Annotated in this window: 49 protein-coding genes (2 of these 49 cut by a window edge); 24 read left to right on the forward strand and 25 right to left on the reverse strand. The window is 67.4% G+C overall.

The genetic code is table 11. The features are described 5' to 3' along the window. The 3 genes from BW991_RS09685 to BW991_RS09695 form a co-directional block, all read left to right on the forward strand. Positions 1-75, forward strand: partial view of a porin gene (locus BW991_RS09685; protein ID WP_076601888.1) — the final stretch only. 1,062 nt of this gene lie to the left of the window's left edge; 75 of the gene's 1,137 nt are visible here — the last part of the coding sequence; its start codon lies beyond the left edge, outside the window; it ends in the stop codon at positions 73-75. A gap of 288 nt (positions 76-363) precedes the next feature. After that, positions 364-1,854 carry an aldehyde dehydrogenase gene (locus tag BW991_RS09690; protein ID WP_076602004.1) on the forward strand — a complete coding sequence of 497 codons (1,491 nt, stop codon included), beginning with the start codon at positions 364-366 and terminating at the stop codon, positions 1,852-1,854. A gap of 246 nt (positions 1,855-2,100) precedes the next feature. Further along, entirely contained in the window at positions 2,101-3,426 is a 1,326-nt protein-coding gene (locus BW991_RS09695; protein ID WP_244551657.1) for a DUF1615 family protein, read from the forward strand. Positions 3,427-3,597: 171 nt separating this feature from the next. On the opposite strand, the gene BW991_RS24005 is transcribed toward BW991_RS09695, so the two are convergent. From BW991_RS24005 to aliA, 3 genes are read right to left on the reverse strand one after another with little or no spacing between them, the layout of a single operon-like run. Then, a complete protein-coding gene (locus BW991_RS24005) occupies positions 3,598-4,515 on the reverse strand; it encodes an FAS1-like dehydratase domain-containing protein (RefSeq protein WP_076601889.1) in 918 nt (305 codons plus the stop codon). A 7-nt stretch (positions 4,516-4,522) separates the two neighbouring features. Further along, a complete protein-coding gene (locus BW991_RS09705) occupies positions 4,523-5,296 on the reverse strand; it encodes an enoyl-CoA hydratase (protein WP_076602006.1) in 774 nt (257 codons plus the stop codon). 20 nt (positions 5,297-5,316) lie between these two features. Next, positions 5,317-6,945 carry a cyclohexanecarboxylate-CoA ligase gene (gene aliA, locus BW991_RS09710; RefSeq protein ID WP_076601890.1) on the reverse strand — a complete coding sequence of 543 codons (1,629 nt, stop codon included), beginning with the start codon at positions 6,943-6,945 and terminating at the stop codon, positions 5,317-5,319. A gap of 434 nt (positions 6,946-7,379) precedes the next feature. On the opposite strand from aliA, the gene aliB reads away from it, so the two are divergent. Then, the gene (aliB, locus tag BW991_RS09715; protein ID WP_076601891.1) at positions 7,380-8,528 is read left to right on the forward strand and encodes a cyclohexanecarboxyl-CoA dehydrogenase; all 1,149 of its coding nucleotides are present in this window, start codon (positions 7,380-7,382) and stop codon (positions 8,526-8,528) included. On the opposite strand, the gene BW991_RS09720 is transcribed toward aliB, so the two are convergent. Then, positions 8,525-8,995, reverse strand: coding sequence for a MarR family winged helix-turn-helix transcriptional regulator (locus BW991_RS09720; protein WP_076601892.1), 471 nt, complete (start codon positions 8,993-8,995; stop codon positions 8,525-8,527). The two genes, aliB and BW991_RS09720, sit on opposite strands and share 4 nt — an antisense overlap. Positions 8,996-9,094: 99 nt before the next feature. Here BW991_RS09720 and badH point away from each other — a divergent pair, with 99 nt between their 5' ends. From badH to BW991_RS09740, 4 genes are all read left to right on the forward strand, one after another. Then, a complete protein-coding gene (badH, locus tag BW991_RS09725) occupies positions 9,095-9,862 on the forward strand; it encodes a 2-hydroxycyclohexanecarboxyl-CoA dehydrogenase (protein ID WP_076601893.1) in 768 nt (255 codons plus the stop codon). A 34-nt stretch (positions 9,863-9,896) separates the two neighbouring features. Then, positions 9,897-10,679: a 2-ketocyclohexanecarboxyl-CoA hydrolase gene (badI, locus tag BW991_RS09730; protein ID WP_076601894.1), complete on the forward strand. Its 783-nt coding sequence runs from the start codon at positions 9,897-9,899 to the stop codon at positions 10,677-10,679. Between the two features lie 105 nt (positions 10,680-10,784). Further along, entirely contained in the window at positions 10,785-11,939 is a 1,155-nt protein-coding gene (locus BW991_RS09735) for an acyl-CoA dehydrogenase family protein (protein ID WP_076601895.1), read from the forward strand. Next, positions 11,936-12,676 (forward strand): nitroreductase, encoded by a 741-nt coding sequence (locus tag BW991_RS09740; protein ID WP_076601896.1) that lies wholly within the window; start codon positions 11,936-11,938, stop codon positions 12,674-12,676. Before BW991_RS09735 ends, BW991_RS09740 begins: the two co-directional genes overlap by 4 nt. Positions 12,677-12,800: 124 nt before the next feature. On the opposite strand, the gene paaY is transcribed toward BW991_RS09740, so the two are convergent. After that, positions 12,801-13,415, reverse strand: coding sequence for a phenylacetic acid degradation protein PaaY (gene paaY, locus BW991_RS09745; protein WP_076601897.1), 615 nt, complete (start codon positions 13,413-13,415; stop codon positions 12,801-12,803). 215 nt (positions 13,416-13,630) lie between these two features. Here paaY and BW991_RS09750 point away from each other — a divergent pair, with 215 nt between their 5' ends. From BW991_RS09750 to BW991_RS09760, 3 genes are read left to right on the forward strand one after another with little or no spacing between them, the layout of a single operon-like run. Continuing rightward, positions 13,631-14,401: an enoyl-CoA hydratase gene (locus tag BW991_RS09750; RefSeq protein ID WP_076601898.1), complete on the forward strand. Its 771-nt coding sequence runs from the start codon at positions 13,631-13,633 to the stop codon at positions 14,399-14,401. A 3-nt stretch (positions 14,402-14,404) separates the two neighbouring features. Beyond that, entirely contained in the window at positions 14,405-15,925 is a 1,521-nt protein-coding gene (locus BW991_RS09755; protein ID WP_076601899.1) for a 3-hydroxyacyl-CoA dehydrogenase, read from the forward strand. 29 nt (positions 15,926-15,954) lie between these two features. After that, positions 15,955-17,163, forward strand: coding sequence for a 3-oxoadipyl-CoA thiolase (locus BW991_RS09760; RefSeq protein ID WP_076601900.1), 1,209 nt, complete (start codon positions 15,955-15,957; stop codon positions 17,161-17,163). A 6-nt stretch (positions 17,164-17,169) separates the two neighbouring features. Here BW991_RS09760 and BW991_RS09765 read toward each other — a convergent pair whose 3' ends face one another. Continuing rightward, on the reverse strand, positions 17,170-17,436 hold the full coding sequence (locus BW991_RS09765; RefSeq protein ID WP_076601901.1) for a cupin domain-containing protein: 267 nt from the start codon (positions 17,434-17,436) through the stop codon (positions 17,170-17,172). A gap of 104 nt (positions 17,437-17,540) precedes the next feature. Between BW991_RS09765 and BW991_RS09770 the strand changes: the two genes are divergently transcribed. Then, a complete protein-coding gene (locus BW991_RS09770; RefSeq protein WP_076601902.1) occupies positions 17,541-18,131 on the forward strand; it encodes a nucleotidyltransferase family protein in 591 nt (196 codons plus the stop codon). Positions 18,132-18,147: 16 nt separating this feature from the next. Here BW991_RS09770 and BW991_RS09775 read toward each other — a convergent pair whose 3' ends face one another. From BW991_RS09775 to ipdC, 3 genes are all read right to left on the reverse strand, one after another. Continuing rightward, entirely contained in the window at positions 18,148-18,804 is a 657-nt protein-coding gene (locus BW991_RS09775; RefSeq protein WP_076601903.1) for an HAD family hydrolase, read from the reverse strand. Between the two features lie 152 nt (positions 18,805-18,956). Next, positions 18,957-19,790, reverse strand: coding sequence for a DUF3025 domain-containing protein (locus tag BW991_RS09780; protein ID WP_076601904.1), 834 nt, complete (start codon positions 19,788-19,790; stop codon positions 18,957-18,959). 12 nt (positions 19,791-19,802) lie between these two features. Next, on the reverse strand, positions 19,803-21,425 hold the full coding sequence (ipdC, locus tag BW991_RS09785) for an indolepyruvate/phenylpyruvate decarboxylase (RefSeq protein ID WP_076601905.1): 1,623 nt from the start codon (positions 21,423-21,425) through the stop codon (positions 19,803-19,805). 120 nt (positions 21,426-21,545) lie between these two features. Here ipdC and BW991_RS09790 point away from each other — a divergent pair, with 120 nt between their 5' ends. Next, positions 21,546-22,067: an Lrp/AsnC family transcriptional regulator gene (locus BW991_RS09790; RefSeq protein ID WP_076601906.1), complete on the forward strand. Its 522-nt coding sequence runs from the start codon at positions 21,546-21,548 to the stop codon at positions 22,065-22,067. On the opposite strand, the gene BW991_RS09795 is transcribed toward BW991_RS09790, so the two are convergent. Continuing rightward, entirely contained in the window at positions 22,064-22,624 is a 561-nt protein-coding gene (locus BW991_RS09795) for a YcbK family protein (RefSeq protein ID WP_076601907.1), read from the reverse strand. The two genes, BW991_RS09790 and BW991_RS09795, sit on opposite strands and share 4 nt — an antisense overlap. 79 nt (positions 22,625-22,703) lie before the next feature. Between BW991_RS09795 and BW991_RS09800 the strand changes: the two genes are divergently transcribed. Beyond that, on the forward strand, positions 22,704-24,359 hold the full coding sequence (locus BW991_RS09800) for a L,D-transpeptidase family protein (protein WP_244551658.1): 1,656 nt from the start codon (positions 22,704-22,706) through the stop codon (positions 24,357-24,359). 12 nt (positions 24,360-24,371) lie between these two features. Here BW991_RS09800 and BW991_RS09805 read toward each other — a convergent pair whose 3' ends face one another. Genes BW991_RS09805 through pdhA form a run of 3 tightly spaced genes read right to left on the reverse strand, consistent with a single transcriptional unit; the run spans position 24,372 to position 27,536 of the window. Then, positions 24,372-25,475 (reverse strand): dihydrolipoamide acetyltransferase family protein, encoded by a 1,104-nt coding sequence (locus BW991_RS09805; RefSeq protein WP_076601908.1) that lies wholly within the window; start codon positions 25,473-25,475, stop codon positions 24,372-24,374. Further along, entirely contained in the window at positions 25,472-26,452 is a 981-nt protein-coding gene (locus tag BW991_RS09810; RefSeq protein WP_076601909.1) for an alpha-ketoacid dehydrogenase subunit beta, read from the reverse strand. Before BW991_RS09810 ends, BW991_RS09805 begins: the two co-directional genes overlap by 4 nt. After that, on the reverse strand, positions 26,445-27,536 hold the full coding sequence (gene pdhA, locus BW991_RS09815) for a pyruvate dehydrogenase (acetyl-transferring) E1 component subunit alpha (protein WP_076601910.1): 1,092 nt from the start codon (positions 27,534-27,536) through the stop codon (positions 26,445-26,447). Before pdhA ends, BW991_RS09810 begins: the two co-directional genes overlap by 8 nt. A 428-nt stretch (positions 27,537-27,964) precedes the next feature. Here pdhA and BW991_RS09820 point away from each other — a divergent pair, with 428 nt between their 5' ends. From BW991_RS09820 to BW991_RS09830, 3 genes are all read left to right on the forward strand, one after another. After that, positions 27,965-29,599, forward strand: a complete 1,635-nt coding sequence (locus tag BW991_RS09820; protein ID WP_076601911.1) for a methyl-accepting chemotaxis protein — start codon at positions 27,965-27,967, stop codon at positions 29,597-29,599. A 36-nt stretch (positions 29,600-29,635) separates the two neighbouring features. After that, complete coding sequence (locus BW991_RS09825; protein WP_076601912.1) at positions 29,636-30,748, forward strand: Glu/Leu/Phe/Val family dehydrogenase; 1,113 nt, start codon at positions 29,636-29,638, stop codon at positions 30,746-30,748. Positions 30,749-30,939: 191 nt separating this feature from the next. Next, positions 30,940-31,299, forward strand: a complete 360-nt coding sequence (locus BW991_RS09830; protein ID WP_076601913.1) for a thioredoxin family protein — start codon at positions 30,940-30,942, stop codon at positions 31,297-31,299. Between the two features lie 31 nt (positions 31,300-31,330). Here the strand turns inward: BW991_RS09830 and BW991_RS09835 are convergent, their stop codons facing one another. From BW991_RS09835 to BW991_RS09845, 3 genes are all read right to left on the reverse strand, one after another. Further along, positions 31,331-32,236 carry a Dyp-type peroxidase gene (locus BW991_RS09835; protein WP_076601914.1) on the reverse strand — a complete coding sequence of 302 codons (906 nt, stop codon included), beginning with the start codon at positions 32,234-32,236 and terminating at the stop codon, positions 31,331-31,333. A gap of 253 nt (positions 32,237-32,489) precedes the next feature. Then, a complete protein-coding gene (locus tag BW991_RS09840; RefSeq protein ID WP_076601915.1) occupies positions 32,490-34,583 on the reverse strand; it encodes an ATP-dependent helicase in 2,094 nt (697 codons plus the stop codon). After that, positions 34,580-34,828 (reverse strand): hypothetical protein, encoded by a 249-nt coding sequence (locus BW991_RS09845; protein ID WP_139335912.1) that lies wholly within the window; start codon positions 34,826-34,828, stop codon positions 34,580-34,582. Before BW991_RS09845 ends, BW991_RS09840 begins: the two co-directional genes overlap by 4 nt. A gap of 241 nt (positions 34,829-35,069) precedes the next feature. On the opposite strand from BW991_RS09845, the gene BW991_RS09850 reads away from it, so the two are divergent. Then, on the forward strand, positions 35,070-37,652 hold the full coding sequence (locus tag BW991_RS09850; protein ID WP_139335913.1) for a bifunctional diguanylate cyclase/phosphodiesterase: 2,583 nt from the start codon (positions 35,070-35,072) through the stop codon (positions 37,650-37,652). On the opposite strand, the gene BW991_RS09855 is transcribed toward BW991_RS09850, so the two are convergent. After that, positions 37,642-40,347, reverse strand: a complete 2,706-nt coding sequence (locus tag BW991_RS09855) for a bifunctional acetate--CoA ligase family protein/GNAT family N-acetyltransferase (protein ID WP_076601917.1) — start codon at positions 40,345-40,347, stop codon at positions 37,642-37,644. The two genes, BW991_RS09850 and BW991_RS09855, sit on opposite strands and share 11 nt — an antisense overlap. A 31-nt stretch (positions 40,348-40,378) precedes the next feature. Further along, positions 40,379-42,760 (reverse strand): 5-histidylcysteine sulfoxide synthase, encoded by a 2,382-nt coding sequence (ovoA, locus tag BW991_RS09860; RefSeq protein ID WP_084205034.1) that lies wholly within the window; start codon positions 42,758-42,760, stop codon positions 40,379-40,381. Positions 42,761-42,986: 226 nt separating this feature from the next. Here ovoA and BW991_RS09865 point away from each other — a divergent pair, with 226 nt between their 5' ends. Then, positions 42,987-43,718, forward strand: coding sequence for an SDR family NAD(P)-dependent oxidoreductase (locus BW991_RS09865; protein WP_076601918.1), 732 nt, complete (start codon positions 42,987-42,989; stop codon positions 43,716-43,718). Positions 43,719-43,721: 3 nt separating this feature from the next. On the opposite strand, the gene BW991_RS09870 is transcribed toward BW991_RS09865, so the two are convergent. Continuing rightward, positions 43,722-44,828, reverse strand: coding sequence for an alkene reductase (locus tag BW991_RS09870; protein ID WP_076601919.1), 1,107 nt, complete (start codon positions 44,826-44,828; stop codon positions 43,722-43,724). 494 nt (positions 44,829-45,322) lie between these two features. Between BW991_RS09870 and BW991_RS09875 the strand changes: the two genes are divergently transcribed. Genes BW991_RS09875 through BW991_RS09890 form a run of 4 tightly spaced genes read left to right on the forward strand, consistent with a single transcriptional unit; the run spans position 45,323 to position 48,888 of the window. After that, positions 45,323-46,366: a chorismate transformation FkbO/Hyg5 family protein gene (locus BW991_RS09875; protein WP_244551659.1), complete on the forward strand. Its 1,044-nt coding sequence runs from the start codon at positions 45,323-45,325 to the stop codon at positions 46,364-46,366. Next, positions 46,363-47,229 (forward strand): MipA/OmpV family protein, encoded by an 867-nt coding sequence (locus tag BW991_RS09880; protein WP_076601921.1) that lies wholly within the window; start codon positions 46,363-46,365, stop codon positions 47,227-47,229. The genes BW991_RS09875 and BW991_RS09880 overlap by 4 nt, the downstream gene beginning before the upstream one ends. 10 nt (positions 47,230-47,239) lie before the next feature. Then, entirely contained in the window at positions 47,240-48,049 is an 810-nt protein-coding gene (locus BW991_RS09885) for a lysophospholipid acyltransferase family protein (RefSeq protein WP_076601922.1), read from the forward strand. A 20-nt stretch (positions 48,050-48,069) separates the two neighbouring features. Beyond that, entirely contained in the window at positions 48,070-48,888 is an 819-nt protein-coding gene (locus BW991_RS09890) for a glycosyltransferase family 2 protein (RefSeq protein WP_076601923.1), read from the forward strand. On the opposite strand, the gene fabG is transcribed toward BW991_RS09890, so the two are convergent. The 4 genes from fabG to BW991_RS09910 are packed head-to-tail and all read right to left on the reverse strand — an operon-like array spanning position 48,869 to position 52,054. Beyond that, complete coding sequence (fabG, locus tag BW991_RS09895) at positions 48,869-49,588, reverse strand: 3-oxoacyl-ACP reductase FabG (protein WP_076601924.1); 720 nt, start codon at positions 49,586-49,588, stop codon at positions 48,869-48,871. The two genes, BW991_RS09890 and fabG, sit on opposite strands and share 20 nt — an antisense overlap. Further along, on the reverse strand, positions 49,585-50,064 hold the full coding sequence (locus tag BW991_RS09900) for a hotdog family protein (RefSeq protein ID WP_076601925.1): 480 nt from the start codon (positions 50,062-50,064) through the stop codon (positions 49,585-49,587). The genes fabG and BW991_RS09900 overlap by 4 nt, the downstream gene beginning before the upstream one ends. Beyond that, positions 50,061-50,858 (reverse strand): beta-ketoacyl synthase chain length factor, encoded by a 798-nt coding sequence (locus tag BW991_RS09905; protein ID WP_076601926.1) that lies wholly within the window; start codon positions 50,856-50,858, stop codon positions 50,061-50,063. Before BW991_RS09905 ends, BW991_RS09900 begins: the two co-directional genes overlap by 4 nt. 8 nt (positions 50,859-50,866) lie before the next feature. Next, complete coding sequence (locus BW991_RS09910) at positions 50,867-52,054, reverse strand: beta-ketoacyl-[acyl-carrier-protein] synthase family protein (RefSeq protein ID WP_076601927.1); 1,188 nt, start codon at positions 52,052-52,054, stop codon at positions 50,867-50,869. Between the two features lie 214 nt (positions 52,055-52,268). Between BW991_RS09910 and BW991_RS09915 the strand changes: the two genes are divergently transcribed. Further along, positions 52,269-53,180: a LysR family transcriptional regulator gene (locus tag BW991_RS09915; protein WP_076602010.1), complete on the forward strand. Its 912-nt coding sequence runs from the start codon at positions 52,269-52,271 to the stop codon at positions 53,178-53,180. A gap of 72 nt (positions 53,181-53,252) precedes the next feature. Here the strand turns inward: BW991_RS09915 and BW991_RS09920 are convergent, their stop codons facing one another. Both BW991_RS09920 and BW991_RS09925 read right to left on the reverse strand, forming a co-directional pair. Then, positions 53,253-55,847, reverse strand: a complete 2,595-nt coding sequence (locus BW991_RS09920) for an MtrB/PioB family decaheme-associated outer membrane protein (protein ID WP_076601928.1) — start codon at positions 55,845-55,847, stop codon at positions 53,253-53,255. Positions 55,848-55,868: 21 nt separating this feature from the next. Further along, positions 55,869-56,356: the end of a DmsE family decaheme c-type cytochrome gene (locus BW991_RS09925; protein WP_076601929.1), read on the reverse strand. The gene runs 592 nt beyond the window's last position; the window shows 488 of its 1,080 coding nt (coding positions 593-1,080); its start codon lies beyond the right edge, outside the window — the gene reads right to left on this strand; its stop codon occupies positions 55,869-55,871.

Below are 56,356 nucleotides of genomic sequence, written 5' to 3' on the forward strand. Positions count from 1 at the left end.
CCCGCGCTCAACGACTGGACGATCGCCGCGGAGAAGCAGAGCGGCATCGTGGTCGGCATGGCCCACAATTTCTGATCGGGCGATTCTTTCCGGGGGCGGCCGCGTGTCGTCCCTGGTCTGCAAAGGAGCGGCGAGACACGGGTCTTGCCGTTTTTTTTTTGCCGCGCGATGCGCATTTGGGGCGCCCGGAGAGCTCACGCGCGAGAACAGAATTTTGTTCTAAAAATGTTCTTGAATTCGCCGAGTCTTTGGTTAAAATAGAACCATGTTTTGTTTAGTGCAACGAGACGGAGCGTGCAAGACATCTCCGGCACCCGCTGCACCGGCCGCGCGCCGCTTTGGAATTCCTTTACGGAGCTCACGATGTCGAATCTCGATTCCCTCCCCAAATACGGCCAGTACATCAACGGTGCCGAGGTGCCGCCCGCGTCCGGTGAGTACTTCCCGACCGAGAATCCCTATAGCGGCGAAGCCTGGGCGCTGATTGGCCGGGGCGGCAAGGCGGATGCCGATGCCGCGGTCGCCGCCGCGCACGCTGCCTTCGAGCAGGGTGAATGGCCGTCGCTGACTGCGAGCCAGCGCGGCAAGCTGATGCGCAAGCTGGCCGACCTGATCGTCGCCAACGCCGAGCATCTCGCCGAGATCGAGCGCCGTGACAACGGCAAGCTCGCCGCCGAGGTCGTCGCGCAGGTGAAGTACTTGGGCGACTACTTCCACTACTACGCGGGTCTCGCCGACAAGATCGAAAGCCACGTGATCCCGACCGACAAGAAGGGCGTGTTCTGCTACACGAAGTACGAGGCCAAGGGCGTGGTCGTGATCATCACGCCGTGGAACTCGCCGCTGACGCTGACGAGCTGGAAGCTCGCGCCGGCGCTCGCGGCCGGTTGCACGGTCGTCATCAAGCCGTCCGAATTCACCTCGGCTTCGGCGATCGAGTTCGCCAAGCTCTTCGCGCAGGCCGGCTTCCCGCCGGGCGTCGTCAACGTCGTCACAGGCTTCGGCCATGAAGTCGGCGCGCCCCTCGTCGAGCATCCCGATACCGCCCACATCGGCTTCACCGGTGGCGAGATCGCCGGCCAGAAGATCTACGAAGCGGCCGCGCGCGGCCTGAAGACCGTCACGCTGGAACTCGGCGGCAAGTCGCCCAACATCGTCTTCGACGACGCGGATCTCGATCAGGCCGTGAAGGGCATCGTGTCGGGCGTGTTCGCCGCTTCCGGCCAGACCTGCCAGGCCGGCTCGCGCCTGCTGGTGCAGGAAAGCATCCACGACGAAGTCGTGCGGCGCCTGGTCGAGTTCGTCAGCACCGCGAAGATCGGCGACCCGTCGCAGCTCGACACCCAGGTCGGCCCGATCGCGACCCGCCCGCAGTTCGACAAGATCATGAGCTACATCCAGATCGCCAAGGACGAGGGCGCGAAGTGCGTGCTCGGCGGCAAGTCGCGCCCCGACCTCGGCGCGGGCCAGTTCGTCGAGCCGACGATTTTCACCGGCGTGAACAACAAGATGCGCATCGCGCAGGAAGAGGTGTTCGGCCCGGTGCTGTGCGTGATCCCGTTCAAGGACGAGGAAGACGCCGTGCGCATCGGCAACGACGTGCTGTACGGCCTCGCCGGCGCCGTGTGGACCAAGAGCCTGCATCGCGCGATGTACGTCACCGACAAGCTCAAGGCCGGCACCGTGTGGGTGAACAACTACCGCGCGACCAGCTTCACCTCGCCCTTCGGCGGCTACAAGCGCTCGGGCATCGGCCGCGAGTCCGGTGCCGACGCGATCAAGGAATACCTCGAGACCAAGTGCGTGTGGATCTCGACCGATCTCGACGTGCCGAACCCGTTCATCCGTCGCTGATACCGACTCTCCCGACGGGGAGGGCGGCCGCCGTCTTTCGTTTGGGCTGCGGCGGACGCCGCCCCCGTCATTCCCTTGGCAGGCTTCGCGGTTGCGGAGCCTGTTTTTTTTTTGCCCCGCGCGCGGGCCGCGGCGGGCGCGAAATAGGGCGAAAGCGGGGCGCGCAATCTGCTACTGTTGCGCTCCGCGCGGCGGCCCGACGAGAGCCGGTGTTTCCCGCGCGCCGTCGCATCCGGAGTCCGCCGGATGGCGCGGCCCGATATCCGCATGCATCGCCCGATGAATACGCAGCGCATTCCCCGCCTGGTTCCCTTCCTTTCCGTCCTCGCCACCGTTTTCGGCGGCTGTGCGGCCGTCCCCGCGCCACCTGCCGTCCAGACGCCTGCGCCGGTCGAAATACGCACGGCCGACCCCCTTCCGTCCGCACCACCGCCGCAGGGCACAGTGCCGACAGCGCCGGCAGACGGGCGATTCGTGCCGGGTTTCCCGCCGCGGGTGCAGGAACAGGATGCACGCAGGTTCGTGTATGCGCTGCTTCCGCCGGGCGTCACGCGCGAGCGCGACGTGTGGGCGGCGGACATCGTCGCGGCCTTCATGGCGCTGCGCCTCGCACCGAGCGCGGAAAATTTCTGCGCGTCGATCGCAGTCATCGAGCAGGAATCGAGTTTCCAGGCGGATCCGGTGGTGCCGGGCCTGTCGCGCATCGTGTGGGGCGAGATCGAGACACGCCGCAAACGCTACCTGATTCCAAAGGTGGCGCTGGATGCCGCGCTGTCGCAGCCGTCGCGCGACGGGAAAACTTACCGCCAGCGCATCAACGCGCTGAAGACCGAGCGCCAGATGAGCATCCTCTACGGCGACATCATCGACGAGGTGCCCGGCGGCAAGCTGTTGCTGAGCGGATACAACCCCGTGCGTACCGGCGGTCCGATGCAAGTGAGCGTCGCATTCGCGGAGACGCATGCGCGGGAGAAACCCTATGCCGGGGCGACCAACGGCAAGGTGCGCGAGGCGGTGTTCTCGCGCCGCGGCGGCGTCTATTTCGGCATCGCGCATCTCCTCGATTACCCGGCGCCGTACCGCAGTCCGCTTTACCGCTTCGCGGATTTCAACGCAGGGCACTACGCGAGCCGCAACGCGGCCTTCCAGCTGGCCCTGGGCAAACTGGCGGGGCAGACGCTGGTGCCCGATGGTGACCTGTTGCGCTACGACGATGGTCGTCCGAGCGAGGTCGCCAGCTCCACGCAGCGGGCGGCGCTGAAGACTTCGCGCAGGCTGCGTTTGAACGAGGTGGAGATCGAGGCGGCACTGCGTCAGGAGAAGGAGGAGTCGTTCGGCCGCACGAAACTCTATCAGCGCGTCTTCGCGCTCGCCGACGAAGCGGCCGGGCGGCCGGTGCCGCGCGAGGCGATGCCGCAGATCCGCCTGAAGAGCCCGAAGATCACGAGCAAGATCACCACGGGGTGGTTCGCCGAACGGGTAGATATGCGCTATCGCGCGTGCATGAACCGCGCCGCCGCGGTGCCCGACCTGCAGTTGCCACTGGAAGCGAACGGCAGTCGCAGGTTGTGAAGACAGGAGCGGGGCGGGGAGGGGAGAGACACCGTTCCGCGAACTACCGACTCAATCGTAAGCGTTCGCGAAGCCCGGCTTGGGCCTCGCACGTGGCAGGCGGAATGCCGTCGTCGTCCGGATTCGGCACGTTCGGAACCGGTTCGTCAGGGGCCGCCCGTTCGCGTCCGGCTACCGCGGGGCGGACACCACAGCCTCGCCCGCGAGCCTTTCCTCGCCGGCCTGATTGGTCACGCGCAAGGTGATCCGCTGCGCCTGCGAATCATCGATCTGTAGCGCCGTGCCGGTGCAGACCGGCGCCTCGCCCAGGAGCGTGCGGCCGGTGAAGCGGACGCGGAATTGGCGGAGCCGCTCCTGCGGCACCCGGCTGGTCAACAGCCGGCCGAGATAGGCCATGCTCAGCATGCCTTGGGCGAAGACGTCGTCGAAGCCCACGCTACACGCGAATTCGGGATCGAGGTGGATCGGGTTGAGGTCGCCGGAAGCCGTGGCGAACTGTGCGAGTGTCGCACGCGTGATCGGGGGCAGGCGCAACTCGCCATGCCACACGGAGGCCGACTGCGGCTCTTCCCGGACTTCCGCAGCGGTTGCGGATGAGGCAGCGGACGCAGCGGCCTTGGGCGGCGCGGGATCGCGTGCCGCATCGGGCTGGATGAAGATGCTGTGCAAATCTGCGACTGGCGCGCCCAGCTCGCTCGTGATGCGGATGTCGCGCACCACGAAGCGCAGGCCTCGCTCGGGTTTGTCGTAGATGGCGCTGATGCGCGGCTGGACATGCAGCCGGTCGCCCGCGCAGGGCACGGCGTGATAGGTGAAGGTCTGCTCGCCGTGCAGCACGCGCGGCAGGTCGAGGCCGACGCTGGCGAACCACGGGAAGGGTTCGCCGGGTTCGAGTGCAAGACCGAACAGGAACGAGGGCGGCAGCGGGAGCGAGCGGTAGCCCGCCCGCCGTGCCGCGTCCTCGTCCACGTACAGCGGCGTTGTTTCGCCGATGGCCGCGGCAAATCGCCGCAGCCGGTCGGCGTCGGCGCACACGGCGAATCCGGCTGCGTCGCCGGTCGTCGCGTCGCCTGCCTGGATGTGCGTCATGGCGCGTTCAACAGTCGCCGAACTGCGGGCGGCGCTTGTCGACGAAGGCCGCCATGCCTTCCTTCTGGTCCGCCAGCCCGAAGGTCGCGTGCAGCGTGCGGCGCTCGAACAGCAGGCCTTCGTTGAGCGGGCCTTCGAAGGCGCGGTTCACCGTTTCCTTCATCATCATGAGGACGGGAAGCGAGAATTCCGCGATCTTCGCTGCTGCCGCGAGCGCCTCGTCGAGCACGCTCTCGGGCGGATAGATGCGCGCGACCAGGCCGCTGCGCTCTGCTTCCTGCGCGTCCATCAGGCGGCCGGTCAGGCACAGGTCCATCGCCTTGGTCTTGCCCACGGCACGCGGCAGGCGCTGCGTGCCGCCCGCGCCGGGGATCGTGCCGATCTTGATCTCCGGCTGGCCGAAGCGGGCATTTTCCGCTGCGAAGACGATGTCGCACATCATCGCGAGCTCGCACCCGCCGCCCAGCGCGACGCCCGAGACGGCGGCGATGGTCGGCTTGCGGAAGGTCTTGAGACGCTCCCAGTTGCGCGTGATGAAGTCGGACTTGTACGCGTCCATGTAGTCCATCTCGCGCATCGCGGCAATGTCCGCGCCGGCGGCGAAGGCCTTTTCGGATCCGGTCACCACAACGCAGGCGATGCCGGGGTCGGTTTCGAAGCGGTCGAGCGCCTGGCCGATCCCGGTCATCACGTCGTCGTTGAGGGCGTTGAACACTTCCGGGCGGTTGATGCGGATGAGCCCGACCTTGCCGCGCGTTTCAGTGAGGATTACCGAAGTCATCGTGTCGTCTCCCGTCGCCATCACTGGTCGTTGCCGAAGGACTTGGCGGTTTCGCGCAGCTTGAACTTCTGCAGCTTGCCGGCCGGCGTGCGGGGCAGGTCTTCAACGATCTCGAGGCGCTCCGGGTAGTACTGCTTGGCGACCTGCTGCTTGTCGAGATAAGCCGTGAGATCCTCGAAAGTCAGCGTGCAGCCGGGTTTCAGCGAGACGAAGGCGCACACGCGCTCGCCCAGGCGGCGATCCGGGTAGCCGACGACCGCGACGGTGGTGATGGACGGGTGACGGTAGAGCAGGTTCTCGATCTCGACGACCGGGATGTTCTCGCCGCCGCGGATCACGATGTCCTTGCTGCGGCCGTTGATGCGGATGTAGCCCTCGGCGTCCTGGAAGGCGAGGTCGCCGGTGTCGAACCAGCCTTCGGCGGTGACGCCGTTAAGCTGGGGACGCTTGAGATAGCCGGCGAACAGCGACGAGCCGCGGATCAGCAGTTCGCCGGTCTCGCCGGGGCTTACTTCGGCGCCGTTCGCGTCGAGGATGCGGACCTCGATGCCGGGCAGTGCGCGACCGTCGGAGACGCCCGACTTCTCGAGCGCACGGGCAGGTTCGGTTATCGTGACCGCTCCGCATTCGGTCATGCCCCAGGCTGAGCATACGCGCAGCCCCATCAGCTCCCAGGCGCGCTGGATGGTCACCGGCGGGATGGGCGCACCGGCGCAGTTGAACTTGGTGAACTGCGGCGACACCGGAGCGCCCGCTTCAACCGCCGCGCACATGTCGGAGATGAAGGCGGCCGACGCCATGCTGAAGGTCACGCCCTCGTCACGCACGATCTCCAGTGCGCGTGCGGGATCCCAGATCTCCTGCAGCACGGTCGTCGAGTTCAGGATCAGCGGCAGCATCGCGAGGTAGCCGTAGCCGGTGAGGTGAGCCATCGGCGAAGCGCCGAGGATGACGTCCGAGGGGTTCAGCTCCATCGTCGCGATGTACGCGTGCAGGTTGGAGAAGAGCGTGTTCGAGGTATGCATCACGCCCTTGGGCTCGCCCGTCGTGCCGGACGTGTACATGAGGAGCGACACGTCGTCGGGTCCGAGGCCGGGGCCTGAAAGAGGCGGCGTGTCGTCGCGCATGAGCACGCGGTCGAAGCTGTCTTCCCGGTCGCCGTCCACGACGACGACCTGCTTCAGATGGGGCAGTTTGGGCTGCAGTTCGCGCGCCATCGCGGCGTGGTCGAACTTGCGGAACACGTTCGGCACGATGAAGACCTTCGTCTCGGCGAAGTTCAGCATGTAGCTCAGTTCGTGCTGACGGAAGATCGGCATCACCGGGTTCGCAGCGGCACCGATGCGGGCGCAGGCGAGCGAAAGCGCCACGAATTCCCAGCGGTTGGGCAGCTGGAAGCTCACGACGTCGCTGCGGCCCACGCCCAGTGCGACGAGACTGCGCGCAATGCGGTCGACGCGCCGGTCCAGCTCGCGATAGCTGAGACGGACCGGTTCGGCCTGGCCGTCGCGGTATGCGACGACGGCCGGCTTGTCGGGGCAGTTTTCCAGCGCGCGCTGGAAATGCACATCGATCGTCTCGTCGCGCCACAGGCCCGCGGCCTTCATCGTTGTCATGCGGTCGGCGATCAGCACCGGGTCGAAATTCATCGTTATCTCCTCTCTTGGCGGGGGCCTTGGCCCGCGCACAACCCTGAATGTCGTCTTGCGAGACGGCAGCGCTTCGGTCACAGCGACGACGGCGACGCGTCGATGTGGAGATGCGGTTCGGCAATGCCCGTTGCGCCCGGTTGGCGGCGCACGTCTCGCTCATTGATGTTGGCCCCCGGCCTTCGCCGACGGCGTCGCAAAGCTATTACCTTTGCAAAAGCAAGTCAATAGCTTGTCACAAGGCCGGCCGACGGAAGCGGCGTGAAATTGGCCGCAGGTGTTCGTAACAGTCTAGCAGATATAAGGAAACAGACTGTTTGTAGATAGTCGGTAGCCGCCCCGCGGGCTTCATTCTGAAAAATTAAATAGCAATGTATTGACAGAAAAGTTCGACTGTTCCTAGAATGCGCTAAACCTACACAGGAGGAGTAGCGATGGATTTCAGTCTCAGTCCCGAGCAGCAGGCGCTCGTTGATACCGCAAGCCGTTTCGCCCGCGAGCGTCTCGCTCCCGGCTACAAGGCACGCGAAAAGGCTGAGCGCATCGAGCGCGAAGTGATCCGCGAAATGGGCGAGCTGGGCTTCCTCGGCCCCGAGCTGCCCGAGGATCACGGCGGCATGGGTGTGGACTGCCTGACCAGCGGCCTGTTGCTGGAGCAGATCTCGTACGGCGACTTCAACGTGTCCTACGTGAATCTGCTCACCTCGCTGTGCGGCCAGATCGTTGCGAACTACGCGCAGCCGGACATTGCGAAGGAGTGGCTGGGTCAGGTTATCGCCGGCAAGAAATCGATCGCGATTGCCCTGACGGAGCCCAGTGCCGGTTCCGACGCCGCACGCCTGAAGCTGAAGGCGACGCGCGACGGCGATGTGTGGGTGCTCAATGGCGAGAAGACCTCGATCTCGATGGCGACGCAGGCGGATGTGGCGGTTGTGTTCGCCCGCACCGGCAGCGAAGCCGATCGTGCCCGCGGCATCAGCGCGTTCCTGGTGCCGATGGATCTGCCGGGTATCACCCGCACGGCTTTCGACGACATCGGCACCCGCCCGGTGGGCCGCGGCTCGATCTTCTTCGACGACGTGCGCGTGCCCGCCGAGATGATGCTCGGCGACGAGGGCAAGGGTTTTGTCCAGGTGATGCAGGGCTTCGACTACAGCCGCGCGCTGATCGGTATCCAGTGCATGGGCGTGGTGCGCGCCTCGCTCGACGAGACTTGGCGCTACGTGCAGGAACGCGAGGCCTTCGGCAAGAAGATCGGCGAGTTCCAGGGCGTGACTTTCCCGCTCGCCGAAGCGGAGACGATGTACGAGGCGTGCCGCGCGCTATGCCTGAAGACGCTGTGGCTGAAGGATCAGGGCCTCGAGCACACGGCGGAAGCCGCGATGTGCAAATGGTGGGCGCCCAAGCTGGCGTGCGAAATCATCCACCAGTGCCTGCTCACGCACGGCCACGGCGGCTACGCGAGCGACTACGACTTCGGTCAGCGCTATCGCGACGTGATGGGTCTGCAGATCGGCGACGGCACCGCGAACATCATGAAGATGATCATCGGCCGCGAAAAGATCGCGGCGCACGAGATCTAAAGCTTGGCCATGTTGCGCTGCAGGAGGCTCACGTAATGGATGAACTGCAGGCGGTCGTCGAACGAGAAACCTTTCAGCGCCTCGTCGTAGAACGCGTGAATCGGGTCGATGAGCTTGACCCACAGTTCCTCGCCCTTGGCGGTGAGCTTCACCTTGCGCGAGCGACGGTCTTCGGTGCTGGTGACGCGCTCGATCAGGCCGTCGCGTTCGAGGCGGGTGAGGATGCCCGACAGGTTCTGGCGGCTGACGAGGAGGAAGCGCGACAGTTCGCCGACGCCCATGCCCTCCTTGACCTTCGGGCGGGACAGGGCGCCGAGCACGGACCACTGCTGCGTCGTCACGCCGAATTCGTCGAGGGCCTGCGTGCCCTTGGTGTGCAGCGTGTTCGCGGCCTGGAAGAAACGGAAGAACAGCCGGTTGCTGATCTCCATTGTGGCGAGGTCCTTGGCAGCGGAAAGGTCTTTCATCGGGGCGTCGGGTTGGTTTCGAACGGCGCCCATTGAAGCGCAAAGCATGGCCTGTACGCAACGGGCCGAATTGATGGTTATCCAACAGGAGGAAGCAAAATGAGAGGTCTTGAAGGCAAGGTCGTGATCGTGACGGGTGGTGCCGGTGGCATCGGTTCCGCAATCTGCCGCCGTTTCGGCGAGGAGCGCGCGAGCGTCGCCGTGTTCGACATCAACCGCGAAGCGGCCGAAGCCGTTGCAGCGGAAATCCAGTCCGCGGGTGGCAAGGCACGTGCCTTTGCGGTCGACCTGACGAGCCAGGATTCGGTGATCACGGCCGTGACCGCCGCCGAAGCTGAACTCGGCCCGATCGACGTGCTGGTGAACAACGCCGGCTGGGACAAGGTCGGCAACTTCCTCGATACCGAGAAGCCGCTGTGGGACAAGATCGTCGCGATCAACCTGTACGGCGCGCTGTACATGCATCACGCGGTCGTCAAGGGCATGCGCGAGCGCGGCCGCGGCCGTGTCATCAACGTCGCGTCCGACGCCGGCCGTGTCGGTTCGTCGGGCGAGGCGGTGTACTCGTTCTGCAAGGGCGGCCTGATCTCGTTCTCGAAGACGCTGGCGCGCGAAGTCGCCCGTCAGCAGATCAACATCAACGTCGTGTGCCCCGGCCCGACCGACACCCCGCTGCTCGACGACATCTGCGGCGAAGGCGAGCGCGGCGAGAAGCTCCGCACCGCCTTCACCCGTGCCGTGCCCTTCGGCCGTCTCGGCCAGCCGGGTGATCTGCCGGGCGCCGTGACCTTCCTCGCCAGCGACGACGCCGCGTTCATCACCGGTCAGGTGATCAGCGTGTCGGGCGGCCTGACGATGGCCGGCTAAGCACCCAATTCACGACAACGACGAGGAGCAGAACATGGAATACCAGGACATTCTCTACACCAAGCAGGACGGCATCGCGACCGTTACGATCAACCGTCCCGCCCAGTACAACGCCTTCCGCGCCCAGACCTGCGAGGAGATGATCCACGCGCTCAAGGATGCGGATTACGACCGCAGCATCGGCGTGGTCGTCCTGACCGGCGCCGGCGACAAGGCCTTCTGCACCGGCGGTGACCAGGGTACGCAGGACGGCGGCTACGGTGGCCGCGGCGTGATCGGCCTGCCGATCGAGGAAGTGCAGAGCGCGATCCGTGACATCTCCAAGCCCGTGATCGCTCGCGTGAACGGCTTTGCGATCGGCGGCGGCAACGTGCTCGTGACGATCTGCGACCTCGCGATCGCCTCCGAAAAGGCCCAGCTCGGCCAGGCCGGCCCGCGCGTCGGCTCGGTCGACCCCGGCTTCGGCACCGCGCTGCTGGCGCGCGTTGTCGGCGAGAAGAAGGCGCGCGAAATCTGGTACCTGTGCCGCCGCTACACCGCGCAGGAAGCGCTCGCGATGGGCCTCGTCAACGCCGTCGTGCCACACGACCAGCTCGACGCCGAAGTGAAGAAGTGGTGCGACGAGATCGTCGAGAAGAGCCCGACCGCGATCGCGCTGGCGAAGAAGTCGTTCAACGTCGATACGGAAATGATCCGCGGCATGGGCGGCCTGGCAATGCACGCGCTCAAGCTCTACTACGAGACGGCGGAGTCGGCCGAAGGCGGCAATGCTTTCCGCGAGAAGCGCAAGCCCGAGTTCCGCAAGCACCAGAAGTAAGCACGGCAGGACTTTGCGCACCGGCCGGCGGCAATGCCGGCCGGTGCGCAGAATCCGCCGCATAACCCAGACACGCACAACACAGCACCGGAGAGGGAACACGACATGATCCGCGATCAGGAGACACTCAACATTCTTCTCGACACGATCTCGCGCTTTGTGCGCGAGCGCCTCGTGCCGCAGGAGGCGCACGTCGCCGAGACCGACCAGATCCCGCCGGAGCTGGTCGCCGAGATGAAGGAACTCGGCCTGTTCGGCCTGTCGATTCCCGAGGAATTCGGCGGCATGGGGCTGACGATGGAGGAGGAGGTCCTCGCGACCTTCGAGATCGGTCAGACCTCGCCGTGCTTCCGTTCGCTGTTCGCGACGAACAACGGCATCGGCGGGCAAGGCATCGTCATCGACGGCACGCCCGAGCAGAAACGCGACTACCTGCCGCGCCTCGCCTCCGGCGAGATCATCGGCTCCTTCGCGCTTACCGAACCCGACGCCGGTTCCGACGCGGGCAGCCTGCGCACCAGCGCGCGCCGCGACGGCGACCATTATGTGTTGAACGGCACCAAGCGCTACATCACCAACGCGCCCGAAGCGGGCATCTTCACGGTGATGGCGCGCACGAATCCGGACGCGAAGGGGCCGCATGGCATCTCCGCGTTCATCGTCGAGAAGGGCACGCCGGGCCTGTCGCTCGGCAACATCGACAAGAAGATGGGCCAGAAGGGGGCCCATACCTGCGACGTGATTTTCGAAGACTGCCGCGTGCCGGTCGCCAACCTCATCGGCGGCAAGGAAGAGGTCGGCTTCAAGACTGCGATGAAGGTGCTCGACAAGGGGCGCATCAACATCGCTGCGATCTGCGTCGGCGTTGCAGAGCGCATGCTTGCAGACGCGCTGCGCTATGCGATGGAACGCAAGCAGTTCGGCAAGCCGATCGCGGAGTTTCAGCTGATCCAGGCGATGCTCGCCGACAGCAAGGCCGAGATCTACGCCGCGCGCACGATGGTGCTCGATGCGGCACGCAAGCGCGACGACGGCCGCGATGTGGGCACGGAAGCCGCCTGCGCCAAGCTCTTCGCTTCGGAAATGTGCTGCCGCGTCGCCGATCGCGCCGTGCAGATCTTCGGCGGCGCCGGTTATCTGTCGGAATACGGCATCGAGCGCTTCTACCGCGACGTGCGTCTGTTCCGCATCTTCGAGGGCACGAGCCAGATCCAGCAGCTCGTGATCGCCCGCAACATGATACGGGCTGCCGGCGAATGAACGCGCGCGTGCGCGAGGATCCCGTCGTGTCCTTCGGCGGCGATGAGGCGGCGCTCGACTGGCTGATCTCGCGTCGCCGTTCGATACGCGCCTTCCTGCCGGTCTCCGTCGATACGGGCACGATCGAGGATGTGCTGCGGATCGCCGCGCGCGCGCCGTCGGGCAACAACATCCAGCCGTGGCGCGTGCACGTCGTGGCGGGCGCGAAGCTCGCTGCCTTGGTGAACGCCGTCTGCGCCGCCTTCGACGAGGGCGACGACAGCCACGTGCCGGAGTACGCCTATTACCCGGACGAGTTCTTCGAGCCGTATCTGGGCAGGCGGCGCCGCAGTGGCTGGGGGCTGTACGCCCGGCTCGGCATCGAGAAGAGCGACCGCGAACGGATGCGCGTGCAGACGCGGCGCAACTTCCGCTTCTTCGATGCGCCGGTCGGTCTGATCTTCACCATCGACCGCCGCCTGGGGCAGGGCAGCTGGATCGACTACGGCATGTTCCTGCAGAACGTGATGCTGGCGGCCGAGGCGCGGGGTCTTTCCACTTGCGCACAGGCGGCGTGGACGCCGTACCACCGCATCATTTCCGACGTGCTCGGCTTCGGCGAGCACGAGCAGCTGGTGTGCGGCATGGCACTCGGCTATGCCGACCCGGATGCGCCCGAGAACGCCCTCGTCACCGAGCGCGCGCCGCTGTCGGAATTCGTGGTCATGCACGGCGAGGGTGCCGTTGCCGAACTTTAAGATTTTTCCGTGGGCCGCTCTTGCCGAGCGTCCCGCCTCCGGTGCAGTTTCTGCTACTCCCTCTCCCAAGCTCGCCGGAGTTCTGGCCGGCTCGATGCAAGCGTGTCGAGCCGGATTTTTTTCTTCAGCCCCGCTGTTTCTGTTCGCTCAGCGGCACGATTTCCGGCATCACGATGCGCTTGCGTCCCGGCTCGACCGCACTCAGCGCGTCGGTCTCTTCCATCGTCGCGAGGCAGCGCACGGCGAGGTTCTGGTAGATCCCCGTCCCGCGTACCTTCCACGCCATCTCCTGCTCGGTGAGCGCGCGCACGACCTTGGCCGGTACGCCGGCGACCAGAGAGTTGGCCGGCACTTCCATCCCCGCCTTCACGAAGCTGCACGCCGCGACGAAAGTGTTCTCGCCGATCACGGCGTTGTCCATCACTACCGCGTTCATGCCGACCAGCGCATTGCGCTTGATCGTGCAGCAATGCAGCACGGCGCCGTGGCCGATGTGCCCGTTCTCTTCGACGACCGTGTCGTGCTCGGGGAAGCTGTGGATCACGCAGGTGTCCTGCACGTTCACGCCCGCCTGCAGGATCAGGCGGCCGAAGTCGCCGCGCAGGCTGGCACACGGGCCGACGTAGCAGCCGGGGCCGACGATCACGTCGCCGATCAGCACGGCGGTCGGATGGACGTAGGCGGTCGGATCGACAACCGGCACGACGCCGTCGATCGCGAATACTCGGGGTGTGGTCATCGAAGCTCCTTGTTCGCCCGCTGTGCGGGCTCGTGGGGTGGGGTCCGGTCCGGCGCGGTCTTCGCGGCGTTACGCGCCCGATCCGGCCTTAAAGGCATTATATTGCCCGGATTATTCGATTCTAGGGGTTTATCCCTTGGTGGAAAAGCAGTATCGTGCATTTTCCAAAATAGACAGAACAGTGGTTCGCAGTGCGGACCCAAGGAGAGCGAGAGATGGATGCAGTAGTCGTCGAACGGCCGAATCCGCAGGTCGCGGTGGTGCGGCTCAACCGGCCCGAGGCCCGCAACGCGCTGAACCAGCAGGTGCGCATGCAGCTCGCCGAGCACTTCACCGCGCTCGGCCGCGACCCCGAAGTGCGTGCCATCGTCCTGACGGGCGGTGACAAGTACTTCGCCGCCGGCGCCGACCTGCGCGAGATGGCCGAGGCGGGCGCGGTCGAGATCATGCTGCGCAACACCCATCGCCTGTGGGGCGCCATCGCGAGCTGCCCGAAGCCGGTGATCGCCGCGGTGAATGGCTTCGCGTGGGGCGGCGGCTGCGAGCTCGCGATGCACGCCGACATCATCGTCGCGGGTGAGGGCTCGTCGTTCTGCCAGCCGGAAGTGAAGGTCGGGATCATGCCCGGCGCCGGCGGCACGCAGCGCCTGGCGCGCGCGGTGGGCAAGTTCAAGGCGATGAAGATGGTGCTGAGCGGGCAACCGGTGAGCGGGCGTGAGGCGGGCGAGATGGGCCTCGCGAGTGAGGTCGTGCCGGATGCCGAGGTGCAGTCGCGCGCGATGGAGCTGGCGACGCAGATCGCCGCGCTGCCGCCGCTCGCGATCATGCAGATCAAGGAAGTGCTGCTCGCGGGCCAGGACGCCTCGCTCGACGCGGCGCTGATGCTCGAGCGCAAGGCGTTCCAGTTGCTGTTCGCGAGCCGCGATCAGAAGGAAGGCATGCAGGCCTTCTTCGACAAGCGTCCGGCCGGTTTCGAGGGGGTGTGAGCGATGTTCGATGCAATGCGTAATGACCTGACGCTGGGCGTCGTCGGCACGGGCCTGATGGGGCGCGGGATCGCCCAGATCGCCGTGCAGGCGGGCGTGGCGGTGCGGCTCTTCGACACCCGTGCGGGTGCGGCGGCGGAAGCGTGCGATGCGGTGGGCGGGATGCTCGCCAAGCTCGCCGAGAAGGGCAAGATGGACGCCGCTGCCGCGCGCGCGGCGACCGAGCGGATGACGGTCGCGGCGAGCCTCGTGGAGCTTGCCGGCTGCGACGTCGTCGTCGAGGCGATCGTCGAGAACCTCGACGCGAAGCGCACCCTGTTCCGCGATCTCGAAGAGGTCGTGGCGGACGGCTGCGTGCTGGCGACCAACACGTCGTCGCTGTCGGTGACCTCGATCGCCGCCGGCTGCCGCCGCCCCGAGCGGGTCGCGGGCCTCCACTTCTTCAGCCCGGTGCCGCTGATGAAGGTCGTCGAAATCATCGACGGTGTGCGTGGCGATCGCGGGGTGGGCGACGCGCTCATGGCGCTGGCGCGCCGCATGGGACATACGCCGGTGCGCGCAAGCGACACGCCGGGCTTCATCGTCAATCACGCCGGCCGCGGCTACCTCACCGAGTCGCTGCGCGTGCTCGGCGAAGGCATCACGGACTTCGCGACGCTGGACCGCATCCTCAAGGAATCGGTCGGCTTCCGCATGGGGCCGTGCGAGCTGCTCGACCTCACCGGGCTGGACGTGTCGCATCCGGTCATGGAGTCGATCTACGACCAGTACTACCAGGAGCCGCGCTACCGGCCGTCCCCGATCACGCGCCAGCGGCTCGCCGGCGGGCTGCTCGGGCGCAAGAGCGGGCAGGGCTTCTACGTGTACAAGGACGGCGGCGCAGTGCCGGTCGCCATGCCGTCAGTGCCGACCGTCGCGCCGCAGCCCCTGTGGGTGAGCCGCGCTGATGCAGCGTTGCATGCGCGCGTCGTCGCGGCGCTGGAGGCGCAAGGCGTCGCGCTCGACCGCGGCGAACGTCCTGCCGAGGGTTCGGTGTGCATCGTGCTGCCGGTCGGCAGCGATGCGACCTCCTGCACGCTGGACGAGGGGCTGGATCCGAAGCGCACCCTGGCGCTCGACCCGCTGTTCGTCGAAAAGCACCTGACCCTGATGACGACGCCGCTGACCGCAAGCGAAGCGCGTGACGGCGCCTGGGCCGCGCTCGCCGCCGGCGGCAAGGCCGTATCGGTGGTGCGCGACAGCGCGGGCCTCGTCGCGCAGCGCGTCGTCGCCGCGATCGTCAACATCGGCTGCGACATCGCGCAGCAGCGCATCGCGACGCCGGAAGACATCGATTCGGCCGTGCGCCTCGGCCTCGGCTATCCGAAGGGGCCGCTCGCGCTGGGCGATTCGCTGGGCGCCGCGACGATCCTCGCGATCCTCGACGGCATGCACGAGTTCTACCGCGATCCGCGCTATCGCCCGAGCCCCTGGCTCACCCGCCGGGCGCGCCTGGGCGTGTCGCTGCTGACGCCCGAAAACTGACAACCATACCCGTCACCAAAGGAGATTCCATGCTCGACGCCTACATCTACGCCGGTCTGCGTTCCCCCATCGGCCGCCACGCCGGCTCGCTCGCCCCGGTCCGTCCCGACGATCTCGTCGCTACCGTGATCCGCGAAGTTGTCGAACGCTCGCCTTTCGCCGCCGCCGACATCGAGGACGTGGTCCTCGGCTGCGCCGCGCAGGCCGGCGAGGATTCGCGCAACGTCGCGCGCCACGCGGCGCTACTCGCGGGCCTGCCAGCCAACATCGCGGGTCAGACCATTAACCGCCTGTGCGGCAGCGGCCTCGCCGCGGTACTGGACACTGCGCGCGCGATCACGGCGGGCGAGGGCGAGCTTTATGTCGCCGGCGGCGTCGAGAGCATGAGCCGCGCGCCCTTCGTGGTCGCGAAGGCCGAATCGGCCTACAGCCGCGACTTCAAGGTGTTCGACACGACCATTGGCGCGCGCTTCCCGAACCCGAAGATCGTGGAGCAGTACGGCAACGACAGCATGCCGGAGACGGGCGACAACGTCGCCGCCGAATTCGGCATCTCGCGCGAGGACTCGGACCGCTTTGCCGCCGCATCGCAGATGAAGTACGCAGCGGCGAAGGAAGCAGGTTTCTACGCCGGCGAGATCCTGCCGATCTCGGTCCCGACCGGCCGCAAGACCCCGCCGCTGGTTGTCGCCGAGGACGAGCATCCGCGTCCGGAGTCGACCTACGATTCGCTGGCGAAGCTCAAGTCGCTGTTCCCGAACGGCGTCGTGACCGCCGGCAACGCATCGGGCATCAACGACGGCGCGGCTGCGCTGCTGATCGGCAGCAAGGCGGCGGGCGAGAAGGCCGGCGCGAAGCCGATGGCGCGCATCCTCGCGGGCGCGGTCGCGGGCGTCGAGCCGCGCATCATGGGCGTCGGCCCCGCCTATGCGATCCCGAAGGCGATCGCGCGTGCCGGGCTGACGCTCAAGGACATGGACGTCATCGAGATCAACGAAGCCTTCGCGCCGCAGGTGCTGAGTTGCCTGAAGCTGATGGGTGTGGCGTTCGACGATCCGCGCGTGAACCCCAACGGCGGAGCAATCGCGATCGGCCACCCGCTCGGCGCGTCCGGCGCCCGCATCGCACTGTCGGCCGCGCGCGAGCTGGAACGGCGCAACGGGCGCTACGCGGTGGTCAGCCTGTGCATCGGCGTCGGCCACGGCATCGCGCTGGTGATCGAGCGTATTCCGGGCTGATTCGCCTCACTTCCGGCCGACCAGATAGCTCACCCCTTCCGGGCCGTAGCGCTCGGAATGGGGCTGGCCCGCGGCGAGGTGGAAGGTTTCACCCGCCCGCACGGTCTGCGTGACGCCGCCGGATTCGATGAGGATTTCGCCGGCGATCACGAGCGCCTCCGCCTCGAATGGGTGGGTATGCTCGTCGAGCGCGCCGTTCGGTTCGCGCTCGACGGTCACGAATTGCTCGAAACCTTCGTCGCGCAGCCGGCGCATGAATTCATTACGGTCCATCGCCTCTCCCCGTTTGGTGTTGTTCCAGTATTCACCCCTGTTTTGCGGCAGTGTGCATCAAGTAAGCTGCGCTCCTGCAGAAGCGTTCGCGCGGAGGTGAAAAATTGGAAGATCGTCCGACATCGCCTGGGGGCATCGTTGGCATTCTGCTTGCGGCGGGGCGGGGCACTCGCTTCGGCAGCAACAAGCTGTGTCATCCGCTCGGCGACGGTACGCCCGTCGCGGTGCGTAGCGCCGAGAACCTGCGGGATGCGCTTGGCGAGGTGCTCGGCGTCCTGCGGCCGGAGGATTCGGTCCTGCGCGGGCACTTCGACGACGCGGGAGTCCCGTACGTCCTGTGTCCCGATGCGGGACAGGGAATGGCGGCGACGCTTGCCTGCGGAATCCGTGCGACGCCAAGGGCGTCGGGCTGGATCATCGCGCTGGGCGACATGCCCTATATCCGCCCAGGCACGATTGCGGCAGTCGCGGCCGCGATCGCCGAGGGGGCTCTGCTCGCCGCTCCATTCGTCGACGGTCAGCGCGGCCACCCGGTCGGTTTTGCCGCGCCGCTAAGGGATGAACTGCTGGCGCTCGCGGGCGACGAGGGGGCGCGGCGCGTGATTGTCGCGCACAAGGAGCAGCTGCACCGCATCGACTGCGACGATCCAGGCATCCTCGCCGATATCGACGTTCCGGACGACGTGCGCCCCTGACGCGGATATGCCAGTGTCAATCGTTTAGCAGCGCCTCGGTCAGCGCCGCCGGGCTCGCAAAGGCCCGCCAGTGGGTCGCCATTTCCTCGGGCACCAGGCTGCCGTAGCCCCAGGTCGCGGCGAAGAAGGGCAGACGGTTCGCGTCGGCCGATTCCCCGTCCTCGCTGCGGTCGCCGACGTACACCGACACGTGCTCGGGGATGTCGTGGTCGGCCATCAGGCGCGCGATCATCGCCGCCTTGCTCGGCAGGCGCGGCTCGAAGAGATCCAGCGCATACACCGTCTTGAAGTAGCCGCTCCAGCCGAGGTGATCCAGGATCAGGCGGGTCGGATGCAGGCGCTTGTTGGTCGCGATCGCAAGCGTGCGTCCGCTGCCCGCGAGCCGTCTCAGCATTTCGGCGACTCCCTCGTATGCGGCGGTTTCCCGGTAACCCGTCGTGTCGTAGCTCGCCTTGAAGTGACCGGCAAGCTCGTCGATGACCTGCGGGTCTTTCGTCCCGGCGAGGATGTGCAGCGTCTCGATCAGCGGCGGCCCGACGATGGACTCGTCGATCGTCACGGCCGGCGCGCGCCCCGTGGCGGCGAAGGCCTGGCGGTAGCTGGCGAGGATCGCGGGCGCGGAGTCGATCAGCGTGCCGTCGAGGTCGAAGAGGACGTACTGGAAGCGGGACATGTGCGAAGGGAAGCGTGCAGTCGGGCGTGCATTTTACGGCGCTTCGCGCAGGACCCGTAGGGCGGATGAGCCGAAGGCGCTATCCGCCGGATGCGTCAGCCGGTCCATGCATGCGGCGGAAGGCGCTGCGCTTTTCCGTGATTACGTTGGGATCAAGCCGCAGGCGCCTTGCCTGTCGGCACGCGCTTCGGCCGGAACTGCCGCGTGTCGCGGTAATACACGGCGGACTCGTTCTCGGGCGTGACACCCGGAATCCCGAGCAGTGGCAGCGGTGAAAGCTCCCGCGGGGTGCACAGCAGGCCGGCGTCGAGCACTTGCGCAGCCAGCCACGCGTCGGTCTCACGCTGTTGTTCGGCTGCGGGCAGGGCCAGCCACGACGCATCGACGACGCGATACAGCGCCTTGCCGCACAGCCCGAAGAAGGGCTCGCGCAGCTGGTCCCAGCTGCCGTGACCGAATACGAGGAAGCGGGTGTTTGCGATCAGTCGCGCGCGCCGCGTCCAGAATGCCTCTTCCCACGCGTGGGCGGCGAGCAGGGCCGGGATCTCCGCATCGCTCGACGCGACGACGATACCGCATTCGTCGAACTGGGTCAGCGCATCGCGCCGCGGCCCGCGTCCGGGAAGTCCGGCGGCGATGCGCGCGTCGCGCTCCTGCCGCTGGAGGATGTTGCAGGTTGCCTTCGCGCGCGGCCAGACGCACCACGCGAGCGCATTGAAGAAGTCGTGCCAGTCGTCGGGGCGCGTCGACACCTCGCCGGTCGCGTAGATGTGTTCCTCGTAGGCGAGGGCTCCCGCAGGAGGCAGGATGAAGCGGATCGGCTGTCCGCCGCCGCTCGCGGTGCCCGGCGCGACCTCGCGCAGCAGCGCGTCGAGCTGCGCGGTGCCGGGAAGCGTGGAGCCGGTGAAGCGCGCGAGCAGGGCCGCGATCGGTTCGAAGAGCGGCCGGGCGGCGAATGCCGCGGGAGTGTCGGGTCCGGCCGTCATCGATCTCCTGCGTTATTTCGTGCTGATGCGTTTCACCCCGGCGACGAAGCGCGACAGCGTCGTCGACAGCACGCCGCGCGGGATCGTCACCTCGATCAGCTGGAAGCGGCCGCGCGTCGCGATCGCCTTGTCGAGCGCCGCCTTCAGTTCGGCGCGCGTGGACACCCGCACGCCATCGCCGCCGAGGCCCGCGGCCATCTCCGCGAATCCCCAGTGGCCGAGGTCGTTGAAGCCCGATTCCGGCTGGAAGGTGCGCAGCATCTCCCAACTCGCGTTGTTGAACAAGAGCACGATCGGGTCCCAGCCATAGCGCTTGCAGTTGCCGAGTTCCCACCCGGTCATCTGGAAGGCGCCGTCGCCGACCAGGATCAGCGGGCGCTGGCCGCTGGTCGCCTGCAGGCCGAGGCCGGCGGGCACGCCGAAGCCCATCGTCGCGTAGTAGCCGGGGGCAATGAGCGCCGTCTGCTCGATCTCCATCGCGGTGAACAGGCAGTCGCCGATGTCGGAGGCGATCGGCAGCCTGCCGTGCTCGGCGAAAAGGTCGTTCACCGCCTTTGCGATGTCGGTCGGCGCGATCGTCTCGCCGTCCGCGACAAGGCCTTTCGGGTACTGGTGGTGTGCGACCGGGAAGGCCTTGTCGGCATTGCCCTTGACGCGCGCGAGCATCTCGTCGACGAGCGCGGCGAGCGGCATGTTCGCATACATGTGGTAGCCGAGCGTGACCTGGCCGTTGTGGGCCTGGATCGTCTTGCGCAGGTCGATGCGGGTCTCGGAGACCGCGAAATTCGTGTCCGAGATGATCTCGCCGAGCAGGAAGAGACCGTCGGAGCCTTCGACGAGTTGCGTGACGTCCGGCAGTCCCGCGACACCCATGTAGGTGCCGACGAGCGGCGCGTCGCAGTCGGTGAGCAGGCCGCGGCCCATGAAGCTGGTGACGACCGGCAGGCCGAGGCGGCGCGAGAGGTCGGCGACCTTCTCCTCGAGGCCGAAGCGGCGCACCTCCACGCCCGCCATCAGCACCGGGCTCTTCGCGACGTCGAGCCGGGCAAGGATTTCGTCCACGCAGGCGGCCAGCGCGTCGCGGTCGATCGCGCGCGGTGCCTCGCGCACCACCGGCGCGCACGGCTCGCGCACCATGTCGCGCGGGATCTCGATATAGACCGGCTCCGAGTTGCGCAGGCAGCTCGCCAGCACACGGGCAATGTCGGCCGGCGCACGCGCCGCGTCGTCGAGTTTGACCTGGTCGCAGGTGATTTCCTTGAAGATCTGCAGCTGCGAGTCGAGCGTCTTGGCCTGATGGTGCAGCAGCAGGCCGGAACTCGCCTCGCCCTTGCCGGGGCCGCCCGAGAGCACCACCACCGGCGACTTCTCCGCATAGGCCGCCGCAACGGCATTGACCATGTTGAACGCGCCCGCGCCGTAGGTCACGGCCGCGACGCCCAGGCCGCCGCGGATGCGCGCCGTCGCGTCGGCCGCGAAACCGACCCCCGGCTCGTGCGAGAGCGTGTACAGCGGCAGGATCTCCGACTCTTCGATGATGCGGAAATACGGCAGCGCGAAGTCGCCGGGGATGCCGAAGATTTCGCGGGCGCCGTGGTCCTTGAGCGCGTGCAGCAGGGATTCGACCAGGTTCATGGGTTGCTCCTCCGATACGTTGTTGTAGAGCATTATTGCGCGCGCATCGCGCACATTGCGTTCGTAATGTGCGCATAATGGGGCTGTTAATGCACGAAATGCGTATAAGGATGCGAAGCGATGCAACAGATCGTCGTGGATAAGTTCGACCTGCAGATTCTCGATGCGTTGCAGCGCCGCGGCGATGCAACCAACAGCGCCCTCGGCGAGGAAATCCACCTCTCGCCGTCGCAGATCAGCCGGCGCATCGGCCGCATGGAGCAGAGCGGCATCATCGCGTCCTACGCGGCGCTGCTGGACCCCGCCGCGGTCGGGCTGGACGTCTCCGCCTTTGCGCAGGTCACGCTGGAGCGGCACGGCGAGTCGCGCAGCGACGCTTTCGAGCGCGCCGTGGCGGCGCTACCCGAGGTGGTGGCGTGCTTCTCGGTGAGCGGGGACGCGGACTACGTGATGCACATCGTCGCGCCGGACCTGGTGGCTTTCTCCGACGTGATGATGAAGCGCATCATGCGCCTGCCGGGGCTGGCGCACCTGAAGACGAACATTGCGCTGAAGAAGGTGAAGCAGACGAGCGTGCTGCCGCTCGACCACATCATGCATGCGCCGCAGCCGCGCCGGCGGATGCAGTTCGCGTCGGCTTAGGCGCCCCAGTGGCGCACGCGCCCGGTATCGAGGTGCACGAAGTCCGAATCCGGGTAATAGCCGACGCCGCCGGCCCTCAGTGCCAAGGCGGCGTCGCGTAGCGCGGCGGTGTCGAAGCCGGGGATGCGCACGTCGATCGCGCGGCCGTCCATGTGCAGGCTGCGCGTTGCGACACCCGTTCCGTCGGCCTTGTGCAGTCTTTCGTTGGTCGTCGGCGAGCGGAAAGCCGAGATGATTTCGAAACTTTCTCCACCGCAAGCCGTCCGCAATGTATGGAGAATATCCAGCAGGCGTGGATCGATGCGGGCGACGTCCCCGGTGCGGAAGTCGCGCATCAGCCAGTCGATGCGCTCCAGCGCCGATGGCACGTAGGTGCCGCCGCTGCGGTAGACGATGCGCAGGCTCTCGTCGGTATGCGTGTGACGGAAGCACAGCTCGCAGTCGGGTTCGGCGATGCTGGCCTGCGCCTGGCCGAAATTGAGGCCCAGGGGCAGGGCGGCGAGGCCTTTCAGCAGGAGCCGGCGGTGCGCGGCGGCATGGCGGAGGTGTTTCGACATGGAGATGCGGGAAACGAAGCGACCGGACAAGGGCGCAATCGTAAACCGGGCGGCGCGGATTAGGCAGCTGATCGGGCGGGTGTTACAACTCCTCGCGCTGGCCGTGTGCGTGGCCGGCGGGAGTGCGACTGCGGCCCTGTTTGGCGAGCCGGACGGCGACGCCGTGCGGCAGGCGCTGCGCGAGCGCGTCGTCGCGCTGCGCACCAACGGCGAGCTGCGTCCGGGGGGCGGGGAGATCGCCGCGCGCAGGCTGATCCCCGACTTCTACGCGAGCCGCGACTATGCGCCTGTCTGGAGCAGTCCGGGGCGGCGGCGCGCGCTGCTGCGGGCGGTGGATGACAGCGTGAGCCACGGCCTCGATCCGGCCGATTATCAATTCGACCTGTTGCGCAGCCACGCGGACGACGGCTTGCGGGACGCCGGCAGGCTCGCGGACCGCGACCTGCTGTTCACCGAGGCGCTGGTCCGCCTCGTCTATCATCTGCGCTTCGGCAAGGTCGACCCGCATGAACTCTACGAGGGCTGGAATTTCTCGCGCTCGCTGGGCGCAGTCGAACCGGTCCAGGCGCTGGAGGCGCTGGTCGGTGTCGAAGCGCTCGGAGCGGCAATCGAACTTTATGCGCCGCGGCTCGAGGCCTATCGTCAGCTGCGCGCGGCCCTGCTCGCGTACCGGGCGATCGAGGTAGTGGGCGGCTGGCCATCGCTTCCGGGCGGTCCGACACTGCGGCCGGGCGATCGCGACCCACGCGTCCCGACGTTGCGCGAACGCCTCAGGGCGAGCGGCGACCAACTTAGCCCCCCGCCGTCCGACCGCGAACTCTTCGACGATGCCTTGCGCGACGCGGTGGTCGTGTTCCAGACCCGCCACGGACTCGAGCCGGACGGGGCCGTCGGGCGCAAGACGGTCGCTGCGCTGCAGGTCGACGTGGGCCGCCGCATCGACCAGATCCGCGTGAATCTGGAACGCCTGCGCTGGATCGCGCAGGACGTCGCGGGCGATTACCTGCTCGTGAACATCGCCGGTTTCAATGCCCGCCTGTACCTGGATGGAAAACTCGCGTGGCAGTCGCGTGTCGTCGTCGGCCGTCCCTATCGCAAGACGCCGGCCTTCCGTGCCGAGATGCAGTACCTCGTGCTGAATCCGGAGTGGGTGCTTCCGCCGACGATCCTGAAGGAGGACGTCCTGCCCAAGGTGGCGCGCGACCGCGGCTATCTCGCGGAGAACGACATGCGCGTGGTGACCAACGCGGGGCGGGAGATCGATCCCGGCGAGGTCGACTGGACGCGTTACGGCAGAGGCGGTTTCCCGTACCAGATCGTGCAGGCGGCGGGGCCGGACAACCCGCTCGGGCGGGTCAAGTTCATGCTCCCCAACCCGTACTCGGTTTACCTGCACGACACCCCGGCGAAGAAGCTGTTCCAGCGCAGCGAACGCGCCTACAGCTCGGGCTGCATCCGGCTCGAGCGGCCGATGGAGCTTGCCGTCCTGCTGCTCGACGACCCCGCGCAGTGGAGCGCGGAGGCGCTGGAAGCGGAGATCGCGAAGGGCGAGACGCGGAACGTGCAGATCGGACGTCGCGTGCCGGTGATGATCCTGTACCACACGACCGAGGTCGGCGAGGACGGACGGACCTACTTCCACCCCGACCTGTACGACCAGGATGCCGCAGTGCTCGAAGCCCTCGGCCGCCCGTTCCGCTTCAGCGCGGTCGGGCGCACCAGGCCGGGGAGATGAGCGGCCGCTCCGTCAGGCCGGCTTCGCCAGGTCCGCGATCACCGCGGCGAGGAAGCGGCCCGCTTCGCCGCCCGTCACGACGCGGTGGTCGAAGGTGAGGCTTAGCGGCAGCACGCGGTGCACCGCCGGCTTGCCGTCGAACGCGACGACTGCGTCATGCACCCGTCCGGCCCCGAGGATCGCGACCGTGGGCGGCACGACGATGGGCGCGGCGTACTTGCCCGCGATCATGCCGAAGTTCGACAGCGTGATCGTGTTGCCGCGCATCTCCTCGGCCGGGATCTTGCGCGCCGCGACGTCCGCGCGCATGCGGTCCATTCCCGCGCGCAGGTCGGCCGGGTCGCGATTCGCGACGTCGCGCAGCACCGGCACGAAGAGCCCGTCGGTGAGGTCGACGGCGATCCCGACGTCGATCTTTGCCAGCACGCGCCGGCCCATCGTATGGCTCTCGTACCAGGCGTTGAGCCCCGGCTCGGCCTTGCAGCCGGCCACCAGCGCGCGGATCAGGCGGATCGTGATGTCCGTGCCGGCTGGCCAGGCGTGGATGTCGGCGTCGTCGATCACGGTCGCGGCGGCGACTTCGCTCTGCGCGAGCGCCATGTTCTGCGCCATCGCGCGCCGCACGCCGCGCAGGATCTCGGGCGGGCCCACTTCGGCGAGGATCTTCGCGACGCGCTGCACGTCGGCGAGGGTGATGAGTCCGTCCGGCCCCGACGGGGTGACCATGGACAGATCCACGTTGAGCTGCCGCGCCTGCGCGCGCACCGCGGGGGTTGCCTTGATCGCCGCCGCAGGCCGTCCGACCGCGGCCGGCGCCTCCTGCTGCACCTGCGTCCCGACCTTCACTTCACCGACCACCGTGCCCGCATCCGCATCCCCGGCTGCGCCTTCGAAGCCGACCAGCGGTGCGCCCACCAGTACGATCTGCCCCGCCGCGCCGAACAGCTTCTCGACGCGCCCGGCCCACGGAGCGGGAATCTCGACGATGGCCTTCGCCGTCTCGACCGACAGCAGCGGCTGGTCGGCCTGCACCTCGTCGCCTGGCTTGACGTGCCACTCGACGATCTCGGCTTCCTGCAGTCCTTCGCCCAGGTCGGGCAGTTTGAAGATCTTCATGCGCCCTCCAGTGTTTTCCTGACCGCCGCGACGATGCGCTCGACGCTCGGCATGTACTGGTGTTCGAGCCGCGACAGCGGCACCACGACGTCCCATGCGGTGACCCGCTGCACCGGTGCCAGCAGCGAATACAGTCCGTGCTCGGCGAGATTCGCCGCGATCTCCGCGCCGAAGCCGCCGGTGCGCGTCGCCTCATGCACGATCACGCAGCGCCCGGTGCGGGCCACCGATTCGAGGATCGTCGTCATGTCGAGCGGCTTGAGCGTCGCGACGTCGATCACCTCGGCCATGACGCCTTCCTGCGCGAGCGCTTCGGCTGCGGCCTGGGTCTCGTTCAGCATCGCACCCCAGCTCACCAGCGTCACGTCGGTGCCGGCGCGCAGCGTGAAACACACGTCGAGCGGCAGCGCCTCGCCGTCGTCCGCCACTTCCTGCTTGAACAGGCGGTAGAGCCGCGTCGGTTCGAGGAAGATCACCGGGTCCGGGTCGCGGATCGCGGCGAGCAGCAGCCCGTAGGCGCGCGACGGGGACGAGGGGATTACGACGCGCACGCCCGGCAGATGGGCGAACAGCGCCTCGGGGCTTTCCGAATGGTGTTCCGGCGCGTGGATGCCCGCTCCGCAGGGCGAACGCACCACCAGCGGGCAGGACAGCCGTCCGCGCGTGCGGTTGCGCAGGCGCCCGGCGTGATTCCAGATGTGGTCCATCGCGGGGTAGATGAAGCCCGAGAACTGGATCTCCGCGACGGGTTTCAGGCCCTGCGCCGCCATGCCGATCGCCGTGCCGACGATGGCCGTCTCGGCGAGCGGCGTGTCGAGCACGCGCTCGGGGCCGAAGCGCTCCTGCAGCCCGACGGTCGCGCGGAATACGCCGCCATTGACGCCGACGTCCTCGCCCAGCACGACCACCGACGGATCGTGCGCCATCTCCCAGTCCAGGGCGCGGTTGATGGCCTCGACCAGATTCAGTTCAGCCATGGCTGCCTCCTCCGTCGCGTGACGCGAACCATTGCGCCGCCTCGCGCTGTTCCTGCAGGGTGGCCGGCAGCGTCGCGTACAGGTGATCGAACATCGCCGTCGTGGCGGGTGGTGGAATCGCGAGATAGGCCTCGACCGCGGCATTGATCTGCTCCGTGCATTCCTTGAGCAGGCGCTCTTCCTTCTCCTGATCCCACGCACCGATGCGCGCGAGGTAGTTGCGCAGCCGCCGGATCGGCTCGTTCGCCCACTGCTGCTGCACGACGTCCGGATCGCGGTAGCGCGTCGCGTCGTCGGCCGTCGTGTGGTCGCCCAGCCGGTAGCTGATCGCCTCGATCAGGCTCGGGCCGCCGCCCGCGCGCGCCTTGTCGATCGCCTTGCGCGCGGCGTCATGCACGGCGATCACGTCGTTGCCGTCGACCTGCACGCCCTCGATACCCGCCGCGATGGCCTTCTGCGCGAGCGTCGGCGTCGCGGACTGGTGCTCGCGCGGCACCGAGATCGCCCACTGGTTGTTGTTGATCACGACCACCAGCGGGGCCCGCCATACCGCCGCGAAGTTCAGTGCCTCGTAGAAGTCACCCTTCGAGGTCGCGCCATCGCCCAGGAAGCACGTTGCGACGCGCGGCTCCTTGCGCAGCTTGAAGGCGTACGCGACGCCCGCAGCGTGGCACACCTGGGTGCCGATCGGCACGCAGATCGGGAAGTCCTCGCGCGGCACGGAGAAATTGCTGCCGCTCTCGTCGCCGCCCCAGTACAGCAGGCTCTCGGTCATCGTCACGCCGCGCACGAACTGCGCCGCATGGTCGCGGTAGGACGGCACCAGCACGTCCTCCTTGCGCATCGCGCCGGCAACGCCGACGCCGATCGCTTCCTGGCCGAGCGCCGACGCGAAGGTGCCGATCTTGCCGGTGCGCTGCAGCGCGATCGCCTTCGTGTCGAAGGCGCGCGTGAGCTGCATGGCGCGGTAAAGGGGGATCAGGTTGGCGGGATCGAGCACGAAGGCGGGAAGTTCCTGCGTCGCCTCGCCCTCCGCATCGAGAAACCGCGTGAATCCGATTTCGAACCGGGCAACGGTAGCCATGGCCAGTCTCCTTGTTCGTCTCGTTCTTCTTGACCCTGTCCGGCTCCAGTCTAATGCATGCCTGCCGTCGGTCGGGTACCCATGGCCCGTGTCGAAGGAAAGACGTCACGGTGAGATTCGGATTCGTGGCGGCCCGACCCGGCCCGTGCAGCGCCGTGGGGTGGTCGCCGGCGATCAGGGGGTCACTCCGTCGACCGTCGCCGACCGCAGCAGTTTCCTCCTCGTGGGTGGTTCGTCAAAACACCGAAATGACGAATATTTCCCCGCCTCTTCATAACGTGGCGCTGTGGCGATGTAGATAGAATGTGATACGTGACTATTGGAGGGATCGCGATGCGCGCCGTTTGGCGGATCGCGCCGCGATCGGGGTTCAGCCCCGATCGAAGCCCGGAATTTTTGCGCCCCTGCGTCGGGCGAGGTGGAATGAAATGCTGCGGATTTCCGATATCAAGATCTGGGTTCGACTGACTGCGTCGATCTGGGCCCTGCTGATCGTCGTGTGGGCGGGGATGATCTTCTGGGACAGCCACAACAGCCGCAAGCTCGCGGTCGATCAGGCGATGGACTTTTCGCTCAGCATGCATGACTCGGCGCTCGCGGGGATGACGGCGATGATGATCACCGAGACCATGCACAAGAAGCACGTGCTGCTCGACCAGATCAGCCACCTCGCGGCGATCCGCGAACTGCGCGTCGTTCCGGGCGAGCTCGCGCGCGAGGGCGTCGAAAGCTCGAAGGACGAGGGCAGGCCGCGCAACGACCTGACACCCAACGAACTCGAGGCGCAGGTCCTGCGCACCGGCGAACCTTACGTCGAAGTCCGCGAGGACAAGGAGGGCGCTTACCTGCTCGCGATCCGTCCGACGAAGAACGTCACCAAGTACCTTGGCAGAAACTGCGTCGAGTGCCATGACGCGCCGGAGAACGCCACGATCGGCACGATCGGGATCAAGATCTCGCTCGACAAGACCGACAAGGCGATCACCGCGAAGCGGTTCGAATCGCTGGGGATCGCGCTGGTCGCGAGCCTCGTCGTGCTCCTGTTCATCTGGTCCTTCATCCGTGGTGCGGTGACCGGGCCCCTCGACCGAATGGTCGCGGGACTGCGCGCGATCGTCTCGGGCGAGGGCGACCTCACGCGCCGCCTGGAAGTGCGCGGCAGCGACGAGATCGGTATTGCGTCGGCGGTGTTCAACGAGATGATGGCGAAGATCGCGGGACTGGTGCGCCACGTCGGCGAGTCGGCCGCCCAGGTGTCGACCGCCGCAGCGGAACTCGTCGTGCGCGCCGATCAGGTCGTCGCGTCGTCGCAGAGCCAGAGCGCGACCTCCGCAACCACGGCGCAGGCCGTCGAACAGATGGTCGCAAGCATCGCCACGGTTGCCCGCAGTGCGGAGGAAGTGCGCCAGTTGTCGCGCGAGAGCCTGCGTCGCTCGGACGAAGGCAACGCCAGCCTCACGACGCTGGATGAGCGTGTCGGGATGGTCGAGACCACCGTGCGCGGCATCGCCGATTCGGTCGGCGAATTCGTGTCGAGCACGACGGCGATCACGCACATCACCAGCGAGGTCAAGGAGCTGGCCGAACAGACCAACCTGCTCGCGCTCAACGCGGCCATCGAGGCCGCGCGGGCAGGCGAGCAGGGCCGCGGCTTTGCCGTGGTTGCCGACGAGGTGCGCAAGCTCGCCGAGAAATCGGCCTCCTCGGCCAACGAGATCGATGCCATCACGCACACGCTGGGCAAACAGTCCGAACAGGTCACGCGCGCGATTGCCGACGCAATGGACCACATCGCCACCAGCCGCGAGTCTATGATGACGGTGAATGGCGTGCTTGCCGCAGCCAGCGAATCCGTGGTCGCCGTCGGGCGCGGCCTGGACAGCATCGCCGCGGCCACGCAGGAACAGGAGCGGGTGAGCGCCGACGTCTTCTCGGGTATCGAGACGATCAAGCAGATGGCGCAGGGCAACAGCGAGGCCGCCGGTCAGACGGCCGCGGCGGCCCGCAACATGGGCGCGCTGGCGGGGGAACTGCAGGGGGCGGTGGGCCGCTTCCATACCTGATCGCCTGCGCTTGCCCGGCTTGGGGAGGAGGGGGCGATGAGCGACGCGTTCGATTTTGCCGACGATCTCGGGCCGGCGAAGATCATTCATGTCCATGAACCCGGCATCGGACTGAAGGCCGTGCTGGTCATCGACAACGTTGCCATCGGGCCCGCGATCGGCGGCGTGCGCATGGCGCCCGACGTCAGTACTGAGGAATGCTTCCGCCTCGCGCGCGCGATGACGTACAAGAACGCCGCAGCGGACCTGCGCCACGGCGGCGGCAAGGTCGTGCTGTACGGCGACCCCAGGATGCCGCGCCCCGACAAGGAACGCCTCGTGCGCGGGCTCGCGGGCGCGCTGCGCGACATTCGCGACTACATCTTCGGTCCCGACATGGGGACCGACGAAACCTGCATGGCCTGGGTGCGCGACGAGATCGGCCGGGCGGTGGGACTGCCGCGCGAACTCGGCGGCATCCCGCTCGACCAGATCGGAGCGACGGGCTGGGGCGTCGCGCATGCGGGCGAAGTGGCGGCCGCTGCCTGCGGCTTCGAACTGGCAGGCGCGCGCGTCGCGATCCAGGGCTACGGGGCGGTTGGCCGGCACTCCGCGCATTTCCTCGCGCAGAAGGGGGCCGTTGTTGTCGCCGCCGCCGATTCGACCGGGACGCTGTGGGAGCCGCACGGGATAGACCTCGCCGCGCTGGACGTGCTCAAGGCCGAGGGCCGCTCCGTCCTCGACTATCCCGGCGGACAGAAGGGCGGACCCGACGCCGTCATCGACATCGAATGCGACATCTGGATTCCCGCGGCGCGGCCCGACGTCGTGCATGAGGACAACGTCGGGCGCCTGCGCACGCGGCTCGTGCTGCAGGGTGCCAACATTCCCTTCACGCGCGCGGCCGAGGAGTATCTGCACCGCAAAGGGGTGCTGTGCGTGCCGGACTTCATCGCGAATGCGGGCGGAGTCATCTGCGGGGCCGTGGAGTATGCCGGCGGGAGTCAGGCCGCCGCGGTCGCCGCGATTGCGGAGAAGGTGCGCGAGAATACGCGTGCAGTGATCAAGACTGCATCCGCGCAGTCGATACTGCCGCGCGAGGCGGCGATCGCGCTCGCGACGGCGCGAATCAGGAAGGCGATGTCGTTCGGCCGCTGGCGCCCCGGTTGAGCTGCTATAAGCCGACAATCAGTTATGTGACATCGGGTCGAGTGCTGCGCGGTCACTCCCTCCCCTTCAAGGGGAGGGTTGGGGTGGGGATGGGTTACGCAGAAGCCGCACAAACCCATCCCCCTCCTAACCTCCCCATTGAAAGGGGAGGGACAAGGTACCCGAGCAGGCTTCATGTATTGGAGTGATGGATGGGATCGAACACGGAGTATTCGGCGGTTGCACCCGACCGCAAGGAGATCGACGCGCTGAAGGATGCGACGGTGCTGGAATTCGGCACCGGATGGTGCGGGTTCTGCCGGGGGGCGCAGCCGCTGATCGCGGAAGCTTTCGCTGCATATCCGCAGGTCCGCCATCTGAAGATCGAGGACGGTCCCGGCCGGCCGCTGGGGCGCTCCTTCCGGGTCAAGCTGTGGCCGACGCTGGTGTTCCTGCGCGACGGCGTGGAGCTTGCGCGCATCGTGCGCCCGGGCAGCGCCGCGGAGATCGCCGAGGCGCTGCAGATCCTTGGATCCGCCTCCGGGTCCGGAACCGCGTCTCGGTCCGAGTAGGACGGCAGCGGGGCCGAGGCCCCTGCGGTGATCAGCGGCCCGGTATGCGGAGATCGATGCGGCCGTCGCGCATCGGCGGGCACCAGTAATAGCCGCCCGTCACGGGCCGGCTGAAGCGGAACAGCGCATCGACGATGCCGTCGTCGAGCCCCGCCATGCGGCGCAGTTGCGCTTCGAACGCGTCGAAGGAGTGTCCGAAGGCCAGGAACACGAGTCCGGACTGCGCACCGTCCGTCCACGGCATGGAGCGCCGTAGCACGAAGGCTTCGGGGTCGAAGCTCTCCTGCGCGGTGCGCTTGACGTGGGACGATTCCGGCGCGTCCTCAAGCTCCTGGTTGTCGCTCTTGCGCCGGCCCATGATGTGGTCCTGCTCGTTGCCGGGCAGGCGTTCGAAATGATCGAGATCGTGCAGCCAGTGCTGAACCGCGGCGAAGCTTCCGCCTTGCAACGCGTCCGCGCCGGTCGAGGCGAAGGCGACGGCGAGCGCCTCGTCGCCTTCGGGGTTCTCGGTGCCGTCCTCGTAGCCGGTCAGGTCCAGCCCCTTGCCGTAGCGGAAGGCTTCCGTCGCCTGCACGAGGCGCAGGGCCGGTGCGAGGGCCGCTTCGATGCGGCGGCTGCGGTGCAGCAATTCGCCGCGATCGTCGCCGCGCAGCCAGCACCACAGGCCGTGCTGGGTCGAGGGGATGTCAACCGCGCTGCCGCCGAGGGCCGGGAAGGGTCGAAGGCCGTCGATATGCCCCCCGGCAGTGCGAACGAGCGAGTCGCCGAGGCCGATGACGGTCGCGTCACCGTCGGCGAGGGGCGCGATCCGGCTCAGCGCATCGGGCAGCTCGGTGATCGAATCGAGGGCGAAGAACAGGTGACGTGCCAGCGCCGGCACGGCCTTCATGATTCCGGCCTGGTATGGGGGCGTGTCGGGGATCTTCTCGGCGGTCATCTCAGCTCCCGGTGTAACAAGGAAAGGAGGCGCGGGCCTGTCGGGAAAGCCGCCGCGCGCATGCAAACCGCAAGGTTAGCGCATTCGGCGGCCCGCCCGTAAGCGGGGAGGAAGCTCCCGCGCGGGATGCCGTGTGCCGCCGCGATTGCCTATCAATGCAGCAGGACGCGGATTCCCTGTCCGTAGAAGGAGTTGCGCGCTTCGTCCAGCACCCGCACACAGACTTATCCACATTCACTGGGGACAACTCGCCTCACTTCCACATCGATCGCATCTTCTCGCCGAGGTCGAACGCGATGCGGCGCGATTCCGCCGTCGGTCGGGGGGCGACGGCGGGGGGCGGCCAGGAAGTCTGCTCGAAGCTTTCAAGGATCCGGTTCGGGATGAACCGCGTGCGGCTGGCGTACACGTGACGGTCGCCATGGCCGTGCTGCTGCGACACGTGGAAGCGCTGCGGCACGATCAGATCGAGCGCATCCTTCGCGCGCGTCATCGCGACGTACAGCAGGCGGCGCTCTTCCTCGATCTCGCTGCTGCTGCCGGTCGCGAGGTCGGAGGGCAGACAGCCGTCGACCGCGTTCAGCAGTGCCACGGCGGACCATTCCTGACCCTTCGCCGAGTGGATCGTGGACAGGATCAGGTAGTCCTCGTCGAGCAGCGGGATGCCCGCTTCGTCGCTCGTCGCACTGGGCGGGTCGAGCGTGAGTTCGGTGAGGAAGCGCTCGAGGTTCGGGTAGGTCGCCGCGATCCGTGCGAGCTGTTCGATGTCGCCGGCGCGGATGGCTGCATCGTCGCACAGGCGCGCCATCTCGCCGACATACCACTGGCAGATCGGCTCGAGGCTCGCAGGCCACGTGGAGGCGGCGACCGATTCCAGCAGCGCTGCGAAGGCGGTCCACGCGCCGCGTGCCGCATCCGGGACGGGCTGTTCGGCGAGCAGGAGGCAGCCGGGCGCGGCGCTGGCGATGTTGTCGAGCACCCGCCCGGCGGTCTTCGGGCCGATGCCGGCGTGAAGCTGGATGGCGCGGAATCCCGACACGCGGTCGCGCGGATTGATGGCCCAGCGCAGCACGGCGAGCACGTCCTTGACGTGTGCCGCTTCGAGGAACTTGAGCCCGCCGAATTTCACGAAGGGAATGTTGCGGCGGGTGAGCTCGACCTCGAGGCGGGCGCTGTGATGCGACGCGCGGAACAGCACGGCCTGCGCCTTGAGGCGGACGCCTTCCTCGCGGCGTGCGAGCACGGATTCGACAACGCAGGCGGCCTGGTCCGCATCGTCCCGCACCGATACCAGGCGCGGTTTCTGTGCCCCGGCGCGCTCGGTCCACAAATCCTTGGTGAAGCGCTCGCTTGCGAGCGAGATGACCGCGTTCGCGGCACCGAGGATGGGCTGGGTGGAGCGGTAGTTGCGGTCGAGCGTGATCTGGTGTGCCGGTGGGTCGAAATGCGCGGGGAAGTCGAGGATGTTGCGCACCGTCGCACCGCGGAAGGCGTAGATGGCCTGCGCGTCGTCGCCGACGACGGTGAGGCCGCGCCCGTCGGGCTTCATCGCGAGCAGGATGGAGGCCTGCAGGCGGTTGGTGTCCTGGTATTCGTCCACGAGCACGTGGGTGAAGCGTGCACCGATTTCCGTCGCGAGATCGGCGTCGGTGATCATTTGCGCCCAGTAGAGCAGCAGGTCGTCGTAGTCCAGGACCTGCTGCGCCTGCTTGGCCTCGACGTAGGCGAGAAAGAGGCGTTTGAGGTCGGCCTCCCACTCGCTGCACCACGGGAAGGACTGCTGCAGCACTTCGCCGAGCGGCGCCTGGGTGTTGACCGCGGCGGAGTAGATCGCGAGGCAGGTCCCCTTCATCGGGAAGCGCTTCGACTTCGCGGAGAGCCCCAGTTCGTGCCGCACGAGGTTAATCAGGTCGCCGGAGTCCTCGCGGTCGTGGATCGTGAATCCCGGTTCGAGCCCGATGCGGCCGGCGAATTCGCGCAGCAGGCGGGCGCCGATGCCGTGGAAGGTTCCGGACCATTCGAGGGAGGCGCCGGCGAGCCGCGGACGGGATTTCGCCAGCTGCGCGACGATGCGTGCGACGCGGCGGTTCATCTCGTCGGCGGCGCGGCGCGAAAAGGTCAGCAGCAGGATGCGACCGGGGTCCGCTCCGCTGGCCAGCAGGTGTGCGACACGGTGGGCGAGCGTGCTGGTCTTGCCCGATCCTGCCCCCGCGATCACCAGAAGAGGATGATCGCGTTCGGGGGCGTCGGGCTCGGTGCCGAAAAGGACGGCGGCACGCTGAGCTTCGTTGAGGTGATCCAGGTAGGCGGGCAGTTCCGCGACCTCGGTCGCATTCCCCGCCGTCATCGGCACTCCGGCAGGGCGCCCGTTCCGGACCGGACGAGTGCAAGCGAGGCCCCCTCGATTTCACGGTCGCTCGGAGCGGGACGCTGCAGCCACGGGGGAATGCGGGGCGTGTCGCGCAGTGCGAAGAATACCGCTTCGTCGCAGGCCGGACAGATGCGGTATTCCGCGAGATCGCTGAACGCGCGCTCCATCGCGTGCGGATTAAGGGAGGCGTGGCAGTGGGGGCAAATGAATCGGGCAGGCATGGCGTGATCCTTCTGAACTGGAACTATATACAGTATTCAGACGGATGCAAACCCCGCCTCGCGGGTGCGAAGGGGGCGCCTCTCCTGCGCTGATTCGCTGGCGGGCTGACGGGCCGCGCGAGTCCGGCGCAAGGTGCCGGGGGCGGGAGAGCATCCCGATGTGGGTGCGTGGTACAGGGTAGGCGTGTAACATTCCCGCCGTCCCGGCATTCATCCAGTCATCATCCCCAGCGCCGCCATCTTGCCCACGACCGTAGCCAATCGCCTCGTTCCCGCATTCCATCGTTGGCTGTCATGGCTGGCGGCGGCGGCGGTATTGCTCGTCGGCACCGCCGTCGGCCTGGTGCTGGGCTCGCTCGACGCCGCGCGGGCGCTGAGCGAGGCACGCAGCCGCACGATCGCCGAACTCGCCACGGTGCAGGCGCAACTCGACGGGGTGCTCAAGCAGGCGATCGTCGGCGGTGACGGCATCGTCCATCTGATCCAGCATCAGGGCGATCTGCCTCCTCATTTGTTCGATGCGATGGCAAAGCAGACCATCGCCGACCAGCGGCTGATCCGTACCATCGCCTACGCACCGAACAACGTGATTGCGCGCCTGTATCCGTTGCAGGGGAACGAGAAGGCATTGGGTCTCGACTACCGCAGCATCCCGGAGCAGTGGACGACCGTGGAGCGGGCGATGCAGTCCGGAACACCCGTGCTGTCCGGTCCGGTGTCGCTGGTGCAGGGTGGGCGGGCGGTGATCATCCGCGCGCCGGTGGTGCTGCGCGAGGACGGGATCAGCGGTCGCAGCGGTTACTGGGGCTCCGTGTCCATCGCCGGCAACATCGAAACCATTCTGGCCGATGGCGGAGTCACGGGGTCGCAGGCGCTGCGCATCGCCGTCCGCGGCAAGGACGGGCGCGGTGAAGAAGGCGATCTGGTCGGCGGCGATCCGGGCGTGTTCGCGGACGAACCCGTCAAGACGCGCCTGGGCGTGCCCGGCGGCTACTGGGTCCTGGCGGCGACGCCGATGGAGGGCTGGCCGCGGATGGCGGCGTTCGAGTCCCAATATTTCGTCATCGCCGTTCTGAACTCGCTCCTGCTCGCATGGCTGGCGAACCTGCTCGTCGCGCGCGTGACGGAGCGCAAGCGCTCGCATGATGCGTTGCAGCTCGCTTCGACGATCGTCGAATCCACGGCCGATGGCGTGGTCGTGACCGACCCGCGCGGGAACATCATCGCCACCAACCCGGCATTCACCGAGATCACGGGGTATTCGGCCGACGAGGTCAGGGGGCGCACGCCGAGCGTCCTCAAATCCGACCGCCAGGAGGAGGATTTCTACGGCCAGCTGTGGGCGTCCATCCTGACCGCGGGCGAGTGGCAGGGCGAGATCTGGAACCGGCGCAAGTCCGGCGAGGTGTATCCGGAGTGGCTCACGATCAGCGCGGTGCGCGGCTCGGGCGGGGAGATCCGCAACTTCGTCGGCGTGTTCTCGGACATCTCGGCGATCAAGCGCACGCAGGCCGACCTCGAGCGGCTGGCGCATTTCGACCCGCTGACCTCGCTACCGAACCGCGTGCTGTTCCACGACCGCGTGCAGCATGCGCTCGAACGCGCGCAACGCTATGGCCACCGGGTCGGCGTGCTGCTGCTCGATCTGGATGGTTTCAAGACGATCAACGACAGCCTCGGGCATCCGGTCGGCGACCAGCTGCTGCAGCTCGTCGCGGCACGGCTCGGTACCTGCGTGCGGGTCGAGGACACGGTTGCGCGGCTCGGCGGCGACGAGTTCGCGGTGATCCTGTCCGAGCTGGGCGACGGTGCCGACGCGATCGAAGTGATCCGGCGCATTCTCGCTGCGATCCAGGTGCCTTTCGAGATGGCGGGTGGCACCGGGATGGTGACCAGCAGCATCGGCGTCGCGGTGTTTCCCGACGACGGACCGAACGTCACCGAACTGATCCGCAACGCCGACGCCGCGATGTACGAGGCGAAGGGGGCGGGCCGCAACACCTATCGCTTCTACCAGCGCAACATGACCGCCGAGGCGCAAAAGCGCCTGCACACCGAGAGCTCCCTGCGCCGCGCCATCGACCGCAAGGAATTCGAGGTGTGGTACCAGCCGCAGTTCAGCCTCGTGGACGGTGCCTACCTCGGGGCGGAGGCGCTGGTGCGTTGGCGCGACCCCGAGCGCGGACTGATTCCGCCGGGCGACTTCATTCCCCTTGCCGAGCGCAGCGGGCTCGTCATTCCGCTGGGTGAGCAGGTGCTCGAGCAGGTCGGTGCGGCAGCACGCCGTTGGCTCGACGAGGGGCTGGAAATCGGGCGGATCGGGGTCAACGTGGCGGGGCCGCAGATCGATCGCAGCGACATCGTGGCGACGCTGCGTGCAGTGATCGAGCACTGGCGCCTGCCGCCCTCGGTGTTCGAGATCGAGATCACCGAAACCGTGATCATGGAGAACCCCGATCACGGTCGCCGTGTCCTCAACGACATCATGGCGCTGGGGATCACCACCGCCATCGACGATTTCGGCACGGGCTATTCGTCGCTGGCTTACCTGAAGCGGCTGCCGATCGGCACGATCAAGCTCGACCGCGCCTTCGTGAACGATCTGCCGGACGATCCGTCCGATATCGCGATCAGCCGCGCAGTCATCGCGCTGGGGCACAGCCTCGGGTTCAAGGTCATCGCCGAAGGTATCGAGACGGAAGCGCAGCGCCGCTTCCTGCGCGAGGAAGGATGCGACGAGGGGCAGGGCTACCTGTTCGCGCGGCCCATGCCCGCGGCGGAATTCGGCCAGTGGCTGCGGGCGCTGTCGACGCTCACGTCGTGACGGGCTGCTCCTGCAGCATCAGCCGCACGGCGAGGATTCCGGGCTCCTCCGAAGCCTTGACGGTGAAGCCGAACACCTTCAGCAGCTTCAGCATCGGTTCGTTCTCGGCCATGACTTCGCCTGCGAGCACCTGCAGACCGCGTTCGCGGCCGTAACGGATCACCTTCTTCAGCAGCGTCGAGCCGATGCCGTGGCCCTTCATGTCGGAGCGCACGAGGATGGAGAATTCCGCCGTGTGGTTGTCGGGGTCGGCCACGGCACGAACCACGCCCAGCGTCTCCGGGCGACCCGAGCTGTCCCGCCCGCTGGCGATGAAGGCCATTTCGCGGTCGTAGTCGATCTGCGTCAGCCGCGCCATTTCGCTGCGCGGCAGGGTTCCGATGTAGTGGAAGAAGCGGAACAGGATGTCTTCCGGCGTCACGCGCGAGAGGAATTCGTAATGCGTGGCCTCGTCTTCGGGACGGATGGGGCGCAGGACGATCTGACGCCCGTCGCGCAGCGTGGCCGGTTCGGCGAGGTCTTCGGGGTAGGGGCGGATCGAAAGCCGCTGCGGATTCGGTGCCGCCGTCGAAACCTGGATATGCGCATCGACCGCGAGAACCCCTTGGTCGTCGACGAACATCGGGTTGATGTCGAGTTCCTCGATCTCGGGGATGTCGACGATCAGCTGCGAGATGCGGGTCAGCATCACGGCCACGGCATCGCGGTTGGCGGCCGGGTGGTTGTGGTAGGCGTCGAGCAGGCCTGTGGCGCGGCTGCGGTTGATGAGGTCGTGCGCGAGCGGCAGGTTGAGCGGCGGCAGGCCGATGGCGAGGTTGCGGTACACCTCCAGTCCCCGTCCGCCCTCGCCGAAGACGATCATCGGCCCGAACAGCGGGTCGGTGACCATTCCGACGATCAGCTGTCGGGTATGGGCGCGCGTTTCCATCGGCTGCACGGCGAAGCCGCTGATCCTGATGTCGGGCCGCGCGGCTGCAACACGCACGAGCATGGCCTGCGCGGCCGACTCGGCGGCCTCCGGGGTTTCGAGATCGAGCGCAACGCCGCCCACTTCCCACTTGCGGCGGATGTCGCGGGACATGACGGTGACCGCGACCGGCATGCCGAGCTCGGTGGCAATCGCGGAGACGTCCTGCGGCGTCGCCGCGAGATATGTCTGCACGACCGGGATCTCGTACGCCGCCAGGATGTGCTTGGCTTCGGGCTCGGTCAGGCGTGTGCGGCCTTCGGCGACCGCCTTGCGCACCACGGTGCGTGCGCCCTCGACATCGGGACGGAAGTTCTCCGAAGTGGAGGGCGGCGCCTGCATCAGCACTTCGCGGGTGTGCCGGTGATTGACCATGTGCAGGAAGGCGCGCGTGGCGTTCTCGGGCGTATCGAAGGTGGCGATGCCCGAATCCGCGAACAGCTTGCGTTCGGCTGCGGCGGTCTCGTCGCCGATCCAGCACGTCAGGAGGTTGCCGCCGACGCTGCGGATGGTCTTGATCGCCGCTTCGGCGATCTCCATGCTGGGGGTGAGGGCGTTTGGCGTGTGGATCACGAGGATCGCGTCGCCATCCTGCTCCTCGCACAGGATCTTGAGCACGTCTTCGTAGCGCTTGGGCGGTGCGTCGACGCGGATCGCGATGGGGTTGCGGCCATTCCAGTCGGGCGGGAGCAGGCGGCGCAGGCGGGTGAGCGTGTTGGGGTAGAGGTCGGGCAGCGCGTAGCCGCCCAGGTGCAGGCTGTCTTCGGCCATGATGCCGGCGCCGCCGCCATTGCTGACGACGACAAGGCGATCACCGTGGATCGGGCGCGAGCGCACGACGGTCTCGACGGCGCCGAACAGTTCGTTGAGGTGATCGACGCGCAGGATGCCGGCGCGGCGCAGCACGGCGTCGGCAACGTCGTCGCTGCCGATGAGGCCGGGGCTGTCGAGGAACAGCGGGTCGCCGATGCCCGGCATGGCGCGCTGCGCGCGTCCGGCCTTGATCGCCACCACCGGCTTGTTGCGTGCCGCGGCGCGTGCCGCCGCCATGAAGCTGCGGCGTTCGCGGATCGATTCGATGTACATCAGGATCGCGCGCGTGCCGGGATCGCTGCCGAGGAAGTCCAGCACTTCGCCGAAGCCGATGTCGAGCGCCTCGCCGAGCGACACGAAGTGCGAGAAGCCGATCTTCTTCGGCAGCGCCCAGTCGAGCACCATCGTGCCGACGGCGTCGGACTGCGAGACGAAGCCGATGTTGCCCGACAGCCCGCCTACCTGCGAGAAGGTCGCGTTCAGGCCTGCCTGCGGCACCATCACGCCCAGCGTGCTGCCCCCGAGGATGCGGATGCCGTGACGGCGGGCGATTTCGAGGATCGCCACGTCGAGGGGCCGCCCGTCCGTCCCCAGCGTGGTGCCGAGCTGGCTTGCCATGACAATGGCCGCGCGCGTGCCGCGTTCGCCGAGCTGATCGAGGATGCCCGGAATGGCGGACGGCGGCGTGCAGATGATCGCGAGGTCCGGCGTGCGCGGCAGGGCTGCGACGTTCGGATAGGTCAGCACCCCGGCGACGGCGTCGCGCTTGGGGTTGACCGGCATGATCGCACCGCCGAATCCGCCGGCCAGCAGGTTGCGCATCACGACGCTGCCGATGCGCCGCGGCCGGGCGCTGGCGCCGATCACTGCGATCGACTGCGGATTGAAGAGGCTCTGCAGGTATCGGAAGCTCATGGTCTAGGGCGGTCGGGTCTGTCGATGGCGGTCAGCGCACGCGCTGCCAGAGCATCGCGTGCGTGACGATGTACTGGTACTTGCGCGCGTGCTCGCGGATTACGAGGGGCATTTCGGCTTCGCGCCGGAGTTCGAAGCCGTCGGCGCCGAGCAGGGTCTTCAGGGTGTCGGCGCTGCGCACCGCGCGTTCTCCGTCCATGTAGCCGCCCAGCCAGGCGCCGCGCGGCGTGAACTGTTCGAGCCAGGTGTAGGGCGACAGGATGGCGACGACGCCGCCGGTGCGCACCAGTCCGCGCGGCCCGCCGAGGCGCCCGAGCAGCGACTTCGGGCTCGGGAGGCGGCACAGCAGGTTGGCGAGCAGCACGGCATCGTAGTCCATGAGCTCGGCGGGAAGCGAGCAGGCGTCGGCCTGGCGGAACGCGACGCGGCTGCGGTCGACCGCAGGATCGACGCGCGCCTGCAGCGGGTGGTCGAGCTCGCCTTCGTCACGGCAGGCGTATTCGAGGACGCCGTCGTCGCGTAGCGAGTCGGCCGCGTCGATGAAGGAGCGGCTCAGGTCGATGCCGAGCACTTCGCCGAACGTGCGCGCGAGTTCGAAGCTCGCGCCGCCCACCGCGCAGCCGACGTCGAGAGCCCGGCCCGTCGTGATGCCGAGTTCGCGTGCGCCGTCGATCAGCCAGCGCGCCGAGCGCAGCGGGAACTGGCAGGCGTCGCGCGGTCCCGATTCGTGCGGCATCTGCTCCTGCGGGCTGCCATAGTGCAGCAGCAGGTACTCGTTGGTGATCGCGGCGCTCTCGTAGGCCTTGCCCGGCGCATCGGCGGCATCGAGACGCACGGCGCCGCCGTCGTGGGCGGCCTGCACGACGCGGAATCCCGCATGCTGGAAGAAGTGCGGGCGGAAATGGAAGCGCGACCATACGCTCGCCTCGTCCCCGGTCGAGATCCACGAGCCGCCGAGGATCATCTGGTGCTCGCCGTCGTAGCACGGGCTGCTGAAATCGTCGTAATAGGGATGGATCTCTGCGCCGGGTAGCGGATTGAACTGGTCCCCCAGCCATTGCCAGACGTTGCCGAAGACGTCGTGGAACCCTCTCGCGGTCGGCCTGCCGCCCGTGACGGGAGTCGGAGAGCCGCAGCCGAGATTGAGATTGAGGCCGCGTTCGTGCATCAGGCCCGCACCGCTCGCGGTCATGACCGGGTCGTCGGTGACGGTGCCGACCGGGTCGCGCAGGGCATTGTGCTCCGCTTCGCTCGGCAGGCGGCAAGGCTGGCCCTGCCGGGCGCTCAGCCACGCGCAGTAGGCGCTCGCCTCGTGCCAGTTGACCTCGGCAGGCCAGTCCCAGCGCATGTCGATTTCCTCGAACAGCGTGCGCAGGCGGAAGCGGTGGGATCCGGCGGGTCCGTCGGGGACCCAGAACGTCGGCCACTTGATGTTGCGGTAGGTGCGCCAGGACCAGCCCGTGTCCGACCACCATTCGCGCTCGCGGTAGCCGCCGTCGGCGACGAACTGCCAGAATTCCCCGTTGCTCACGAGGCCGCGAGCGGCGCGGAATGGCTGCACGTCGACGCTGCGGCTGCCGTATTCGTTGTCCCAGCCGTAGGAGGGCCAGTCGGCAGGTTTGCCGAACTGCAGCCGCGTGGCACCGACGGGCAGGAGTTCCATTTCCGGATGGTCGCGTCCGGGAGCCGGCGGAAAGGCGGCAGGGCGCGCCGCGGAGGGATGCAGCGGCACCCATCCCGCGGGACGGCGCACGAGGCGCAGCGGCAGCTCGTGGATCAGCACGGACGAGGTCTCGAGATGGATGCGCTCGTGTTCGAAGCCCATGAACAGCGCCCACAGGGGATCGTCCTGCGTGATCGGCGGGTGGCCGTCGGCGAGGCCCGGATGCTCGTCGATGACGCGCCGAACCAGCGCGTACACCGCCTTGCGGTAGGCATGGGCCTCATCGAACGCGGGCCAGCGCATCGCGTTCTTGGACATGTCGTCCCAGCGCATCTCGTCGACGCCGGTTTCGAAAATGCGCTCGAAGTAGGGGTTGAGCGGCGCGACAATCAGTCCGGCCACGCGCAGCTTGTTGACGTAGAGCGCCGGCGGGTGGCAGTAATAGAACACCATCGGATGGCGCAGACGGTGATACGGGGGGCGGTAGAAGGCCTCTTCGCCGATCAGCCCGGAGAACAGCAGTTCGGTGAGCGTCCAGCCGTTGTCGAAATAGGCGCGGACTTCGTCGCGCGTGCAGGTTGCAAGGTTCGGCAACGGCAGCGAGGTGAGCATGCCGTCCGCCGTCCAGCCCGGGCTGCGCTCGGGCGTAAGCGCGGTCCACCAGTCCGGGGGGCGCACGGGGCCGAGACGGTCGTCGAAACGTCCCTCCAGATTCTGTCGCCAGCTTTCGTCGGTCAGGTCGTCTGTCATCGCGCATCGCCCTAGGTACGCATTCGCCATCGTGTGGAGACCCCACAGAGCCCCATCGAGCGAGGATACCCCCGGAGCAGGCCACTCGCCAACGGCCGTCGTGGTCTGCGGCGAGCCCTTATCCATGCGGGTGGGGCGAGGCGTGAGCGCCGGAGGTGATCTAAAGTGAAGTCACCGATGGGCGTGTCCATTCGTGGCGAACGGACGCCGGTTCGAGGAGATTGCGATGGAACAGCGGAAACTTGCACTGATCGTCGGCGCCGGGCCGGGGCTCGGACGCTCGCTCGCGCGCCGTTTCGGCGCCGCGGAGATGAATGTCGCGCTTGCAGCGCGCAACCTCGAGCGCCTGGAGAACCTCAGCGTGGAATGTGCCGGCATCGGCCGCGGCGCCCATGCCTACCGCTGCGATGCCGCGTGCGAGGAGGATGTCCAGGCGCTGTTCCGGGCGGTACGCGGCGACTACGGCTGCCCGGATGTCGTGGTGTACAACGCGGGGGCGTTCCTTGCGCGCGGCATCGTGGAGACCAGCGCGGAAGAGTTCGAACGCTGCTGGCGCGTCGGCTGCCTGGGCGGTTTTCTCGTCGGGCGCGAGGCAGCACGGGCGATGCTGGAGCGCGTCGGTCAAGGCGGCCCCGGGGGGACGATCCTGTTCACCGGTGCCACCGCCAGCCTGCGCGGGAGCGCCGGCTTCCACAACCTCGCGGTCGGCAAGTTCGGCCTGCGTGCGCTGGCGCAGAGCATGGCGCGCGAACTGCAGCCCAAGGGCATCCACGTGGCGCATGTGTTGATCGACGGCCGGATCCGGCCGTCGACCGTCGTCGAACATACCGACGCGAATGACGGCGACGCGCTGCTCGACCCCGATGCGATCGCCGAGGCCTACTTCCAGCTGTACCGGCAGCCGCGCAGCGCGTGGACGCAGGAACTGGACCTGCGTCCGTGGGTTGAGCGGTTCTGAGCGTCAGGCGACAGCTTCGCTGTCCAGCGTCGGATAGTCGGTGTAGCCCTCGGCGCCTCCGCCGTAGAAGCGGTCGATGCGGGGGGGCGTGAGCGGGGCGTCATCACGCAATCGGCGCACGAGGTCCGGGTTGCTGATGAAGGCTTTCCCGAACGCGACGAGATCGGCCATGCCTTCTGCGACGGTCTGCAGCGCAAGCTCGCGCGTGTAGCCGTTGTTCACCATCCATGCGCCGGGGAAGCGGCTGCGCAGCGCGGCGAAGTCGAAGGGCTTCGCGAGGTCTGCCGGTTCGCGCTTGCCGCCCGTTTCGCCCTCGATGACGTGGATGTAGGCGAGTCCCAGCGGCGCGAGGCGATCGACGACATGGTTGTAAAGCGCCTGCGGATCACTGTCGCGCGGCGTGCCGTTGCCGCTGGTCAGGGGGCTGAGGCGGATGCCGGTGCGTGCGGCACCGATTTCGTCGCACACGGCCTCCATCACTTCGAGCAGGAGGCGCGCCCGGTTTTCGATGCTGCCGCCGTAGGGGCCGCTGCGATCGTTTACGCTGTCGCGCAGGAACTGTTCGAGCAGGTAGTTGTTGGCCGCATGGACTTCGACGCCGTCGAAGCCGGCCTCGATCGCCAGTCGGGCTGCGCGCCGGTAGTCGGCGACGATGCCGGGCAGTTCGTCGTCGCGCAGGGCGCGCGGCGTCGATACGGGCACGAAGCCGTCGCGGGTGAAGGTCTTGGCGCCCGTGGCGGGACGGTCCGTACTCGAGACCGGCGCAACGCCGTCCGGCAGCAGCGAGGTGTGGGAGATGCGGCCGACGTGCCACAGCTGGATCACGATGCGTCCGCCCGCGGCGTGCACCGCGTCGGTCACCTTGCGCCATCCTGCCACCTGCTCGGCGCTGTGGATGCCCGGGGTGTCGAGATAGCCGTGGGCCATCGGGTTGATCGGACTGGCTTCGGTGACGATGAGGCCGGCGCTGGCGCGCTGACGGTAATACTCGACGGTGAGCGGCCCGGGCACGTTGCCGGGGAGGGCGCGGTTGCGCGTCAGCGGTGCCATCACGATGCGGTTGGACAGGTCGATGTCGCCGATGCGAACGGCGTCGAACAGACTCTTCATGCGCGAGCTCCTTCTTGTGCGTTGCCGCCCGATCCGATTGGCATGAGCGGCACAATGACCGATGCCATGACTTTAGCAACGCACGCACAAGTTGAAAATCACACGATTGCGCGACAATCAATTTCCGGAGCGGAAACGATCGCGTGCGGCATCGGTTTTCGGGGGGCGGGGGGCTGCGCCGCCATGAGGGGCGGAAGGGGGCGGAGGCGCACTTCGGCGCCGCCTTGCAACTTGTCGGACGGTGTGTGAAGATTCGCCCCTTGTCATCTTTCGATGGCTTTGTAACTGCATGTTTTGTAATGAAAAATATGCAGAATTGCGAGGTTTCCGGAATGCCCCGGAATCTCCGTCCTTCCCGTGCAGGAAGATTCTTCGCCGGTTGCGATCCTCTCCTGTCCCACGGGCAGCGCGAGTGTCGCTGCGCACGGGATTTCCGACTGCCGTCGTTCGTTCCGGGAATCCCTTGCCCGGGTGCAGGAAAGCTTGATGTGCTGATGAGTGTGGTTCGCGGTTTGTCCCTGGCATACATGCCGACGACGTCTGTCCGGGAGTGTCCGGAGCAGTGGTGGGATGAGGTGCTCGGTGTCGCGATCCTCGGTGACGGGGAAGCGGGCTTCGTGCCGTCCGGCGTTCCGCTCGCCCGCGTTGCGACCCCCGTGCTTGCCGGTCCGCAGTCCATGTGCGAGGTGTGGCGCGCTGGCCGGCCGGTAAGGGCGGGCGCGCACGGACGGGTCCGTTATCGCTGCACGGAGAGCATGCTGTTCGGGGCCATCGAACTGGACGAGCGCGCCACGCCCGCGGGAACGGACGGGGTTTCGGCACTGCAGCGGGCTACCGGGGCCGCGTACCGGGAGGTATTCGCGCTGCTCGACGAGGCGGGTTATCCGGCGCTTTTCCGCGCGTGGAACTACTTCCCGGCGATCAACGCCGTGGCGGACGGCAGCGAGCGCTACTGGCAGTTCAACGCCGGCCGCCAGGAGGCGTTCGGCGCCGGCGGCCGCAGCACGAGCGGCCGGGTGCCGGCCGCATGTGCACTCGGTTCGGCGCACGGGCCTTTCACGCTGTATTTCATCGCACTGCGCGAAGCGCCGCTGGCCATCGAGAATCCGCGCCAGGTCTGCGCGTATCATTACCCCGAGCAGTACGGCCCGCGCAGCCCGACTTTCGCGCGCGCGAGTCTGGCGCTGTCGCTGACGCCGCCGGTGCTGTTCGTGTCGGGCACGGCGAGCATCGTCGGACACGAGACCTTGCATCCGGGCGACGTCGTCGCGCAGACGGCGGAGTCGTTCCGCAACATTGCGGCGGTGCTTGCCGAGGCGCGGCGGGCGGATCCCGCCGGTAACGGGCTCGCTTTCGGGGATCTCGCCTACAAGGTCTATGTGCGCAATCCCGGCGATCTCGACGCCGTGCGGGCGTGCTTCCGCGCGCACGTCGGCGATGCGGTGCCGGTCGTGTACGTGCAGGCCGATGTGTGCCGCGACGACCTGCTGGTGGAGATCGAGGCCTCGGGCGGGCATGCGATGGAGGATGGCCGATGAGGGCGGCTGATGCAGGGGCGGGGAGCGGGTTGCTGCGGCGCGGAGTGCTTGCCGTGCTGCTGGCGCCCGCGTTTGTTCCGACCGCCGCCCCGGCCGCGGAGAAACCGCTGTGGGAACTTGGCGCGGGTCTCACCGTGCTGCAGTTTCCCGCCTACCGCGGTTCGGACGAGGACCGCGTGTTCGTGCTCCCGGTACCCTATGTCGTTTATCGCGGCGAATTCCTGAAGGCGGACCGACAGGGGATTCGCGGTACCTTCTTCGACAGCGACCGCGCCGAGCTGAGCCTCAGTCTCGGCGCTTCTCCGCCGGTCAGCAGCGATCGCGTGAAGGCGCGCGAGGGCATGCCCGACCTGAAGCCGACGGTCGAGATCGGCCCTTCGCTCGATGTGCGGCTGTGGCGTTCGGCGGACGAGCGCTTGCGCTTGCGTACGCGGCTGCCGCTGCGTGCAGGCTTCACCGTGGAAGGCAGCCCCGAGTCGACAGGCTGGCAGTTCACGCCGCAGCTCAACCTCGACTGGCGCGATCCGGCCGGGATGAACGGCTGGACGCTCGGCCTCGTCGCGGGGCCGGTGTATGGCGACCGGCGGCAGCACCGCTATTTCTACACGGTCGAGGCGAACGAGGCGACGCCGCTACGCCCGGCCTACGACGCCCGTGGCGGCTACGGCGGAACGCAGGTGCTGGCGGCGCTGTGGAAGCGCTATCCGGGATGGTGGATCGGCGGTTTCGTGCGCTACGACAGCCTCGCCGGCGCGGTGTTCGAGGACAGCCCGCTGGTAAAGCGCAAGGATTATGTCGCCGCGGGCTTCGCGGTGACCTGGGTGCTGGGCGAGTCCTCGCGTCGGGTCGACGCCGATGAGTAGGAGCGGGCCGATGCAAGGCGGGCCGAGGCGGTCGGGCCTGCTGCGGCGCCTGCACGAATACGTGCTGCTCTACCTCGGGTTGGGCTACCTCGGCGCGATCTGCCTGCTGTGGACGCCCTTTGCGATGTTGCTGCATCCGGTGCTGCCGGCTCGTGCCGGACGGCGGCTCGGGCGCTTCGTCATCAACCAGGGGTTCAAGAGCTATATCGGTTTTCTGACGCTCATCGGTGCGTGCCGTTTCGACCTGTCGGCGCTGGACAAGCTGCGCGGACAGGGACCACTGATCCTCGCGCCCAACCACCCGAGCCTGCTCGATGCGGTGATGGTGATCTCGCGCCTGCCCGACGTCGCCTGCATCATGAAGGCGGGCCTCATGGACAACATCTTCCTCGGAGCCGGGGCGCGGCTCGCCCGATACATCCGCAACGATTCGCCGGTGCGCATGGTGGGCAGCGCGACCGGCGACCTCTCGGCGGGCAGCTTCCTGCTGGTATTTCCCGAGGGCACGCGCACGACGCGCATGCCCGTCAATCCGCTGATGAGCAGCATCGGACTGATTTCGCGGCGCGCCAGGGTGCCGGTGCAGACGATCTTCATCGAGACGGATTCGCCCTACCTGTGCAAGGGCTGGCCCCTGTTCCGCAAGCCGGAAATGCCTGTCGTGTATCGCGTGCGCCTCGGACGGCGCTTCGATCCGCCCGTCAGCGTGCAGCCATTCATGGCTGAACTCGAGCGCTATTTCGTTGCCGAACTCGACGATGCCGTTCTACCGCGACCGCCGGGAAGGGACGATGGCACAATGTCGTCGTCCACGATCTGAACCCAGTTTCTCATGCTGCCATGACGTCCCATCAGGTCACCCGTCCGAAATCCGCGCCGCTGCCCAGTCCGGTGGAGGCCCCCACTGCCACGCACCTGGTGCTGATCCCGAGCTACAACCCGGGGCCGAAGGTGTTCGAGACGGTGCGCGCCGCGCGCCACCAGTGGATGCCCGTGTGGGTCGTCGTCGACGGCAGCACGGACGGCTCCACCGACGGGCTGCGCCGCATGGCGGAGGAGGACCCGGGGCTGCGCGTGATCGTGCTGCCGCAGAACTCGGGCAAGGGGGCGGCGGTGCTGCACGGCATCGAGCAGGCGGCGAAGCAGGGCTTCACTCACGTACTGACGATGGACTCGGACGGCCAGCATCCTGCCGAACTGATCCCGGATTTCATGGCGGCGTCTGCCGCACAGCCGGATACGATGGTGCTGGGCTTGCCGGTGTTCGACGCCAGCGCCCCGGCGCTGCGCGTGCGCGGGCGCAAGTTGTCGAACTGGTGGGCGAACCTCGAGACGCTGTGGATGGGGATCGGCGACTCGCTGTTCGGCTTCCGCGTCTACCCGATCGCGCCGCTGGCCCAGGTGATGCACGGCCAACGCTGGATGCGCCGCTTCGATTTCGATCCCGAGGCCGTGGTGCGCATGGCCTGGCTCGGGGTGCGTCCCGTGAACCTGCCGGCGCCGGTGAAGTACTTCCGCGTCGACGAAGGGGGCGTGTCGCACTTCAACTACGCGCGCGACAACCTGCTGCTGACGTGGATGCACACGCGGCTGTTCTGCGGTTTCCTCGTGCGCCTGCCGATGCTGCTCGCGCGGCGCTTCAGATCATCCCGCCGTTGATCGAGATCACCTGGCCGGTGATGTAGGCTGCCTGGGGTGACGCAAGGAAACCCACCAGGTCGGCGACCTCTTCGGGCTTTCCGGCGCGCTTCATCGGCACGATGCGGGCGATCGCCTCCGCATCGAAGGCTTCCTCGCTCATCGCCGTGTCGATGATGCCGGGAGCGACGACATTCACCGTGATGCCCCGACTCGCGAGTTCCTGCGCGAGCGACTTGCTTGCCGAGTGCAGGGCGCCCTTGGCTGCCGCGTAGTTTGTCTGGCCGCGGTTGCCGGTGATCGCGGCCACCGACGATATCGTGATGATGCGCCCCCAGCGCGTGCGGATCATCGGCATCGTGAGCGGCTGGGTGACGTTGAAGAAGCCGTTCAGCGACACGTCGATGACGCGTTGCCACTGGTCGGCGCGCATGCCGGGGAACACCGCGTCGTCGTGGATGCCGGCATTGTTCACGAGAATCTGCAGTGGAGCATCCGCGCCGATCGCCTCGAGCGCGGCGGCGGTGGCCGCGGCATCGGTGACGTCGAACGCGACCGCCTCGGCGCTGCCGCCCGCGCCGCGGATTTCGGCAGCAAGCGCTTCGGCTTTGTCGGCGTTGCGATTCGCGTGGATGAACACATGATGGCCGTCGCTGGCGAGGCGGCGACAGATCGCCGCGCCGATGCCGCCGCTTCCGCCGGTGACGAGTGCGCGCTTCAAGATTGGCTCCCGCTGAGGCCGGCGCCGAGGGCGCCCGCGTCGAGGATCACCGCGGCACGGCCGGAAACGAGCATGCGCCCGTCCGCGGCGACGGTGAAGGAATAGAGGATCTGGTTGTCGTTGCCGGTGATGCGTTCGGCACGGATGTCGAGATCGGCCGCGACGGTGTCGAGCCGTTCGACCGCGATCTCGACGCTGCGCACGCTCGCGAGGAAGCCCGCGCGCGGGGTTTCGCCCGGCGTTGCGAGCAGGGCACCGTGCACGGCCATCGCCTGTGCGGCGTACTCGATGGCGCTCGTCGCCGGCAGGCCGCGATCGTCGCGCAACGGGTTGTCGGCGTCGCGGTGGCTCGTCGCGTGGCAGCGGATCGCGTCGGCGTCCCAAGCGTCGACGCCGGCGAGCAGGCACATGTTGCCCTGGTGCGGGATGCGCGCGGTGATGGCCTCGCGGTCGAGCGTCGCGGGTTGCGTGCTCATGCCGCGTAGTCGACCGCGAGGCGGGCGTGGTCGAGATAGTCGAGGACCATGCGGCCCGTGCGGCGCCCGGCAATCGCGGCCAGCAGGGGCAGGCTGCGCGCGGCGGGAATCGTGCATCGCAGGGCGTCGAGCGCGGAATCCGGGAGGGTGTCGGCGGGCGCGTCGGTCAGGCTCGCGGCGATGCGTCCGCAGCTTTCCGCTTCCCGCTCGGGCGTCAGCAGCAGCGCGACGCCGAAGGCGTCGGGGATCGGGCGCGCCGCCCGCAGCGGTTCGGGGTAGTCGGCGTCATAGGCAAGCAGCAGACAGGGTTCGCGCTCGACCTGGACTTGCACGAGGGCCTCGAGGAGGCCCGCGCCGAAGCTGGCATCGTAAGCACACAGCACGGCCGAGGCGGCGGTCGCGCCGGTGGCGATGCCCCAGTAGCCGGCGGCGGCGTTATGCACCGAATTGTGAAAACGCGTCGGCGAGATCTGGCGGTCGTCCGATGCGAGGGTTTCGCAGATCTGATGGCAATTGACGCCGTCGCCGCCGGAGGACGAGAAAACGGTCGCGAACCCGGACGGATCCACGCCGGCAGCAGTCGTCGCCTGCAGGCCGATTCCCAGGGCGAGCTTCACTACCCGCACCGCACGACGGCGTTCGGCCGGCGGCAGTTGGTCGGGGGCGTTGAGCACGGTCTTTTCGGGCTGCCACTCAGCCTTGCCCAGCAGGATCGCGGCGCAGGCGGGCCAGTCGGACATGCCGGGCCCGATCAGGCCGATGCTGCGGATCCAGGCCGCGGGCGGGTTGGTCATGGTCGGACTCATGAGGGGCAGCCGAGGATCAGGCTGCAGTTCGTGCCGCCGAATCCGAAGGAATTGCTGAGAACGCGTCGCACCGTCTGGTGGCGCGAGGCGAGTACGTAGTCGAGCCCCGCTTCGGGATCGGTGGTGCCGGCACCCGCCGGAATGAAGCCGTCGCGGATCGCGAGCGCGGCGATCACGGCCTCGATGCCGCCGGCGGCGCCGAGGGTGTGGCCGGTTGCGCCCTTGGTGGAGCTGCACGGCGTTGCGTCGCCGAAGAGCCCTGTCACGGCCTTGCCTTCGGCGGCGTCATTGCTCGGCGTCGCCGTGCCGTGGAGGTTGATGTAGTCGATGTCGCGCGCAGTCAGGCCGGCGCGCGCCAGCGCGGCCTCCATCGCCTGACGCGCGCCGCGGCCTTCCGGATGCGGCGAGGACATGTGGTAGGCGTCGCTCGACTCGCCGTAGCCGAGCAGGAGGATCGCGTCGGGCGGAAGTGGATCCCCTGTCCGTTCGACCAAAGCGAAGGCGGCCCCTTCGCCGATCGAGATGCCGTCGCGGGCGCGATCGAAGGGACGGCAGGCCTGCGAGGATGTGAGTTCCAGCGAATTGAAGCCGTACAGCGTCGTGAGGCACAGGGAGTCGACGCCGCCGACGAGGGCGGCGTCGATCAGACCGCTCGCGATCATGCGTGCGGCGGAGGCGAACACCTTGGCGCTGGACGAGCAGGCGGACGAGACGACCACGGCGGGCCCCTTCAGTCCGAACCAGTGCTGCACGAAGTCGGCCAGCGAGAAGGTGTTGTGCGTGCCGGCGTAGTTGAAGTCGGCCGGGAGCGCTCCGGTGTCGGGTGCGCGCCGGCGATAGGCGAGTTCGGTCTCGAGGATGCCGGAGGTGCTGGTGCCGAGGAACAAGCCGACGCGATCGGCGCCATAGCGGGACATCGCCGCGCGAACCGCGTCGGCGAAACCGTCCTGCAGCAGGCCGAGTTGCGCAAGCCGGTTGTTGCGACAGTCGAAGCGTGCCAGCGCGACGGGGAGTCGTTCGTCGTCGGTGCCTTCGACCTCGCCGATCCATGTCTGCAGCGCGACGGTCTCGAAATCACAGGGCTTGAGCCCGGACCGGCCGGCGATCATCGCTTCGCGCAGCGGCTCCAGCCCGCGCCCGATACAGGACGAGGCGGTGTAGGCGGAAATCAGCAGCGGATGCACTTTGACTCGCAATTGCACGAAGGAGCGGTATTTTAGCAAAGTGCGGGATGTCGGCTGTGCTTGCTCTGCGTTCGGGTCGTGGTTGCACGGGCCGCGTATCGGCTTGCGACTGTTTCGGTTCGCGAAACAGAGTTTCTTCGGGTGCGCGCTATTTCGGCGCGCCGCATCCCCATAGACTGCGGCGACCCGATTGGAACAGCATACGGACGGATTCATGGACAAACTGACCGCGATGAACGTCTTCCGCACGGTCATCGATTGCGGCTCGTTCGCGCGGGCGTCGGCCAAGCTCGCCATTTCAACCACCACCGCATCGCGCCACGTGGCGGACCTGGAGCAGGCGCTCGGCGTGTCGCTGCTTCACCGCAGCACGCGCAAGATCAGCCTGACCGAACCCGGCACGATGTATTACGAGCGCTGTTGCAGCCATCTGGACGAGATCGCGGCGACGGAACTGGCCGTATCCGCCGACACCGCCACACTTAGCGGCTGCCTGCGCATCAGCGTGCCGTACTCCTTCAGCAACGCCTTCCTTGCGCGGCATTTCTCACGGTTCGTCGAATCCCATCCGGCGCTCAAGACGGAGATCCGCTTTTCCGACCGGATCGTCGATCTCGCCCAGGAGGGTGTCGATCTGGCGGTGCGCATCACGCGCAATGTTTCGGGGATGTATGTCGCGCGACGCCTCGCCGTGATCCGCACGGCGCTGTGTGCGAGTCCGGAGTATCTGGCGCGCGCCGGCGTCCCGGAGAAGCCCGACGAACTGGTGCGCCACAGCTGTCTCTTGTACACCAATCTCGCGTCCGGCAACGGGTGGACGCTGCGCAGGGGTGAGCAGGAGTTCGTCGTGCCGGTGAACGGCACGTTCCGCTCCAACAACGGCGACATGAACCGCATCGCCGCGCTCGCGGGGCGGGGCATCATCTGCGAACCGACATTCATCGTCGGTGACGACCTGCGTGCCGGCCGCCTCGTGCGTGTACTGCCCGACTACGAAACCATCCCCAATCTGGCCCACGCGGTATTCCTGCCGGCCGGCCGCAATACGGCGCGCATCCGGGCCTTGCTGGATTTCCTGGTGGCACTGTTCGAGGACGAGTTTCCGGCCTTCGATCCTGTCATGTAAGCAGATACCAGGGACTCATGCGCCAGACCCCGACACGCCGGGGCCTGGCGCCCTGTACGCCGGACTCCGGCCCTACATGCGGTACTGCCAGAACACGCCCAGCACGTTGACGTTGTAGTCCTCCGGGGTGGCGCCGAGGTACAGCTTCTGGCCGATCATCTGGTTGCCGTCGAGGCCGGTGTAGTGCCAGTCCTCTACGTTGCGCTTCTCCCAGCGATGGAACAGTCGCACCGAATTGTTCTTGTCCAGGTCATGCACGATGCTCGTTTCGAGCACCTGCAGGCGGTACTTCATGTCGGCAAACTCGTCGCCCGCAACCGCTGCGGTCTGAGTCTCCCTGGTGCCGCTGCCTACCGTCGCCGCCTGTGCATTGCCGTAGCCGTACTTCTGCTTGCTCGACGACCACATGTAGCTGTAGCGGCTTTCCAGGCGCGCCCAGCCGAAGTTGTGCGTGAAGCCGGCGCCGAGCGCGTGGTTGAGGTCGTCGGTGCTGGCGTTCCACGCGCCGGCCAGCGGATACATGTTGTCGACGCCGGCATGGGAACTCGCGCGTGTGCCGCTCACGCCCTGGTTGATGTTGCGCTGGCTCATCTCGCCGGTCTGGAACGAGTACCACGTGAAGAAACTGCTGCCCGGTGCGGGCGTGTAGTTCCATTCCGCATTCGCGGTGCTGAGTTTCTCGTCGCCGGTGCGGCCGTAGTCGCTGTCGAGGTAGTCGTTCTGCTTGTGCTGCAAGGACAGCATCGCGTCCATGTCCGAGCGCAGCATGTAGTTCCAGCGCAGGTTGATGACGTTCTGGCGGCGATCGGCGATGTCGAACTTGCGCAGTTCGGCGAGGGTGTGCACGGGCGCGGCACCGGTGTAGTCGTCGCGCGAGCTGGTGTAGAAGTGTTCGTAGATGTCGTAGCGGTATTCGCTGCCGCGACGGTCGCCGATCTCCCACGACGCGCGCAGCATCGATTGTTCGAAGGCGCGGGTGTTGAAAGTGAGCTTGAGACGGTCCTCGGTGGTGTTCTTGACCTCGCGGTACGGGCGCTCGGTTTCCTCCCTTTCCCAGGTTGCGCCGACCTGGCTCTGGCGGCCGAGGCGGTAGTCGGCACCAAGTCCTCCCGTCCAGCGCGTGTAGCTGGTCGGAATGCTCAGGTAGTGGATGTTGTTGGTGCCGTTGTAGAAGCCGAAGGCCGCGCCAAAGACGCCCGGCAGAGCGTAATCCAGCGCCGGATAGCCGATCTTGCCGGTGGCCGGATCGATGGCGGTGTAGCGCGTGCGGTTGTCCTCGTCGTAGTAGCGCAGCTTGGCGCGCACGGTGAGGTCGTCCGCGGGTTGCAGCGACAGGCCGAGGTCGGCGAGACGCGTGTCGATCCTCGCGTCGGCCTTCAGGCGGCTGAGCACGCTTGTCGTGTCGTAGCCGGCGATTGCGCTGGCGTAGGTCGTCGCCACGCCGGCGGCATTGATGCCGTCGTTGATGGTTGGCGGAAGCAGGTCGTCGTTCTGGCGCATGCTGCCGAAGGCGACGGTCGCGCTGAACTGCCCGTTCAGCGGCAGCATGCGGGCGTAGTCGGCCTTGATGTTGTACGCCTCGTTGTCAGGGCTGAGCGCGAAACGGCCCTTTTCCCAGCTGGTCGAGTTCGTCGTTCCGGCTGCGCCGAAGTTGATCGAGAAGGGATTTTCCCAGGTCAGGGATTTGTTGTCGTTGCGAAACAGCGAACTCGACAGGGTGAGGTTCAGGCGGTCCTTCTCGCCGACGTAGCGCAGGCCCGTGAGGAACTCGTGGGCCGTATAGTCGATCGGTTCGACCGTCTCGTTGACTGCCCCCAGGACGTTGCTGCCGACCGGATTAGCCGCGGAACGGCGGATGAAGTCGAAGAGGAAGCCGCCACCGAAGGGGCGTTCGCCTTCGCGCCGTTCGTTGGTGTAGCTGAAGAAGCCGTTGAGCCGCTCGTTGATCGGCGAGTCCATGCGCAGGCCGATCTTCTGCCGGTCGACGCTCAACGTCGTTTCACGGGCATTCGCCACCGCCGCTTGCAGTGCGGCGTAACTGGCCGGATCGGATTGCGTATGGGTGCCCGCAGCGAGGCCGGCGGGCAGGGTTAGCTTATCGGTGCCGACGCCGTTCCACAGAGGTCTGGCGTTGGTCGAGAAGATATGTGGTGTGTCATTAAAAAACAGCGAGAGCTTGATGCCGTTGTAACGCCCGGCCTCGAAGCCGTAGTACTGGTCGTCCCGGTCGATGCCGCCGCCGCGCAGTCGTAGGTAAAGCGCCGCGTCCGGCTTCTCTGCGCTGACGTTGAAGCTGTTGATCAGCGCGCCGTTCTTCCAGTCCGCGTATTCGCGGAAGCCGCCGGCCTTGGTGTCGGCCTTGCCGCCGGTGTAGCCCGCTTCGATGCTGCCCGAGTATTGCCAGCCGCCGCTGCCTTCGACGTAAGCGGGTGATACCGGCGGGTATTGGTAGAGCTGCGCGCTCGGTGTATGCGAGGGGCCCTTGCCGCCCATCACGGCGGAGAAGCCTTGCGGGTCCGTGTAGCGCGTGGTGTCGCCGCCACCGGGGGCAGCCGCGTTGCCGAGCACGGTGTCGACGCCGGCTGCGGAGTCGGCGCGGGCGGGGGCGGTACCCATCATCGCGAGCATCGCGACGATGGGGAGCAGGACGAATCCCTTGTTCTTCATGATCGTTGTTCCTCGGTCTCGTTAGCGATGCATCCGTGCGCCAGCCGGGTGGTTCGAGCCATGGACCTGCGCGTGGCACGTCGAGCAGCCGCGGCCGGTTACGCGTTCGTCAGGCAGCGTGCCGCTGGCGGTGTTGGCCTGCGTGAGGAGGTTGTTCTGGTGTGTCGTGTGCGTGTGGCACTGTTGGCACAGGAAGGGGCGTGGGGTCGTCAGCAGCTTTTCCTGGTTCGAGCCGTGCGGGCTGTGGCAGTTGAGGCAGCTTTCGCGCACCGGGGCGTGTTCCCAGACGAAGGGGCCGCGCTTCTCCTGGTGGCAGCTGTAGCAGAGCTGGTTGACCGTATCTGCCTTGAGCAGTGGCTTCGTCGGCGAGCCGTGCGGGTTATGGCAATCGACGCAGGACATCTTCCCTTCGGGCAAGGGCATGTGCGAGCGCTTGCGGAACTCCATGCGCTGCTGCTGATGGCAGCTGTAGCAGGTCTCGGAAATGCTGTTGGCCTTCTGCAGGCCGG

Origin of the sequence: Aromatoleum tolulyticum, from assembly GCF_900156155.1 — a bacterium.
Taxonomy (GTDB): Bacteria; Pseudomonadota; Gammaproteobacteria; order Burkholderiales; family Rhodocyclaceae; genus Aromatoleum; species Aromatoleum tolulyticum.

Excerpts from the sequence above, each read along its gene's own strand:
- BW991_RS09795 (WP_076601907.1), bottom strand. The coding sequence starts at position 22,624 with ATGTCGAAACACCTCCGCCATGCCGCCGCGCACCGCCGGCTCCTGCTG.
- BW991_RS09870 (WP_076601919.1), bottom strand. The coding sequence starts at position 44,828 with ATGAAGAGTCTGTTCGACGCCGTTCGCATCGGCGACATCGACCTGTCC.
- BW991_RS09880 (WP_076601921.1), top strand. The coding sequence starts at position 46,363 with ATGAGGGCGGCTGATGCAGGGGCGGGGAGCGGGTTGCTGCGGCGCGGA.
- BW991_RS09825 (WP_076601912.1), top strand. The coding sequence starts at position 29,636 with ATGAGCGACGCGTTCGATTTTGCCGACGATCTCGGGCCGGCGAAGATC.
- badI (WP_076601894.1), top strand. The coding sequence starts at position 9,897 with ATGGAATACCAGGACATTCTCTACACCAAGCAGGACGGCATCGCGACC.
- BW991_RS09720 (WP_076601892.1), bottom strand. The coding sequence starts at position 8,995 with ATGAAAGACCTTTCCGCTGCCAAGGACCTCGCCACAATGGAGATCAGC.
- BW991_RS09905 (WP_076601926.1), bottom strand. The coding sequence starts at position 50,858 with ATGACCAACCCGCCCGCGGCCTGGATCCGCAGCATCGGCCTGATCGGG.
- BW991_RS09920 (WP_076601928.1), bottom strand. The coding sequence starts at position 55,847 with ATGAAGAACAAGGGATTCGTCCTGCTCCCCATCGTCGCGATGCTCGCG.
- BW991_RS09855 (WP_076601917.1), bottom strand. The coding sequence starts at position 40,347 with ATGAGCTTCCGATACCTGCAGAGCCTCTTCAATCCGCAGTCGATCGCA.
- BW991_RS09765 (WP_076601901.1), bottom strand. The coding sequence starts at position 17,436 with ATGGACCGTAATGAATTCATGCGCCGGCTGCGCGACGAAGGTTTCGAG.
- BW991_RS09750 (WP_076601898.1), top strand. The coding sequence starts at position 13,631 with ATGGATGCAGTAGTCGTCGAACGGCCGAATCCGCAGGTCGCGGTGGTG.
- BW991_RS09690 (WP_076602004.1), top strand. The coding sequence starts at position 364 with ATGTCGAATCTCGATTCCCTCCCCAAATACGGCCAGTACATCAACGGT.
- BW991_RS09810 (WP_076601909.1), bottom strand. The coding sequence starts at position 26,452 with ATGGCTGAACTGAATCTGGTCGAGGCCATCAACCGCGCCCTGGACTGG.
- BW991_RS09840 (WP_076601915.1), bottom strand. The coding sequence starts at position 34,583 with ATGACGGCGGGGAATGCGACCGAGGTCGCGGAACTGCCCGCCTACCTG.
- badH (WP_076601893.1), top strand. The coding sequence starts at position 9,095 with ATGAGAGGTCTTGAAGGCAAGGTCGTGATCGTGACGGGTGGTGCCGGT.
- BW991_RS09790 (WP_076601906.1), top strand. The coding sequence starts at position 21,546 with ATGCAACAGATCGTCGTGGATAAGTTCGACCTGCAGATTCTCGATGCG.
- BW991_RS09865 (WP_076601918.1), top strand. The coding sequence starts at position 42,987 with ATGGAACAGCGGAAACTTGCACTGATCGTCGGCGCCGGGCCGGGGCTC.
- BW991_RS09885 (WP_076601922.1), top strand. The coding sequence starts at position 47,240 with ATGCAAGGCGGGCCGAGGCGGTCGGGCCTGCTGCGGCGCCTGCACGAA.
- aliA (WP_076601890.1), bottom strand. The coding sequence starts at position 6,945 with ATGAATTTCGACCCGGTGCTGATCGCCGACCGCATGACAACGATGAAG.
- BW991_RS09695 (WP_244551657.1), top strand. The coding sequence starts at position 2,101 with ATGGCGCGGCCCGATATCCGCATGCATCGCCCGATGAATACGCAGCGC.
- BW991_RS09845 (WP_139335912.1), bottom strand. The coding sequence starts at position 34,828 with ATGCCTGCCCGATTCATTTGCCCCCACTGCCACGCCTCCCTTAATCCG.
- BW991_RS09820 (WP_076601911.1), top strand. The coding sequence starts at position 27,965 with ATGCTGCGGATTTCCGATATCAAGATCTGGGTTCGACTGACTGCGTCG.
- BW991_RS09705 (WP_076602006.1), bottom strand. The coding sequence starts at position 5,296 with ATGACTTCGGTAATCCTCACTGAAACGCGCGGCAAGGTCGGGCTCATC.
- ovoA (WP_084205034.1), bottom strand. The coding sequence starts at position 42,760 with ATGACAGACGACCTGACCGACGAAAGCTGGCGACAGAATCTGGAGGGA.
- BW991_RS09740 (WP_076601896.1), top strand. The coding sequence starts at position 11,936 with ATGAACGCGCGCGTGCGCGAGGATCCCGTCGTGTCCTTCGGCGGCGAT.
- ipdC (WP_076601905.1), bottom strand. The coding sequence starts at position 21,425 with ATGAACCTGGTCGAATCCCTGCTGCACGCGCTCAAGGACCACGGCGCC.
- BW991_RS09915 (WP_076602010.1), top strand. The coding sequence starts at position 52,269 with ATGGACAAACTGACCGCGATGAACGTCTTCCGCACGGTCATCGATTGC.
- BW991_RS09835 (WP_076601914.1), bottom strand. The coding sequence starts at position 32,236 with ATGACCGCCGAGAAGATCCCCGACACGCCCCCATACCAGGCCGGAATC.
- BW991_RS09775 (WP_076601903.1), bottom strand. The coding sequence starts at position 18,804 with ATGTCCCGCTTCCAGTACGTCCTCTTCGACCTCGACGGCACGCTGATC.
- BW991_RS09805 (WP_076601908.1), bottom strand. The coding sequence starts at position 25,475 with ATGAAGATCTTCAAACTGCCCGACCTGGGCGAAGGACTGCAGGAAGCC.
- paaY (WP_076601897.1), bottom strand. The coding sequence starts at position 13,415 with ATGACCACACCCCGAGTATTCGCGATCGACGGCGTCGTGCCGGTTGTC.
- BW991_RS09830 (WP_076601913.1), top strand. The coding sequence starts at position 30,940 with ATGGGATCGAACACGGAGTATTCGGCGGTTGCACCCGACCGCAAGGAG.
- BW991_RS24005 (WP_076601889.1), bottom strand. The coding sequence starts at position 4,515 with ATGACGCACATCCAGGCAGGCGACGCGACGACCGGCGACGCAGCCGGA.
- BW991_RS09735 (WP_076601895.1), top strand. The coding sequence starts at position 10,785 with ATGATCCGCGATCAGGAGACACTCAACATTCTTCTCGACACGATCTCG.
- BW991_RS09760 (WP_076601900.1), top strand. The coding sequence starts at position 15,955 with ATGCTCGACGCCTACATCTACGCCGGTCTGCGTTCCCCCATCGGCCGC.
- BW991_RS09875 (WP_244551659.1), top strand. The coding sequence starts at position 45,323 with ATGAGTGTGGTTCGCGGTTTGTCCCTGGCATACATGCCGACGACGTCT.
- pdhA (WP_076601910.1), bottom strand. The coding sequence starts at position 27,536 with ATGGCTACCGTTGCCCGGTTCGAAATCGGATTCACGCGGTTTCTCGAT.
- BW991_RS09755 (WP_076601899.1), top strand. The coding sequence starts at position 14,405 with ATGTTCGATGCAATGCGTAATGACCTGACGCTGGGCGTCGTCGGCACG.
- BW991_RS09900 (WP_076601925.1), bottom strand. The coding sequence starts at position 50,064 with ATGAGCACGCAACCCGCGACGCTCGACCGCGAGGCCATCACCGCGCGC.
- aliB (WP_076601891.1), top strand. The coding sequence starts at position 7,380 with ATGGATTTCAGTCTCAGTCCCGAGCAGCAGGCGCTCGTTGATACCGCA.
- BW991_RS09780 (WP_076601904.1), bottom strand. The coding sequence starts at position 19,790 with ATGACGGCCGGACCCGACACTCCCGCGGCATTCGCCGCCCGGCCGCTC.
- BW991_RS09890 (WP_076601923.1), top strand. The coding sequence starts at position 48,070 with ATGACGTCCCATCAGGTCACCCGTCCGAAATCCGCGCCGCTGCCCAGT.